Here is a 57,671-nt window from a genome sequence, read left to right as displayed (position 1 = left end):
AGCAGGAGAAGGCCGTCCGTGAGGCCACCGAGAAGGTCGTCGCCCTCGGGCTCTCCTGACCCGACCCGCGCCCCACCGAAGTCGTCCCATCGAGGCCGCGCCACCGAGAGGAACTCCCATGCGCAGCAAGCTGGTTCTGCACGCCGTGGACTCGCACACCGAAGGCATGCCCACCCGTGTCGTCACCGGTGGCATCGGCACCATCCCCGGCGCCACGATGGACGAACGCCGGCTGTGGTTCCGCGAACACCGCGACGACGTACGGCACTTCCTCATGGACGAGCCCCGCGGGCACTCCGCGATGAGCGGGGCGATCCTGCAGCCGCCGACCCGCCCCGACTGCGACTACGGCGTCGTCTACATCGAGGTCTCGGGCTACCTCCCGATGTGCGGCCACGGCACGATCGGCGTGGCCACCGTCCTCGTCGAGACGGGCATGGTGCCGGTCGTCGAACCGGTCACCACCGTCCGCCTGGACACCCCCGCAGGCCTGGTGGTCGCCGAAGTGGCCGTCGAGGACGGCGCGGCGCGGTCCGTCACCCTCCGCAACGTGCCGTCCTTCGTCGTCGGCCTGGACCGCAAGGCGACCCTCGCCGACGGCCGCACGGTGACCTACGACCTGGCCTTCGGCGGCAACTTCTACGCGATCCTGCCGCTCGACCAGTTCGCCCTGCCCTACACCCGCGACCGCAAGGACGACATCCTCGCCGCCGGACTCGCCCTGATGGACGCGATCAACTCCGAGGCCCCGCCCGTCCATCCGGAGAACCCGTCCATCAACGGCGTCCACCACGTCTACCTATCAGCGCCCGGCTCGACCGCCGCGCACTCGCGGCACGCGATGGCCATCCACCCGGGCTGGTTCGACCGCTCACCCTGCGGAACCGGCACCTCGGCCCGCATGGCCCAACTCCACGCCCGCGGCGAACTCCCCTTGCACCAGGACTTCTTGAACGAGTCCTTCATCGGCACGTCCTTCACCGGCCGCCTCGTCGAGACCGCCGAGGTCGCCGGAGTCCCCGCCGTCGTCCCGACGATCACCGGCCGGGCCTGGATCACCGGCACCGCGCAGTACCTTCTTGATCCGACCGACCCGTTCCCGTCCGGCTTCGTCCTCTGACCCCACCCCTCCTCCTGCAGCCGAGGAAAGGACCCCTCCCATGGCCAAGGCCACCGCCGGGCCCGGCCCCGCCCTGCCCCTCCTCGGCGGCCCCCGCCCCAGCTACCGCGAGAGCGTCGCCAACGCCCTGCGGGCCGCGCTCGTCGCCGGTGAACTGCGCCCCGGCGAGGTCCACTCCGCCCCCTCGCTCGCCGCCCGCTTCGGCGTCTCGGCGACCCCCGTGCGCGAGGCCATGCTCGACCTCGTCAAGGAGGGCCTGGTCGACACCGTGCCCAACAAGGGCTTCCGGGTCACCGCCGTCTCCGAGCAGCAACTCGACGAGTACACCCACATCCGCTCGCTGATCGAGATCCCCACCACCACGGCACTCGCCGCCACCGCCGACCCCGCCGCCCTCGAAGCGCTGCGCGCGGACGCCGAGGAGATCGTCGGCGCGGCGGCCGACGGCGACCTCATCGCCTACGTCGAGGCCGACCGCCGCTTCCACCTGGGCCTGCTCGCGCTGGCCGGCAACCAGCACTTGGTCGAGGTCGTCGGCGACCTGCGCAAGCGGTCCCGCCTGTACGGCCTGACCGCGCTGGTCGAGCGGGGGCTGCTGACCTCCTCGGCCGAAGAACACCTGGAGATCCTCGACGCGCTCCTCGCCCGGGACGAGGACCGGGTCCGGGCCGTCATGACCCGCCACCTCGGCCATGTGCGGGGCGACTGGGCCGCCCGCTGACGACCCCGACGCCGGCCCGTGCGCTTCGCCGGGCGCCCGTGGACGTCGTAGCGCATCATGGTCACTGCACCCGCGGGGGAAAGCGGCACACTGCGCACCTGCGGGGAGATCGACGTCGTAGGACCGCACCTGCGGCCATTTTCGTGCCGTTTCCTGGGCATATGCGGTCATGGTCCGTGGTCGCTCGGGTACGGTCGTCCGGGAGGTGGTGGCCCGTGATCCAGGTCGTGGAGCACGCGCGGGGCGAGGGGCCCTACGCCGTCGGTGCCGCGTTGGCGGCGGCCGGGCTGCCGTACCGGATCTGCCGGACCTGGGCCGGGGAGCCGGTGCCCGACTCGGTCGAGGGGCTGGCGGGGCTGGTCGTGATGGGCGGACCGATGGCGGCGTACGAGGACTTCCCGGGGCGCTCCGCCGAGCTGGCGCTGCTCGTCGCCGCGCTGGAGGCCGAGGTGCCGGTGCTCGGGGTGTGTCTGGGGGCGCAGCTGCTGGCGGTCGCCGCGGGCGGTGCCGGCCGCCCCGGATCGGGGACGCAGGTCGGCTGGAGTGACGTACGGATGACGCCTGCCGCGACCTCCGACCCGCTGTTCGCCGCCGTCCCCGAGCGGCTGCGGGTGCTGCACTGGCACAGTGACACCATGGACCTGCCGGCCGGGGCGACGCTGCTGGCCTCCTGCGAGCGGTATCCCGTACAGGCGTTTCGGGTGGGCGGCTCGGCCTGGGGGATGCAGTTCCATCTGGAGGCGGACAAGGCGACGGTCGACGCCTTCGTCGCGGCCTTCCCGGAGGAGGCGGCGATCGCCCCCGGGCTGCTGGAGTCGGCGCCCATCGAACTGGCCGCCGTGGCCCCGCACCGGGACGGCGTGTTCGAGCGCTTCGCCGCGTTCGTGGCGGACCGCGCCGAACAGACCGCCACCCGGGCCTTCTTCACCCACCGGGCGGCCACCTGGGAGGAACGCTTCGCGGCCGACGGGCCCCGGTACACGGCCGCGGTCGAGCGGATCGGACTGCGCCCGGGCCAACGAGCCCTCGATGTCGGCTGCGGCACCGGCCGCGCCCTGCCCGCCCTCCGCGCGCAGGTCGGTGACGAGGGCGTCGTCCTCGGCGCCGACCTCACGCCCGCGATGCTGACGGCCGCGCGGCGCGAAGGCCGGGCGGAGGTCGCCCTGCTGCTGGTCGCCGACGCGACCCGGCTGCCGCTGGCGACCGGGGCCGTGGACGGGATCTTCAGCGCGGGACTCGTCGACCACGTCCCCGACCCCGCGGCGGCGCTGCGCGAGTGGGCCAGGGTCACCGCGCCCGGCGGCGTCCTGCTGCTCTTCCACCCCTCCGGCCGCGCCGAACGTGCCGCCCGCCACGGCCGCCCCCTCGACCCCGCCGACCTGCTGGCCGAGGAGAACCTCCGCCCCGCCCTGCGGGCCGCCGACTGGGATCTCGTCCACTACGAGGACGCCACCCACCACTTCCTGGCCCGCGCGGTCCGCCTCCACCCCTGAGCGCGGACGGCGAAATCACATTGCCGGAAACGATCAGACGCCGTTACGTTCGGCCCATGGCGGACGACGAACCCACGCGCGCGGCGCGACTGCTGGACGCTCAGGCCAAGGCCGAACGACTCTTCGCGGAGATCGAGACCCGGGGGCTGGTGGCGCCCGGCGAGGGGGAGCGGGCGGTCAGCGACCGGATCCGCGACCTGGCCAACGACCTCTTCGGCACCACCCGTCACTGGCACAAGCGCATCGTCCGCTCCGGCCCGAACACCCTCATGCCCTACCGGGAGAACCCGCCGGACCGGGTGATCGACGCCGACGACATCGTGTTCGCCGACTTCGGACCGATCTTCGAGGAGTACGAGGCCGACTTCGGCCGCACCTTCGTGCTCGGCGACGACCCGGTCAAGCGCCGCCTGCGCGACGACCTCCCCAAGGCCTTCGCGGCCGGCCGGGCCCGCTACGAGGCCGATCCCGACATCACCGGAGCGCGGCTGTACGCCGAGGTCGCCCGCCTCGCCACGGAGGCAGGCTGGGAACTGGGCGGCTGGCACGCCGGACACCTCGTCGGCGAGTTCCCGCACGAGACCATCGACGGCGCGGACACGGAGTCGTACATCACCCCGGCCAACGACACCCCCCTGCGCCGTACCGACAAGGCCGGCCGCACCTGTCACTGGATCCTGGAGATCCACCTCATCGACCGCGAGCGGGGTTTCGGCGGCTTCTACGAGGAACTGCTCGACCTCTGACTCAGCCGGACCCGGGGGACCGCGCCCGTCACCACCGTCCGGACCCGTCCGGGCCAGCGCCCGCCGATGGGGTGACGGCGGCGGTCCGCAGGCGTGCCGGGCCCCGGCGGCGGCCGTCGGTCGCGCAGGATCCGGGCCATGTTGCCCGGACTGTGGACCAGGACGGTCGCGCTGCTGCTCGGTCGGCAGGGCCGCTCGCTGCATCTCAGGGCCGCGGGCGGGGCGACCGCCGTCCTCGTGGTGGTGATGCTGCTCGGCTCGTACGCGGTCGTGGCCGCCGAGCAGGGGGCGCGCGGGGCGCAGATCACCTCGTACCCCAGGGCGCTGTGGTGGTCGATCGAGACGGCGACCACGGTCGGGTACGGCGATTTCTTCCCGGTGACGCTGTGGGGCCGTGTCATCGGCTCGGTGGTGATGGTCGTCGGGATCACCGCGTACGGCATGGTCACCGCGGCCCTCGCGACCTGGTTCGTGGGCCGGGACGAGAAGCGCCGCCATCACCTCGCAGGCGAGGCCGAGGACGCGGCGCGCGCCATGCGCGAGGAGGCGACCCGGGCCCTGCACGCACGCTTCGACCGCCTTGAGCGCCTGCTGGAGGACCGGGGCACCTCGTAGGACGGCCGTGTGGGAGGACGGGGGAAACCCCGAGGTCGGCCGTGTCAACGGTGCCGGGGGTACTGTCGGTCGTATGCGGAACGCGCCTGTCAACGCCCTCGGGGACTTCCTGCGCGCCGGCCGTTCCCGGCTGGAGCCGGCCGATGTCGGACTGCCGGTCGGCGGCGGCACCCGTCGGGTCAAGGGGCTGCGGCGGGAAGAGGTCGCCGTCCTCGCGGGGGTGAGCGCCGACTACTACATCCGGCTGGAACAGGGGCGCGAGACCAACCCCTCGCCGCAGGTCGTCGACGCGCTCGGCCGGGCGCTGCGCCTGGGTGCCGACGCGCGCGGTCACCTGTTCCGCCTGGCAGGCATCAACCCCCGCACGCAGGCCGACGGCCGCCGCGACCAGGTGCACCCCGATCTGCTGCGACTGCTCGACGCCTTTCCGACGGCCGCCGCCTACGTCCTGGGCCCCGCCTTCGACATCCTCGCCACCAACGTCATCGCCGACGCCCTGCTGTCCCCCTTCGAGGGGGAGACCAGCATGCCGCGGATCCTGTTCACCCACCCGCGGGCCCAAGAGGTCTTCCCCGAACGGCGGTTGGTGACCTCGGCGACGGTGTACGCGCTGCGGCTGAACGCTGCCCGGTTCAGCGACGCGCCCGAGATCGACGACCTGGTGCGTGAACTGCTGGAGATCTCGGGGGAGTTCAGGACCCTGTGGAACGACCAGACGGTCCGCGCCCTCACCCGCGCCTACAAGGTGTTCGTCCACCCCGAGGTCGGACGCGTCGAACTCACCTACCAGAGCTTCGACGTTCGGGCCGCCCCCGGCCAGGAGCTGCTGGTGGGCTCGGCGGAACCGGGCAGCCGCAGCGCGCAGGCCCTGACGTACCTCGCGTCGATGGCCGCTCCGCGCCACTGACGGATCAGTTCTGGACCGTGGGACGTACGACGATCTCGTTGACGTCGACGTGCGCGGGCTGGGCGATCGCGTAACCGACGGCCTCGGCGACCGCCGCCGCGGGCAGGCCGATCAGCTCGGTGGCGTCGCGTGCCGCGCCCTGCGCCTCGGCGTCGCCGCCCTTGTGGGTCAGTTCGGAACGGGTGAAGCCGGGGCTGACGACGGTGACCCTGAGGTCGGAGTTCTCCTGCCGCAGGCCCTCGGACAGGGCCCGCACCGCGTACTTGGTCGCGCAGTACACGGCGGCCGTCGGGTCGACCCGGTGCGCGGCGGTGGACGCGATGTTCACGACGTGCCCGGAGTGCCGCTCCAGCATGGAGGGCAGCACGGCCGCGATCCCGTACAGCACACCTCGCAGATTCACGTCGATCATCTGGTCCCACTCCGCCACGCGCAGGGCGGCCAGCGGCGCGAGCGGCATCACTCCCGCGTTGTTGACCAGCACGTCGACGCGCCCGTGCCGGGCCAGCACCGCGTCGACGAAGGCACGGACGCCGTCCCGATCGGTGACGTCCAACTCGGCGTGCTCGACGCTGTGTCCGGCCTCCCGCAGCTCCTTGGTCAGCAGGGCGAGGCGCTCGGTGCGGCGGGCCCCGAGGACGACATGGTGGCCGGCCTCGGCCAGATGACGGGCGGTCGCCGCGCCGATGCCGCTGGAGGCCCCCGTCACGATGACGATCTTGCGGTCGGCCGGGGTGGAAGCGGTGTTCACGGAAGTCTCCTGGGGATGCTGAGGGGGGGCGGGCTCGGGGTCGGCGGTCGCCGACGGTCCGAGTCTTCGCTCACGCGCCTCGGCCAGGAAGGCCGTACGGAGGTGGGTGCCGCACACCCACCCTCGGGCCCTTTCTGCGCCCAGGGGCTGATCCGAACGACAGCCCCTAACCGTCCTGCCAGTCGGCGTACCGTATACGGCGCAGGTCGAGAACCTCGCCGAGGGTGCTCCACTCGTCCTTGCCCAGGCGGGCCAGCGGGCGCATGCGGGTGACCTCGGGATGGCCGTCGGTCAGGACGCTTTCGTGGACCGCGATGTGAACCACCCTGCCGAAGACCACAGTTGAGTCGCCCAGCCGGAGCGTGCTGTGCAGTTCGCACTCCAGCGCCACCGGGGAGCCCGCGACGCGGGACGCCTTCACGCGGGCGCCGGGCTCGCGCGCCACTCCCACGGCGTCGAACTCGCTCACGCCGTGCGGGAAGTCCGTGGCGGTCCTGTTGACCTCCTCGACGAGCGACTCCGGGGCGAGGTTGACCACGAACTGCCCGGTGGCCTCGACATTGCGCAGGGAGTCCTTACGGCCGACCGAGGTGAACTGCACGATCGGCGGCGTGGCCGACGAGACCGTGAAGAAGGAGTGCGGGGCCAGATTGTCGACGCCGTCGGCGGAGACGGTCGAGACCCAGGCGATGGGGCGCGGCAGGACGGACGCCGTGAGCAGACGGTAGACGGCCGTCGGCTCCAGCCGGGACACGTTGAATTCGGTGCGCATAGCAGGGGTGTACCAGACGCCCGCGGGGCGCCGGACCCCCCACCTGATGCGCCCGTTGAGGCACGAGGGTTGACGGTGCTTCAGCACCCCCTCTAAGTTCACGACTTGTAAAAAGCCGTGAATTCCTTGTGACACCCCACTGATCGTCCCTCCCCGTCGCATCGGCCTCCCGCGACATCCCCCACCCGATCAGGAGATTCCGTGCCTCTGAGACACCCCCACCGGTGGCGACCGCGCTCCCGGACCGCCGGTCCCGTGGTCCGCAGCCGTCGGGCCACGCTCGCGCTGACGGCGACGGCGGTCGGCGCGCTGCTCGCACCCGTCGCTCTGAACGCAGTGAACGCACCGTCGGCCCAGGCGGCCGGCGCTCCCGTTCAGGTGTACTTCAGCTCGGAGTCGACCGCCTCGGGGTTCGGCCCGGCCAACGCGAACTGGTTCACCAACCCCGCGACGGGGCTCGCCTCGACGCGGTATCAGCTGTCGCGGCAGTCCGACCTCACCGCGACCGCCGCCTCGGGCACGGCCACCATCACCGCTGACACTCCCACCCGTTACCAGTCCGTCCTGGGCGTCGGCTCCTCGCTGGAGGAGTCCACGATCTACAACCTGTCCCGGATGAGCGCCTCCGCGCGTACCGCGGCACTGCGCAAGCTCGTCGACCCGGTCAACGGTGCCGGGTTCAACATCGCCCGGATCCCGCTGGGTTCGAGCGACTTCACCTCGCGGCAGTTCTACACCTACGACGACGGCGCGGCCGACCCGAGCCTGTCGCGGTTCTCCATCCAGAAGGACATCGACTACAAGATCATCTCGGTCCTCAAGGAAGCGAAGGCGATCAACCCGAACCTGCTGCTGTTCGGCAGTGTGTGGAGCCCTCCGGCCTGGATGAAAAACAACAACAGCCTGATCGGCGGCACGCTTCCCGACGCGAACATCCCGGTGCTCGCCACCTACTTGCGCAAGGCCGTCACCGCCTACGCGGGTCAGGGACTGCCGCTGTACGCCGTCACGATGCAGAACGAACCGCTGTTCTCGCCGCCGGACTACCCGGGCATGACGCTCACCGCCGACCAGGAACGCAGGATCGCCACCGCACTGCGCGGCGAGTTGAACGGCAACGGCGCCTCGGCCACCAAGATCTGGGCCTACGACCACAACTTCGGCGACGGCCCGGCCTACACCGCCGGGGTCCTCGGCAACCCCGGCTCACCCAGCAGCGCGTTCAACTCGGTCGACGGCGTCGCCTTCCACGACTACGGCGGGGACCCGACCGCCATGGGACAGGTCAAGTCGAGCTACCCGACCAAGGACGTGGCCATGACCGAGCGTGCCGTGTGGGGCACCGCCGGCGCGGACCGGATCGTCCAGTACTTCCGCAACCAGTCGATCATGTACCAGGACTGGGTCACCATGCTCGACCAGAACCGCAGCCCCGAGCAGTGGTCCGGCGCACCCGACCCGACCATGTTCATCCAGTCGCCGAGCAACCCGGACACGTACTGGGCGCTGCCCGAGTACTACATCGTCGGCCAGTTCTCGAAGTTCATCGCGCGCGGCGCCACCCGGGTCCAGACGAACAACGGCAACAGCGGCAACGTCACCAACGTCGCCTTCCTCAACCCCGACGGCAGCCTGGTGACCGTCGTGGTCAACCAGACAGCTTCCAACCAGCCGTTCACGCTACGGGCCGGCGGCCAGCAGGTCAGCAGCACGCTGCCCGCCAAGACGGTGGGCACGTACATCTGGCCCGACGTCGGCGGCGGCACCAGCGGGCCCGTGGACCCGACGAAGTGGTACACGGTCACCAACACAGGCAGCGGCAAGTGCGTTGACGACGCGGCCGGTTCGACCGCCAACGGCGCCGCCGTGCAGCAGTGGACCTGCGTGTCCGGCAGCACCAACCAGCAGTGGCAGTTCCAGCCCACCGACAGCGGCTACTACAAGGTCGTCAGCCGCAACGCGGCCAACGCGGTCTGGGACGTCACCGGAGGGACGGGCGTCGGCAGCGGAGCGAAGATCCAGCTCTGGGCCTACGGCGGCGGTACGAATCAGCAGTGGAAGCCGGTTCCTGGGCCAGGCGGCACGTACACCCTGACGCCACGCAGCAATCCCGCCCAGTGCCTGGACGTCACCGACGCCTCCACCGCTGACGGCGCCCGGCTCCAGCAGTGGACCTGCTCCGGCGGTACCGCCCAGTCCTTCACCCTCACCCCTCAGTAGGCAGGATCGACACAGCCCGGCGTCCGGCACTCGCGGTGCCCCAGGACGCCGGGCTGCGCCGTACCGACGCGGCGGCCGCCCCTCAGATGTCCCGGAAGATCTCGATCTGCGCCCCGATGGAGTTCAGGCGCTCGGCGAGGTCCTCGTAGCCCCGGTTGATGACGTACACGTTGCGCAGCACGGACGTGCCGTCGGCCGCCATCATCGCCAGCAGGACGACCACGGCGGGGCGCAGGGCCGGCGGGCACATCATCTCGGCGGCGCGCCAGCGGGTCGGGCCCTCGACCAACACGCGGTGCGGGTCGAGGAGTTGGAGCCGGCCGCCGAGACGGTTGAGGTCCGTGAGGTAGATCGCGCGGTTGTCGTAGACCCAGTCGTGGATGAGGGTCTTGCCCTGCGCGACCGCCGCGATGGCCGCGAAGAACGGCACGTTGTCGATGTTCAGGCCCGGGAACGGCATCGGGTGGATCTTGTCGATCGGCGCCTCCAGCTTGGAGGGCCGGACCGTGAGGTCCACCAGGCGCGTACGGCCGTTGTCCGCGAAGTACTCGGGCGTACGGTCGTGATCGAGGCCCATCTCCTCCAGGACCGCGAGCTCGATCTCCAGGAACTCGATCGGCACCCGGCGCACGGTCAGTTCCGACTCCGTGACCACCGCGGCGGCCACCAGACTCATCGCCTCGACCGGGTCCTCGGAGGGGGAGTAGTCGACGTCGACGTCGATGTTCGGCACACCGTGCACGGTCAGCGTGGTGGTGCCGATGCCCTCGACCCGGACGCCGAGCGCCTCCAGGAAGAAGCACAGGTCCTGGACCATGTAGTTGGAGGACGCGTTGCGGATGACGGTCACGCCGTCGTACCGCGAGGCGGCCAGCAGCGCGTTCTCAGTGACCGTGTCCCCGCGCTCGGTCAGCACGATCGGACGGTCCGGGCGCACGCTCGGGTCGACCCGCGCGTGGTACTGGCCCTCGGTCGCCGCGATATCCAGGCCGAACCGGCGCAGCGCGATCATGTGCGGCTCGATGGTGCGCGTACCGAGGTCGCAGCCGCCGGCGTAGGGCAGCTTGAAGTGGTCCATGCGGTGCAGCAGCGGGCCCAGGAACATGATGATCGAGCGGGTGCGTACGGCAGCCTCGGCGTCGATCGCCGCCATGTTCAGCTCGGCCGGCGGCACGATCTCCAGGTCGACCCCGCCGTTGATCCACCGGGCACGCACACCGATCGAGCTGAGCACCTCAAGGAGGCGGTAGACCTCCTCGATCCGGGCCACCCGGCGCAGCACTGTGCGCCCCTGGTTGAGCAGAGAGGCGCACAGCAGTGCCACGCAGGCGTTCTTGCTGGTCTTGACATCGATGGCCCCGGACAGCCGACGACCACCGACGACTCGCAGATGCATCGGTCCCGCATAGCCCAGAGAGACGATCTCGCTCTCCAGCGCTTCACCGATTCGAGCGATCATCTCAAGGCTGATGTTTTGGTTACCGCGTTCGATGCGGTTGACCGCGCTCTGACTGGTGCCGAGCGCCTCCGCGAGCTGCGCCTGTGTCCAGCCACGGTGTTGCCGGGCATCACGGATGAGCTTGCCGATGCGTACGAGGTAGTCGTCTGCCATGAGGTTGAGGCTATCTCAGATATGAGATGGCACCTCCTGGGGGGTCCGTTCGGGTGACGGCCGCTCAGTCGTCCTTCTTGCGGTGCGTCTTGCGCCACCCGAAAGGTCCTGGCAAATCCATCGATGTCGTACGTCGTCCCGTGGTGCTGTGCGTGTGTCGCGGGCCGTGCTTCCCCCCGGTGGTGATGGACATGGACTTCTTGTTGATGTTCAACCGCAGCCAAGGAAGGATCCGGAAACTCTTGCGGAACGTGAGCGGCATCCCCGCCCCCTTTCGTCCTGGAGCAGGTTCCCCGAAAGTGCGGGGGTATGGCAGGTCACTGCTGTCCTGTCTCCAGGAAGAAGCGCACGCGGAAGCTCACGCGTCCTGGTCGCGCGCGTCGTTGACGGCCGCTCGAAGCCGGAGCCACGTCGGATCTGTCGCGGTCGCTGTGCTGACCGTCGCCAGGTCCTCGGAATCCCAGGTGGAGACTCCGTCGGTGAGGACCAGATCGCTGTCCGGATCGGCATCGTCGGGAACCTCGGAAGTGGAATCCAGGAACGCTGTCACTGCGGCCTGAGCCGTGGCGTCGTGGGCGCCTTGAGCGTGGACGGAGACATCGTCCACGGACAGAAGCACCAGGTCGCCCGTGTCGCAGGCGATGACCAGCTGGCCCGTCGCCGTGCGGCCCAGCGCGGACACAGGGGAGCCGGCCGGCAGGTCGTGCTGCCGTGCGGCTGGGGCCTCGATGTCGACCTCGATGAGGGCCCCGGCCGGAGTTCCGACCCAGAGCACGCCGGGTCGGGATCCGAAGGCGATGTTGTGGCGGGACCACGCGCGCATCTGGTCGAGCCATCCCTTCGGATACGGGTAACCCGGACTGGGTTCGCCGAGGGATGTCGCGAGGACCCGGCGGAGGGAGGGGAACTCGAAGACGTCCAGTGAGTTGTCGTAGGCATTGCCCCGGATCGCGAGATGGCGTCCATCAGGGCTGAAGATCGGAGTCTCGTAGCCGTCGGCATCCAGGATCAGTGCGTGCCGCAGCAGCCGCATGGCCCCTGGTGCGGTGCCGAGGCCGACTCGGGCGAAGAGCGCGAGCGTCGCTCCCTGATCGCTGGCGAGCGTGACCGTCAGGCCGCCGCCCGGATGCTCCGCGACGCCGGTGTCCCAACGCGGGCCGACGCTGACGGAGCCCGAGGCGAGGTCGAGGACATCGGACCGTTCCCATGCGTCGTCCTCACCGTTCGATGAAGGCGACGCCCACAGGGTGTGACCGTCCGGGCTGAACGCCAGGCTGTTGTAGTGGGCGGCGGGCGGCACGCTGTCCAGTTCGGTCAGTCCGGAGGGTTGCCACCGCACAACGTTCCCCTCACTGGCCACCACGAGCAGCGGACGGTGAGGATGCCAGGTGACGGCGGGCGTCCGTTTGAGTCGTTCCCATCCGAAGGCCTCGCCGTAGTCGGCCGAGTCGGCGTCGACTGAACCGAGTTCGTGCGGCTTCTCCGTGTCGCACGCCCAGATTCCGACCGCGGGTCGTCGCGAATCCAGGTAGGCGAAGAGTGGCAGCCGTGGATGGCAGATCAACCGTTCGACAGGCTGGCCGCCATTGATCTGCGCGCGTGCGACGACCTCGACGTCAGTCATCCGGACACCGTATGCGTCGGCGGCCGACCTCGCGGACGAACGGGCTGGGACAGGTCACTGCCGCCCGGGCATGACCAGCTCGCCCCCATGTACTAGAGTTATCTCGACATCGAGATATCTGCACCAGGAGCACCGCAGCCGCACACCACCGCCGACCCGGCGGTAAGGCTTGCCTAACTTAGCCTTACCTTAGCGGATCGGCCAAGTAGCCGTGGCGGCAGGATCGTGGTGAGTGAGTACGCGCACATCAATGAAGGAGACTGTCGTGTCGGCGAACAGCTTCGACGCCCGCAGCACGCTGCAGGTGGGCGACGAGTCGTACGAGATCTTCCGGCTGGACAAGGTGGAAGGCTCGGCTCGCCTTCCGTACAGCCTGAAGGTGCTGCTGGAGAACCTGCTCCGCACCGAGGACGGCGCGAACATCACCGCCGACCACATCCGTGCCCTCGGTGGCTGGGACTCGCAGGCGCAGCCCAGCCAGGAGATCCAGTTCACGCCGGCCCGCGTGATCATGCAGGACTTCACCGGCGTGCCCTGTGTCGTGGACCTCGCCACCATGCGTGAGGCCGTCAAGGAGCTGGGCGGTGACGCGGCGAAGATCAACCCGCTGGCCCCCGCCGAGCTGGTCATCGACCACTCCGTCATCGCCGACAAGTTCGGCACCCACGAGGCCTTCGCGCAGAACGTCGAGCTGGAGTACGGCCGCAACCGCGAGCGCTACCAGTTCCTGCGCTGGGGCCAGACCGCCTTCGACGAGTTCAAGGTCGTCCCGCCGGGCACCGGCATCGTCCACCAGGTCAACATCGAGCACCTCGCCCGCACGGTCATGGTCCGCAACGGCCAGGCGTACCCCGACACCCTCGTCGGCACCGACTCCCACACCACCATGGTCAACGGCCTCGGCGTGCTGGGCTGGGGCGTCGGCGGCATCGAGGCCGAGGCCGCGATGCTCGGCCAGCCGGTCTCGATGCTCATCCCGCGCGTCGTCGGCTTCAAGCTGACCGGCGAGCTGACCCCGGGCACCACCGCCACCGACCTCGTGCTCACGATCACCGAGATGCTCCGCAAGCACGGCGTGGTCGGCAAGTTCGTCGAGTTCTACGGTGAAGGCGTCGCCGCCACCTCGCTCGCCAACCGCGCCACCATCGGCAACATGTCGCCGGAGTTCGGCTCCACCGCCGCGATCTTCCCGATCGACGCCGAGACCATCAAGTACCTGAAGCTGACGGGCCGCGACGCCCAGCAGCTCGCGCTCGTCGAGGCGTACGCCAAGGAGCAGGGCCTCTGGCTCGACCCGGCCGCCGAGCCCGACTTCTCCGAGAAGCTGGAACTCGACCTCGCCACGGTCGTCCCCTCGATCGCCGGACCGAAGCGCCCGCAGGACCGCATCGTCCTCGCCAACGCCGCCGAGCAGTTCAAGAGCGACGTGCGCAACTACGTCGCCGATGACGACGAGGCGGGCAAGGAGTCCTTCCCGGCCTCCGACTCCCCGGCCGCCAGCAACGGTGTGCCGAGCAACCCGGTCACCGTCACCGCCCCCGACGGCTCGACGTACGAACTCGACCACGGCGCGGTCACCGTCGCGGCCATCACCTCCTGCACCAACACCTCGAACCCGTACGTCATGGTCGCCGCCGCGCTGGTGGCCAAGAAGGCGGTCGAGAAGGGGCTGACGCGGAAGCCCTGGGTCAAGACCACCCTCGCACCCGGCTCCAAGGTCGTCACCGACTACTTCGACAAGGCGGGGCTCACCCCCTACCTCGACAAGGTCGGCTTCAACCTGGTCGGTTACGGCTGCACCACCTGCATCGGCAACTCGGGCCCCCTGCCCGAGGAGGTCTCCAAGGCCGTCAACGACCATGACCTGGCCGTGACTTCGGTGCTCTCCGGCAACCGCAACTTCGAGGGCCGGATCAACCCCGACGTCAAGATGAACTACCTGGCCTCCCCGCCGCTGGTCGTCGCGTACGCGCTGGCGGGCTCCATGAAGGTGGACATCACGCGCGACGCCCTGGGCACCGACCAGGACGGCAAGCCGGTCTTCCTCGAAGACATCTGGCCCTCCGAGGCCGAGGTCAACGACGTCGTGGCGAACGCCATCGGCGAGGACATGTTCAACAAGTCCTACGCCGACGTCTTCGCCGGTGACGCCCAGTGGCAGGCGCTGCCGATCCCGACCGGCAACACCTTCGAGTGGGACAGCGAGTCGACGTACGTCCGCAAGCCCCCGTACTTCGAGGGCATGACGATGGAGACCACCCCGGTCTCCGACATCGCGGGCGCCCGCGTCCTCGCCAAGCTGGGCGACTCGGTCACCACCGACCACATTTCCCCGGCCGGCGCCATCAAGGCCGACACCCCGGCCGGCAAGTACCTCACCGAGCACGGCATCGAGCGGCGTGACTTCAACTCCTACGGCTCGCGCCGAGGCAACCACGAGGTCATGATCCGCGGCACCTTCGCCAACATCCGCCTGCGCAACCAGGTCGCGCCGGGCACCGAGGGCGGCTTCACGCGTGACTTCACGCAGCCGGACGCCCCCGTCTCCTTCATCTACGACGCCTCGCGCAACTACATCGAGCAGGGCATCCCGCTGGTCATCCTGGCCGGCAAGGAGTACGGCTCCGGCTCGTCCCGCGACTGGGCCGCCAAGGGCACCGCGCTGCTCGGCGTCAAGGCCGTCATCGCCGAGTCCTACGAGCGCATCCACCGCTCGAACCTCATCGGCATGGGCGTCATCCCGCTGCAGTACCCGGCGGGCCAGTCCGCCCAGTCCCTCGGCCTGACCGGCGAGGAGGCCTTCTCCATCGCCGGCATCACCGAGCTGAACGACGGCACCACCCCGAGCACGGTCAAGGTCACCACCGACACCGGCGTGGAGTTCGACGCGGTCGTCCGCATCGACACCCCCGGCGAGGCCGACTACTACCGTAACGGCGGCATCCTGCAGTACGTGCTGCGCAACCTGATCCGCAACTAGCGGCTCCGGCAGGGCACTTGAGGGCCGCACCCCCGGCGACGGGGGTGCGGCCCTTCGCAATCCTTACCGTGGCTCGGCCCGTCCCCTCACTCCAGGCCGAACGCCCGCCGGCGTCCCGCGGGTGCCCTCGGGTATCTCGGCGCCCCTGCTGTACGTCGCGATGACGGGGGTGGAGCCGGTCTTCGCGTCGGTGTACCCCTGCCTGACCGCGCCAATGCCCCCTTCGGCCAACGGAGTTGACACGAAACCGGCCAGGGGCGAGCGGTCGCGGTCGGTTGTCCGCCCCGGTCCGCACCCCCGTCCGCAACCGGACTCCGCAGGTCCGCCCACCTGTCGGCCCGTCCGTTCGCACGGCTGCGGCTCAGTCGGAACACAGCATTCCCTCAGCCAACCGGTACAGGATCAGGACATGGCTGGCATCTCCGGAACCCGCAGCGGACGGGTTCACGTCCTCACCGTCGACGACGAACGCGCGCTCATCGAAGCGCTGTCCCTCGCCGTCACCGAGGCGGCCCCGCGGCTCTCTCCGGCCGGGGACGGACAGACCGCGCCCAGGCAGCTCAGCCTGTTGCTGAACCATCCTCGCCAAGCGCTGATCAAGGCCCCGATGATCCACACCGTGCGCGGCACGGGACACACCATCAGGCCCGTGGAGGAGGGGAGATGACCGTACGACCGCGCGGACGCTCTCCGCGAAGCCATCCGCATCTCTTCGGCGGACGCTCCCCGCGAAGCCATCCGCATCTCTTCGGCGGCCGCTCCCCGCAGCCCCGTCCGCCTCTTTTCCGCGGCCGCTCCCTGCGAAGCCGTCCGCCTCTCTTCCGCGGCCGCTCCCTCCGCACCCGTCTGCTCCTCTTCATCGGCGCGGTCCTCGTCGCCGTGTGCGCCGCGATGGCGGTCACCACCGTCTACGCCCAACGCGCCTATCTCCTCGGCAACTTGGACCAGCGCGTCACCGAAGCCGCCGACCGCAGCCTGGGCGGCGCCTCGCTGCACCCCGACCTCGACCGGGACCTCGCTTTCCTGTACGAGAGCGGCCACCCGGCCGGGATGCTCGCCGCCCGGCTCGACGACGACGGCGCCGTCCTCGCCGGGGCGGTCGTCAGCCAGGACGCGGCCCCGCAGGCGCTCAGCGACGACCAGCGGGCCGCCCTCAAGGGCCTCACGGCCGACGGTGCCAAGCACACCCGTACCGTCCCCGGCCTCGGCACCTACCGGCTCACCGTCCTGGACGACGACGGCGTCCGCGTGCTGGCCGGACTCCCGATGGGCGACGTACAGGACCTGATCACCAGACTGATGGTGGTCGAGGCGGTCGTGGCCGTCGTCGGGCTCGGCGCCGCGGGGGTCGTCTGCGCGGTGGTCGTACGACGTCAACTGCGGCCCCTGGGCCGGGTCGCCGCCACCGCCGTCGAGGTCTCCCGGGCGCCGCTGGACCGCGGCGAGGTCACCGGCCTCACCCGCGTCCCCGCCCGGGACACCGACCCCGGCAGCGAGGCCGGCCAGGTCGGCGCCGCGCTCAACCGGATGATCGAGCACGTCGAGTCCTCGCTCGCCGAACGGCAGCGCGGCGAGGAGGAGATGCGGCGCAGCGAGGAACGCATGCGGCGCTTCCTGGCCGACGCCAGCCACGAACTGCGCACCCCGCTCGCCTCCATCGCGGGCTACGCGGAGCTGATGAACAGCGGCACCGACCGGATCGAACCGGTGCTGGCCTGGCGTCGGGTGTCGGCGGAGTCGGCGCGGATGACCGGCCTGGTCGAGGATCTGCTGCTGCTCGCCCGGCTCGACGAGGGACGGCCCCTGCACGCGACCGAGGTCGACCTCGCGGCCGTGGTCGCGGAAGCGGTGTGGGACGCGCGGGCGGTGGGCGACGGCCACGACTGGCAGTTGTCGCTGCCCCTGGAGGCCCCCGCCCCGGTCGTCGGCGACGAGGAGCGGCTCCACCAGGTGGTGGCCAACCTGTTGGCCAACGCGCGTGTGCACACGCCTGTGGGCACCGCGGTGGCGGCCGAGGTGGCGGCCGTGGGGGAGCGGTGCGTGATCCGCGTGCGGGACAACGGGCCCGGTATTCCGGCCGAGTTGCTGCCCAGGGCCTTCGAACGCTTCACCCGCGCCGACTCCTCCCGGGCTCGGGCAGCCGGGTCGCCGGGCGGGGCGGGGCTCGGACTGGCCGTCGCGGCGGCGATCGTGGGCGCGCACGGCGGCCGGATCGACGTGACCAGCGTGCCGGGCCGCACGGAGTTCACGATCGATCTCCCGGCCGCCCGACTCCCGCCCGCCGAACCGGAGACGCGCGTCCGCCCGGCGCCGGTGCGGGAGAGCACCGTACGCCGGGCGGACGCTGTCGTCGAAGGTCGCGCCGGCGGAGTCAGGACCTGACCACCGGCCCGGACTTCAGGACCTGACCACCGGCCCGGACTTCAGGTCCGAGCCACCGGCTCCCGCTTCCGGACCGCTAGGGAGTGGTCGTGAACGAGTCGAAGTCGGCCTCGCCGGTCGTGCCGGAGGCGTGCGAGGTCTGGGTGAGGCCGACGTCCTGGGTGGCCGCGGCGGTCGGGACGTCGATGGTGCCCACCAGCTTCCACGTGGTGCTGTCGGTGGAGTAGTAGCCGCTGTACGAGGTGCCGGTGCGGACGAGCTTCAGCCATGACGGGTAGGTGGCGGTGCCGGTGGAGTCCTGCGAGTCCAGCCTTCCGTCGCCGTCGCTGTCCCAGTCGAGCAGATAGCCGTTGCCGGGGGTCGCGACCAGGGCCACATAGCCGGGTGAGGTGTTGGACTGGGTGATGTCGTTGCGGACCATGATCCCGGCCTTCGCCCAGACATCCGTGTTCGACTGGGAGTCGAGCTTCACCGTGGTCACGGAACCGTCGTGCTCGGCGCCGGGGAGATAGATCGTGCCGTACTCGTTGGTGCCGTTGTAGAGGTCAGCGCCCTGGGCCCGGATGCCGAGTCGGGTCCCGGACTGGCTGAAGCTCGCCGTGGTGGAGGCGAACGTCTTGAACGGGGCCTTCACTTGGTGGTTGACGGTGATCGTGTCACCGGCGGTGAGCCGGGTCCTCCCGTCCGACCGGAAGCGGTAACTCGCGCTCCCCTGGAAGTCGTTGGAGGCGAAGAGCTCCGACGAGGACGGGACGGACACGGAGTAGGTGGCCTTGAGCGCATGGCCACCACGGACCGTCCGGGCGCGGGTCACGTCACGTGTGGTGATCTTCGCGCCGGCCGGTCCGGTGAGGGTCAGGGCCGCGTCGGTGATCGACCGTGAACCGTTGTCGGACAGGACCGCGGTCACCGTACGCGTGGTGCTGTCGCTCGCCGCCGGCGCCCAGTCGAGCCCGAACGAGACGTCCGGAGCCGCGCCGGTCACCGGGCGGTGGGTGCCGTGGACCCGGTACAGGACCACGCCGTGCGGCGGCACGTTGGCGGCGATCCGGCCCGCGGACTCGGTCAGCCGCTTGCTCCACAGATCCCGCAGGGAGTAGTCGCGCGCGCCTTGGCCAGACCCAGCGCGGACGCGGTCGTCGCGACCTCCCGGGGTGCCGACCCGGTGTTGAACAGACCGACCACGGCATCGCCGTTGGGCTCGGTCTTCGCGAACACCTGCGAGTTCGCGTCCGAGGAGATCCGCTGGGCGTCGATGCCGTCCTGGTCCACCGCGAGGACGTCGGTGTTCTTCAACAGCGCGAGGTCGGCGGGGTCGAGGTCGGTCAGGTCGGTGCCGAGGATGAGCGGGGAGGCGGCCAGCGACCACAGACTCATCTGGGTCCTGCGCTCGTCGGGGGTGAGGCCGTTGTTCGCGCCGTTCCCGATCTCCAGGGAGTCGTAGTCGTTGTACCCGCCGGGACCGCCATACCCGGCCCAGGCGGCGACCTGGTCGAAGCGCGAGGCGATGGAGGCCCAGGTCGTCAGGGGGTAACTGCTGCCGTTCGGACCGCAGTAGCACTCGATGTCGCCACCGGTGCGCCAGCCGTTGGAGAGCTTCTTCCAGGTGGCCGCGTTGTTGATGTCCAGGTTGTTCGACAGCTCCAGATGGATCGGCCGACCCGTCTTCCGCAGGGCGTCCGACCAGGCCTGGACGTCCTGTTGGTCGGGCGTGCCGACACCGTCGATCTTGAGGTAGTCGATGCCCCAGCCGGCGAACTGACCGGCCCACGAGTCGACGAACGTCTGCGCGCCGGGCTTGGTGTAGTCGATGCCCACCATGCCACCGCAGTTGTAGTTGCTCTCCGTCGCCGTGGTCGCGATGTCCCGCGCGTGGTACGGGGTTCCCTTGATCTCCGTGTTCTTGGCGACCGCCTGCTGGGAGATGCCGGGAGTGACGTACAGGCCGAACTTCAGCCCCAGGGAGTGCACATGGTCGGCCACGACCTGGATGCCGTTCTCACCGCCGCGCGGCGGGAACCTGACGGGGTCGGTGACCCAGCGGCCGTACTGGTCGACGTCCGGCCCCTGGCTGCCCGGGCACTGGTACCAGAAGTCGTCGATGTTGGCGTAGACGAAACCATTCTTCGCGAGGCCGCTGGTCTTGAGCGCCTTCGCCTGCGCCTCGATGGTCCGCGCGGTCGGGTCGCGGCGGACGAAGCTCCAACTGCTCCATCCCAGCACGGGCTTGAGCCCGACACCGTTGTCAGAGGCCTGCGCGGGCTGACTGCCGGTCGCGGTGATTCCCGTGGTGAGCAGCAGCGCTCCGATAAGCGCGGCCAGCATCCCGCGGATGTGTCTTCTCATGAGCCGTTCCTCCATCGCAACGCCCACTTGCCTCAGAAAGCGCCAAGAACCAACCCCCCGGACGCGACAAGTGAACATGACCGAACGCCATTCACCGCATAGCGCGCTCGGCCAAGAATGAGTCAAGTCTGTGCGGCCACTGTGGCGGGACCGCTCGGCGTTTACAGTCGCCCCACTTCGCGCTAGCTTCCCCATAGGTGGGGTGGGAGCGCTCCCATGTCGCGCGGACCGGAACCCGTCGCCCAGCGGGCGCTCTCCACCCCGCCTCTCGGTATGTACGCATCCGCATGGCCGTACCCGAAGGAACTCATCTGTCATGATCCTGACAAGAATGGACGCCCCGCTACGTCGATTAACCCTCTCCAACCGCACCCGCGCCCTTCTCCTCGTCCTCGTCTCCGTCCTCGCCACCCTCCCTGCCCTCGCCCTGGTCATGGCGGCCGGCGGTCCGGCGCAGGCCCACGGCACCCCCATGAAGCCCGCCAGCCGCACCTTCCTGTGCTGGCAGGACGGCCTGACCGACACCGGGGAGATCAAGCCGGTCAACCCGGCCTGCAAAGCGGCCCAACAGGTCAGCGGTACAACGCCGTTCTACAACTGGTTCTCGGTGCTGCGCTCCGACGGTGCGGGACGCACCCGCGGCTTCGTGCCCGACGGTGAGCTGTGCAGTGGCGGCAACACCAACTTCACCGGCTTCAATCTCCCGCGCAGCGACTGGCCGTTGACCCATCTGACGTCCGGCGCGACCGTCGACTTCTCCTACAACGCCTGGGCCGCGCACCCGGGTTGGTTCTACGTCTACATCACCAAGGACGGTTTCGACCCGACGAAGACGCTCACCTGGAACGACATGGAGGCCACCCCCTTCGTCACCGTCGACCACCCGCCGCTCAACGGCACACCGGGCACGGTCGAGGCCAACTACTCCTGGTCCGGGCAGCTTCCGGCGAACAAGTCGGGGCGCCACATCATCTACATGGTGTGGCAGCGCTCGGACAGCGCGGAGACCTTCTACTCCTGCTCCGACGTCGTCTTCGACGGCGGCAACGGCGAGGTCACCGGTATCCACGACCCGGGCAACCCGACCGATCCGGTGCCGGGTGAATGCGCGGCGACCCGTCGTACGACCGGGAGTTGGAACGGCGGCTACCAGTCCGAGGTGACCGTCACCAACACCGGAAACGTCCCGATGCTGGGCTGGATGGTCGACTGGACGCTGCCCGGCGGGCAGAAGGTCGAGAGCCTCTGGAACGGCAATCCCACCTACACGGGACAGGACGTGATGGTCCACAACGCCGACTGGAACGGCTCGTTGAGCCCGGGACAGAGCACGACGTTCGGCTACGTCGTCTCCGGCGGTGGGGGTGACATGGCGACGGCTCTGCCCTGTCAGGTCGGCTGAGCCGACCGGGCCCCGAGCGAGCAGCTCTGGGCGGACCCCGGTGGTGGTCGGTGTAGCACCGGGGTCCGCGAGCCGACCGGTACCAAGGGGGGAGCGGTACCGGTCGGGGTGAGAGCCCCCGGTGCCCGACCTGACCGGGCGCCGGGGGAGAAGGCCGAGAAGCGGAGTTGAGCAGGTGGCGCGGCTTGTGGCGACGCTGCAGGTGCGACAACGTTGTCTAGTGGTGTGTACATGACTTTACTCCCCCAACCGACAACGATGTCAAGACAGTTGCGGAAGTGGCCACAAGTGGTCCGTACGGGTGGCTCCCGCGTGGGCCGTCACCTTGCCACGCGCTCTTCCGTGGTACGGGTGGCGCACGTTACTGTCCCTGCGGCTTGTGCGACCTGTGGTGCGCGACCCGTCCGAAGGAGGAGGGGCCGCGTCATGCGTTTCCGTCCTACGTCCCTGCTGCTGGCCGCCGCACTCGCGGTCGGCGGCGCCACCCCCGCCCTCGCGGCAACCGCCGCGCCGCCCCAGCTCGTCGACGACCCGACCGCGTACGTCGATCCCCTCATCGGCACCACGAACGGCGGCAATGTCTTCCCCGGCGCCGTGGTGCCCTTCGGCATGCTCTCCTGGAGCCCGGAGAACACCAGAGGCAACGCCACCAGTACGGCCGCGCCGGGCGGTTACCAGTACGACGCCACCCGCATCCGCGGCTTCAGCCTCACCCACATGTCCGGCACCGGCTGCGCGGGCGGCAGCGGCGACATCCCGTTCTTCCCGTACGCCGGTGAGGTCACCTCCTCCCCGGCGAGCGACACCAAGGACGCCGTCTACGCCTCGGACTTCAGCCACGCCGACGAGACCGCCGAGCCCGGCCACTACAAGGTCGGCCTCGCCTCCGGGGTCACCGCCGATCTGACGGCGACGGCTCGGACCGGCTCGGCGCAGTTCAGCTACCCGGCCGACAAGCCCGCCTCGATGCTGATCCGTACCGCCAACTCCGAGGTGGGCTCGACCGATTCGACGGTCACCATCGACCCGGAGACACGCACGGTCTCCGGCTCGGTCACCTCCGGCGACTTCTGCGGATACCTGGATCCTGAGGGCCAACGGGCCTACTACACCGTCTACTTCACGGCCAGGTTCGACCGCGACTTCAAGACGACCGGCACCTGGCAGGACGACAAGCTGACGCCGGGCTCGACCTCGGCGAGCGGCGGCACGGGCGGCTTCTCAGGCGGCGGCCGACCGGTCGCGGGCAAGGGCGCCGGTGGTTACGTCGAGTTCGAGCCGGGCGACGGGCCGGTCAACGCCAAGGTCGGTATCTCCTACGTCAGTCAGGCCGGCGCCACCGCCAACCTGGCCGCGGAGAACCCGCCGCGCCGCTCCTTCGACGCGGTGAAGAAGGCCGCCCAGCGCGCCTGGCGGGACCGCCTCGACGCGATCCGGGTCGGCGGCGGCACTGACGACGAGCGCAGAACCTTCTACACCGCGCTCTACCACGCCCTCATCCACCCGAACGTGATCAGCGACGCCGACCGCAGATACCGCGGCAGCGACGGCGAGGTGCACCGGGTCTCCCGGGGCCACGAGGCCCAGTACGGCACCTTCTCCGGCTGGGACGTCTACCGCGACCAGGTGCAGCTGCTCACCCTGCTCAGTCCGCGCACCGGCTCGGACATCGCGCAGTCGCTGTACGAACTCGCCCAGCAGAACGGCGGGATCTGGGACCGCTGGCTGCACGGAGCGAGCGGCACCCACGTCATGAACGGCGACCCCTCACCGACCGCCCTGGCCGGCATCCGCGCCTTCGGCGGCACGGACTTCGACCTGCGCGGCGCGCTGAACTCGCTCGTCAAGGCGGCCACCGTACCGACCCCGCAGGACCTGTCATCGTCGGGCAAGCCGGTCCTCTCCGTGGGTCAACGGCCGTCCCTCGACAAGTACTTGGACCTGCACTACATGCCCTCGGTCTCCAACGCCTGGGGCGGCGCGGCCGAGACGCTGGAGATGTCCACCGCCGACTTCTCGCTCTCCCAACTCGCCGCGGCGGCCGGGAAGAAGGACACGGCGGCCACCTTCGCCAAGCGCTCCCAGTGGTGGCAGAACAACTTCAACATCGCGGCCGACCCGACGGGCGGCTACATCGCCAACCGCAAGGCGGACGGCAGTTGGGTCACCGGCTTCACCCCGGCCACCGGCAACGGCTTCGTCGAGGGCACGGCGGCCCAGTACACGTGGATGGTCCAGCACAACCCGGCCGGGCTGTTCGCGGCCATGGGCGGCAAGGACGAGGCCCTCAAGCGCCTCGACACCTTCTTCCACGAGGACGACGGCAGCTGGGCGTTCACCGGCAGCGGCGGCGACAAGTCCGAACTGGACAACGAGCCGTCCATCAACGTGCCCTACCTGTACGACTACGCGGGCGCGCCCTACAAGACGCAGGAGACCGTCCGCGCCGCGATGACGCAGCTGTGGTCCACCAAGACCAACGGCATCCCCGGCAACGACGACCTCGGCGCGATGTCGTCCTGGTACGTCTTCTCCGCGCTCGGCATGTACCCGCAGGTGCCCTCGCGCGCCGAACTCGTCCTGGCCTCACCGCTGTTCCCGCGCGTCGAGATCGACCGGCCGGAGGGCAACGACATCTCGATCCGCGCGACGGGTGCCGCGGCCGACGCGCCGTACATCCAGTCGCTGAAGGTCAACGGCCGTTCCAGTGACCGCTCGTGGCTGCCGGCGTCCTTCGTGCGCGACGGCGGGCGGCTCGACTACACCCTCTCCTCCACCCCGAACCGCGACTGGGGCACCTCCCAGGCCCCGCCGTCCTTCCGGGACGGCGAGCAGCCGTACCAGATCGGCGTCGGTCCGACCGCGGCGACGATCGCACCCGGCGAGAGCGCCGAGGTGGACATCCGCGCGCTGGCCGTCAGCGGCGGCACCGGACCCGAGGTGCGCTTCAAGGTCGAGACGCCCGACGGGATCTCGGCGACCCCGGCCGAGGGCACGGTGACCGACGGCTCGCAGAAGATCACCCTGTCCGCGGCGAAGGACGTGAAGCAGGGCTTCTTCGAGGCCAAGGTCACGGTCACCTCGGGCGACGACTCCTACGTGCAACCGGTCGCCCTCACGGTGGCCGCCCCCGGCACCCTGCTCGCCGCCTACAACAACACCGGCGTCTCCGACGACGTGGGCGAGCACGACGAGGCCGACTACGACGGCGGCGGCTGGAGCTACTCCCGCCAGGCCCTCGCCGCGGCCGGTCTCACCGCGGGCGGACAGGGCACGGTCGACGGTCTGAGCTTCACCTGGCCCAACTCGCCGGCCGCCCGTCCCGACAACGCCTACGCGTCCGGGCAGACCGTCCGACTCGACGCCCCCGCGGCCAAGTTGTCGTTCATCGGCAGCGCGGTCAACGGCAACCAGCGCACCACCGCCACGGTCACCTACACCGACGGCAGCACCGGCACGGTCGACCTGTCCTTCACCGACTGGACCGTCGGCGGAGGCGGCGGCACCGTCCAGTACGGCAACCTGGTCGTCGCCAAGGCCGCGTACCGGAACGTGGCCGGCGCGGACAAGGACCCGGTGGCGACGTACGTCTTCGCCACCAAGACCTTCGCCGCACCGGACGGCAAGACGATCGCGAGCGTGCAACTGCCGCAGAACACGGACCTGCACGTGTTCACCCTCGCGACCGGCTGACGCGGAGTTCAGCGCCGCCGCCGTCATCCGGCGGCGGCGGCGCTGAACATGCCGACCTCGTAGGAGCCGCCCTTCTGGTGCACGATCACGGCGAGCCGGTTGGCCGCGTTGATCAGCGCGACCAGGCAGACCAGCGCGCCGATCTGGTCGTCGTCGTAGTGCTTGCGCACCTGGTCCCAGGTCTCGTCGGACACGCCCTGCTGGGCGTCCGCCATCCTGGTGCCCTCCTCGGCGAAGGCCAGTGCGGCCTGTTCGGCCTCGGTGAAGACGGTGGACTCGCGCCACGCGGCGACGAGCATCAGCCGGACCGAGGTCTCGCCGGCCGCCGCCATCTCCTTGGTGTGGTAATCGATGCACCAGCCGCAGCCGTTGATCTGGCTGGCGCGCAAGGACACCAGCTCCTGGGTCGACTTGGGCAACGGCGACTGCTCGATCACCAGGCTCGCGTTGGCGAACCGCTTGGTGAACTTGGCGGCGATCTCGTTCTCGAACAGGTTGAATCGAGCTTCCATGATCTCGTCCTCACTCGTGGCGTCGCGCTGCGATGCGCTGCGTCGGATGCACAAGAGATGCCGGCGCCCCGCTCCGTGTGACAGGACGGCCATGTGACGTACGCCACCGCGCAGGGGTGTCACGGAGCGGCGGTGGCCGGCGTCTTGTGCGCGTGACATCGTCGGATACGAGCAGGCAGGAGCAGCCGGTGACGGGCGAGAACAGCGAGACCGCGCAGGACACGGCCACCGAGGCGTTCGTCGCCCACCGCAATCTGCTGTTCACGGTCGCCTACGAGATGCTCGGCTCGGCCGCCGACGCCGAGGACGTCCTCCAGGAGACCTGGATGCGGTGGTCCGGCGTCGACCTGGACACGGTGCGTGACCAGCGCGCGTATCTGGTCCGGATCACCACGCGCCAGGCCCTGAGCCGGCTGCGCACCCTCGCCCGCCGCAAGGAGTCCTACGTCGGCTCCTGGCTGCCCGCGCCGCTGCTGACGGCCCCGGACGTGGCCGAGGACGTCGAACTGGCCGACAGCGTCTCCATGGCCATGCTGCTGGTCCTGGAGACCCTCGCGCCCACCGAGCGGGCGGTGTTCGTGCTGCGCGAGGTGTTCGACCTCGACTACGACGAGATCGCCGAGGCCGTCGACAAGACCCCGGTCGCGGTCCGCCAGATCGCGCACCGGGCCCGGGCGCACGTCGCCTCGCGCCGGCCGCGTGGTGCCGTGACCGTGACCGAGACCCGGCACGTGCTCGCCGCCTTCCAACGGGCGGTCGACACGGGTGACTTGCAGAGCCTGTTCGACGTACTCGCCCCGGACGTGGTCCTGTTGGGTGATGGAGGCGGGATCAAGCATGCCGTGCTACGGCCGGTCACGGGTGCCGACAAGGTGGGCCGGCTACTGCTCGCGGGCCTGGGCCGGGTCACCGGCTGGGAGCTGGGCCCGGTGCTGGTCAACGGCTGCCCCGCGCTGGTCTTCCGGCTCGACGGCGAGGTGGACACCGTGCTGGCGGTCCGCATCGACGACGGCCTGATCACCGGCCTCTACGCCGTGCGCAATCCCGAGAAGCTGTCGCACATGGGGCAGGAGAACACCCTGAGCCGCTGAGCGGACGGCAAGGGGGACGCGCCGCACTCGACGCGTCCCCCGAACCGTTCACAGGTCATCCGACCCGGAACTCACCCGCTCACGCGAGCAGTTCGACCTCCGACACGGTCGCTTCCGCGTCGAACACCAGGCGGTACTTCCCGTACGTGCCCGGCGATCCGACGCTGAACGCCCGGGTCTGCCGGTCCCAGGTGAAGGACTGGCCCGACCGCTTGTCGAGCGTCTTCCACGTGGTCCCGTCACTCGAGCCCTGAAGGGTCCAGCCGGTCGGCGCCTTGGTGTGGTCGGCGGACGAAGTGACCGTGTACTGGAGCCCCTTCGTGTCGCCGGTCACCGGCAGGTCCACCGACGTCACCGTCGCGCTGGTCGCCGAGGTGTTGTCGAACAGCGCCCCGTCACCCTTCAGCACGTCCGCACGGGGCGTCGGCGCATTGTCGTCCTGGGTGATCGACGCGGGCGCCGCGTTCTTGCCGGTGCCCCACGAGGACGGCTTCGGGCCCATGTCGAAGTTGAGGACACCGCCCTCCTCCAGCAGCGAGTGGGGGAGCGAAGTCGACGTCCAGTTGTGGCCGTTGACCTTCAAACCCTGCACGTAGACGTTCTTGTCGCTGTTCTTCGGCGCCTTGACGACGAGGTCCTCGCCGTTCTCCAGGTGCACGGTGACCTTCTTGAACAGCGGGGAGCCGATGGCGTACTCGCCGCTGCCCATCACGAGCGGGTAGAAGCCGAGCGCGGAGAAGAGGTACCAGGCCGACTGCTCGCCGTTGTCCTCGTCGCCGTGGTAGCCCTGCCCGATCTCGCTGCCGGTGTAGAGGCGGGAGAGCACCTCGCGGACGTTCTTCTGCGCCTTGTAGGGCTCGCCCGCCGCGTCGTACATGTAGATGACGTGGTGGGCGACCTGGTTGGAGTGCCCGTACTGGCCCAGGCGCACGTCCCGCGCCTCGGTCATCTCGTGGATGACACCGCCGTAGGAACCGACGTTCTCGGGCGAGGCCGTCTCAGGGGTCGAGAAGTACTCGTCGAGCTTGTCACCGAGGGCGCTCCGGCCGCCGTACAGGTTGGCCAGGCCCCGGCTGTCCTGCGGGACGGTGAAGGCGTAGCCCCAGCCGTCGGTCTCCGTGTAGTCGTAACCCCACACCTTGGGGTCGTACTTGGCGGAGTCGACGCGCCAGTTGCCCTTGGCGTCCTTGCCCTGGAAGAAGCCGGCCTTGGAGTCGTAGAGGTTCACGTAGTCCTGGGCGCGGTTGAGGAAGTACTCCGACTCCTCCTTGTAGCGCTTGTCCTTGGTCTTCTTGTAGAGGGCCTTGCCCATCTGCGCGATGCCGTAGTCGTTGACGTAGCCCTCCATCGCCCAGGAGAAGCCCTCGCCGGTGTCGGTACTGGTGTAGCCGAGGAACGGCGAGGTCGCCATGCCCTTGCGGCCCACACCGGAGGACGGCGGCACGACGGTCGCGTTCTTCACGGCCGCGTCGTAGGCCGACTTGGCGTCGAAGTCGACTCCCTTGACGTACGCGTCCGCGAAGGCCACGTCCGAGGAGGTGCCGGTCATCAGGTCCGCGTAGCCGGGGGAGGACCAGCGAGAGGTCCAGCCGCCGTCCTTGTACTGCTGCACGAACCCGTCGACCATCTCGCCCGCCTGAGAGGGCGTCAGGAACGAGTACGCCGGCCAGGTGGTCCGATAGGTGTCCCAGAAGCCGTTGTTGACGTACACCTTGCCGTCCACGATCTTCGCGCCGGTGTGCGTCGGGGTGTCGGGACCCGGCATCGGCGAGAACGGGGAGGCGTACTGGTACTTCGAACCGACCTTCTCGAAGCCGGAGTTGGGGTACAGGTACAGCCGGTACATGCTGGAGTACAGCGTGGTCAGCTGGTCCGCCGTGGCGCCCTCGACCTCGACCTTGTCGAAGATCCTGTCCCAGGTGCGCTGGGCCTTCTTCTTGACCGAGTCGAAGGACGTGCCGTCCGGGATCTCCTGGCGGAGGTTGTCCTTGGCCTGGTCGATGCTGATCAGCGAGGTCGCGATGCGCAGCGTCACCGTGCGGTCGGCGCCCGCGTCGAACTTCAGGTACCCCTTGACCCCGCTGGACGAGCCGTCCTTGACGGGCTTGTCGAAGGTGCCGTAGACGAACAGCCGGGTCGCGCCGGTCGACAGGCCCGACTTGACGTCCGAGTAGCCGGTGAAGGTCCCGGTCGCCGGGTCGAGCGTGAGCCCGGCCTGGTCGGTCACGTTGTCGAACAGGACGTTCGCGTCGTCACCGGGGAAGGTGAAGCGCATGGTCGCCGCGTGGTCGGTCGGCGTCATCTCGGTCTTGAGACCGTTCTCGAACGTGACGCCGTAGTAGTAGGGCCGCGCGGTCTCGTTCTCGTGCCTGAACGCCAACTCCCGTGCCTCACGGCCGGTTTCCGGGGTTCCGGAGGCCGCCGAGGGCATCACCTGGAAGGTCTGCCGGTCACCCATCCAGGGGCTCGGCTCATGGCTCGCGCTGAACGCCTGGATCGTCGGCAGGTTGTCGTCGTTGTTGGCCCGCGCGTAGTCGTACAGCCAGCTCAACGAGGACGCGTTGGTCACCGGCGTCCAGAAGTTGAAGCCGTGCGGCACGGCGGTCGCGGGGAAGTTGTTGCCGCGCGAGAAGCCGCCGCTGGAGTTGGTGCCACGGGTGGTGAGGGCGTAGTCCGACAGATGCGCCTTCGGCTTCTCCTCCGCCGCCCGGTCGATCTTCACGTCGTCAAGCCAGCCGCGGAACTTCGCCGGGCCCTTCGCGGAGTCGTACGCCACCAGGATCCGGTCGACGGTCTTGCCGGAGGCGACCGAACCGATCCCCGAGACCACGTTGTTCCACTGGTTGACGTAGAGGATCTTGGCGGCCCCCTGCGCCTTCGGCGTCAGACCGAAACCGTGCTGGTCGGTTGCGCCCAGGTCGCTCAGATAGGTGCCGTCGGTGAAGGCCAGGTCGACGGAGACGTTCGTGGCGTCGTAGTCGAGGTCGCCGTCGGCCATCGACGGGAAGATCCGGTACGACAGTTCGGTGTCGCGGCGCACGGACACGTTCACGTCGAAGACCTTGTTGTACGAGTACGCCTGGCCGTCGGCGGTGTGGCGTCCCGCGTACCGCAGCGCCCGCTTGCCGGTGAAGCCGGCCCCCGCCTTCGCGGTCGGCGAGCCCGCCGGGCCGCGGTCGACCAGCGTCAGCATGTCCTGCGGCACCGGACCGCCGCTGCCGCCGGTGGAGAACTGCACATCGGCGAGCTGCAGGATGTCGGAGGCGCCGTTGTTCTTGGTGATGTCGAGCCGGAAGTGCGCGTACTCGGCCGGTTCGGCGAGGTCGTACGTCTTGGTCTGGAAGCGCTCGGAGAAGGTCTCACCGGAGCGGGTGTCGACCGTCTTCCAGTCCTTGCCGTCCGTGGAGCCCTGCAGGGTCCAGTCCTTGGGGTCGCGCTCGTCGAAGTCGTTGGCGGAAGTAAGCGCGTACGTCACGATCTTCGCCGGCTTGTCGAGGTCGAACTCGACCCAGCCGGTGGGCTCGAAGGTCAGCCACTTGGTGCCGGCCTCGCCGTCGACGAGGTTCTCCTTCACCTCGCCGCCGCCCGTGTTCTCCGAGCTGGCCCGGACGTCCGTGACGTGGTCGGACACGTTGCCCGGGATGCCGGTGCTGTAGCCGCCGTCCACGCCCGAGGCCCGCTTGGTGCCGTCGGGCTTCGTGTCGACCGTGTTCAGCCAGTCCGGCGCCGGATCGCCCGCCTCGAAGGAGGACGAGAACTCCCGGTCGGCCGGCTTGGGCTTCGCAGAAAGCGCTGTCGCCGCTCCCTGGGAGCCCACCGCCAATGCAAAAGCGGCCGTCAGTACGACGGCCGTTCCCCATCTGTGTCTCGTTCTGTACCGCACCATCTCCGGCACCCTCCCTGCGCGATCGGACAACGTTGTCACCTTCCAGGCGCAGAACCCAGTAGTGGGTCAAGTGGCCAGCGATGTCAAGGGTGTTGAGTGTGGCATTCGGGGCCTATGTCGCGGATTTTTCCGGCAAGGCGCCCACAGGGGGCTCATATTTCCGCGAGGTCTCAACTCGGATAAGACCAACGGCCAACCTTGCATTCGATCTTGCTCCGTTGGCGGGAAGTGGACTATACCTGTCGGCGATTCACCCGATGCGTTCGTCATGATCCGCACGGCATGATTCGTTACTCCTGCACGACCCTGCTTGACCTGACCGCGGTGCCGGGAGGATCCGGTTCACCGCCTGAGTCCTGGAGAAGGCGAGGACTTGAGCATGGGATCCACTTCCGCCGAGAACAGCGGTTCCGAACACAACGACGCGGCGGGTGTCGGCCGTCGCGACCTGATCCGGCGGTCCGCCGCACTCGGCCTGATCGCCGTACCCACGATGAGCTTCCTGTCGGCGTGTGCCAGCGGTGGCGGGGACGGCGACTCGGGCGACAACAACGAGACCCAGGGCACGACGTCCAAGACGAACCCGTTCGGAGTGAAGAAGGGCACCAAGCTCGACGTGGTCGTCTTCAAGGGCGGTTACGGCGACGACTACGCCAAGGCGTGGGAGGCCAGCTTCCAGAAGAAGTGGGGCATCACCTCCACCCACACCGGCACCCAGGAGATCACCGGCAAGCTCCAGCCGCGCTTCAACGGCGGCACCCCGCCGGACATCGTCGACGACTCCGGCGCCCAGCAGATCAAGATCGACGTCCTCAACCGCAACGGCCAACTCCTCGACCTCGCCGTGGTCCTGGACGCCCCCTCGGTCGACGACCCGTCCAAGAAGGTCCGCGACACCGTCATCCCGGGCACGCTCGACCCGGGCCTGCAGGAGGGCAAGATCGTCGCCCTCAACTACATCTACACGGTGTGGGGCCTGTGGTACTCCGGCAAGCTCTTCAAGGAGAAGGGCTGGGAGGAGCCGAAGACCTGGGCGGACTTCATCGCCGTCTGTCAGGCCGCCAAGAAGGACGGCATCGGCGGCCTCGCCCACCAGGGCAAGTACCCGTACTACATCAATGTCGCCATCATGGACATGATCGCCAAGAAGGGCGGTCTGGACGCCATGAAGGCGATCGACAACCTCGACCCCAAGGCCTTCGTGGGGTCCGAGGCGGCGCAGGCGGGTGTCGAGGCGATCTACGAGATCGTCGAGAAGGGCCTGTTGATGCCCGGCACCAACGGCCTGACCCACACCGAGTCGCAGACCCGCTGGAACCAGTACAAGGCCGCGTTCATCACCTGCGGTTCCTGGCTGGAGAACGAGCAGCTCAAGCAGACCCCGGCGGACTTCGACATGAAGTTCATGCCGATGCCCCTGCTGCCCGACAGCAAGCTCCCCTTCGAGGCGATCAGGGCCGGCTCCGGCGAGCCCTTCATCATCCCGAAGAAGGCCAGCAACCTGGCCGGCGCCAAGGAGTTCATGCGGCTGATGCTCTCCAAGGAGTGGTCGACGACGTTCGCCAAGGAGGCCAACTCGCTGACCATCCTCAAGGACGGCGTCGACCCGAGCGTCAAGCTGCGCCCGGGCACCCAGTCCACGGTCGAGGCGTCCAAGGCCGCCGGCGACAACACCTTCCGCTTCCTGTACACGGAGTGGTACAGCGAGATGGGCACCGCCATCGAGGCCGCGTCCAACGAGCTGATGGCCAAGCGCATCCAGCCCAAGGAGTGGCTCAAGCGCTGCCAGGCCGCGGTCGACAAGCAGGCCAAGGACCCGGCCTCGAAGAAGAACCACCGCGACTAGCAGACGCACGTCGTCCGGCACCCGCGTCCCCTTCGGGGGGCGCGGGTGCCGACCGGAGCATCAGGGGCAGGAACGCCAATGCGCAAAGGGCAGTACAGGTTCGTCGCGGGATTTCTCTTCGCTCCCGTGGCGCTCTATCTGATCTTCGTCATCTGGCCGTACATCCAGACGTTCGGCTATTCGCTCACCGACTGGCAGGGCGAGTCGCAGACCTTCCATTTCGTCGGTCTCGACAACTACAGGGCGCTTTTCCAGGACGACATCTTCCTGAAGGCGATCTGGCACAACATCCTGTTCCTGGTGTTCATCCCGGTGATCACCATTCTGCTCGCCCTCTTCTTCGCCTTCATGCTGAACGCGGGCGGCCGTTCCCGCGCCGGCGGAGTTCAGGGCGTCGCCGGATCCAAGTTCTACAAAATCGTCTACTTCTTCCCGCAGGTCCTCTCGCTCGCGATTCTCGCGGTGCTGTTCAACGCGATCTACCGCAGCGACGAAGGCGGCCTGCTCAACGGTGTCCTGACGAAGATCGGGCTGGTCGACTCACAGAATCCGGTGGAATGGCTCAACGAGCCCAACCTGGTGCTGTGGGCGCTGATGCTGGTCGTCGTCTGGCACGGCGTCGGTTTCTATCTGGTGCTGTTCTCGGCCGCCATGCAGTCCATCCCGCGGGACATCTACGAGGCCGCCCTGATCGACGGCGCGAACCGCTCCCAGTCCTTCTTCCGCATCACCCTGCCCCTGCTGTGGGACTCCGTGCAGACCGCCTGGGTGTACCTGGGCATCGTGGCGATGGACATGTTCGTCCTGGTCTCCTCGATGACCGCGAACATGGGCGCGTACGGCGGCGGCCCCGACCACGACAGCGAGGTCATGGCCACCGTGATGATGCGCAACTTCCTCTACTACGGGAAGAGCGGCTACGCCTGCGCCATGGGCGTCGTGATGCTCCTCCTGACCCTGGTCCTGTCCGTGGTCACGCTGCGCGCCACCCGCCGCGACCGCATCGAGTACTGAGCGGAAGAGACGACGATGAGCGCACCTCTCAAGGAGAGCACCCCCACGGGCGGTCCGGTCCCGCCCCGGCCCGCGGTCGGCGGGGCCCCGGCGGCGCCCGGCGACCGGCGCGGCGAGGGCACCGTACTGAACGTCTTCTCGCACGGCTTCCTCGCCCTGTGGGGCCTGCTGATCGTGCTGCCGCTGCTGTGGCTCGTGCTGAGCTCCTTCAAGACCGACACCCAGATCGGCGGCTCCGCCTTCGGCTGGCCGCAGCACTGGTCCTTCGACGTCTTCTCGCGGGCCTGGGACAAGGGCATCGGCGACTACTTCATCAACACAGTCATCGTGCTCGTGTTCTCGGTGCCGCTGACGATGCTGCTGGGCTCGATGGCCGCGTACGTGCTGGCCCGCTACGAGTTCTGGGGCAACCGCCTGCTGTACTACTTCTTCGTCGCGGGCGCGATGTTCCCCGTGTTCCTGGCCCTGGTCCCGCTGTTCTTCATGGTCAAACGGCTGGACATGCTGAACACGTACCAGGGTCTGATCCTGGTGTACGTCGCCTACTCGATGCCGTTCACGGTCTTCTTCATGCACGCCTTCTTCCGGACCCTGCCGACGGCGGTGCACGAGGCCGCGGTCCTGGACGGGGCCTCGCACACCCGGACGTTCTTCCAGGTCATGCTGCCGATGGCGAAGCCCGGCCTGATCAGCGTCGGCATCTTCAACACGCTGGGCCAGTGGAACCAGTTCATCCTGCCGACGGTCCTGATGCAGCCCCAGAAGGGCGGCGATCCGGAACGCTACGTCCTCACCCAGGGCCTCATCCAGCTGCAGCAGCAACAGGGGTACGCGTCCGACCTGCCGGTGCTCTTCGCGGGCGTCACGATCGCCATGATCCCGATGCTGGTGGTCTACCTCTCCTTCCAGCGCCAGGTGCAGGCCGGTCTGACCTCTGCGACGCTGAAGTAGCCCTCAGCACCCGTCCGTGCGCGCGCCGCTCCCGGGTTGGGGGCGGCGCGCTCATATGTGCGGGCACGAACCCCGATCCGGTTCAACCTCTTGACGGGAGGCAACCCGAACGGCTCAGCTTAGAGTTCACTAGTTGGACATAGACGGGGCCTCATCGAAGCGGTCCCGTGCGCAGGAGGTCGTCGTGGAGACTCCGGGGTCGCAGTCGTCGCTGCACCGAGCCAACCTGGAACGGGTGGTACGGGCCGTCCGGCTGGCCGGGTCGCTCACGCAGGCGGAGATCGCCAGGACCACGGGCCTGTCGGCCGCCACGGTCTCCAACATCGTCCGGGAGTTGAAGGACGGCGGAACCGTCGAGGTCACCCCCACCTCGGCCGGCGGACGCAGGGCCCGCAGCGTCTCCCTGAGTGGGGACGCCGGCATCGTGATCGGCGTCGACTTCGGGCACACGCATTTGCGCGTCGCGGTCGGGAACCTCGCCCACCAGGTGCTGGCCGAGGAGTCCGAGCCGCTGGACGTGGACGCCTCCTCCACGCAGGGCTTCGACCGGGCGGAAGAGCTGGTCAACCGCCTGATCGCGGCGACCGGTGTGGACCGCTCCAAGATCGCCGGGATAGGCCTCGGCGTGCCCGGACCGATCGACGTCGAGTCCGGCACCCTGGGTTCCACCGCGATCCTGCCGGGCTGGACCGGCACCAAGCCCGCCGAGGAGCTGCGGGGGCGGCTTGGCGTGCCCGTGCACGTGGACAACGACGCCAATCTGGGTGCACTGGGCGAGCTGGTCTGGGGCAGCGGCAGAGGCGTGCGTGATCTTGCATACATCAAGGTCGCGAGCGGTGTGGGGGCCGGTCTGGTGATAGACGGGAAGATCTACCGCGGGCCTGGTGGGACTGCGGGAGAAATCGGACATATTACACTCGATGAATCCGGTCCCGTCTGCCGCTGCGGGAACCGGGGATGTCTGGAGACGTTCACGGCGGCGCGCTATGTCCTTCCGTTGCTCCAGTCGAGCCACGGCACCGACCTCACCATGGAAGGCGTCGTGCGCCTGGCCAGGGACGGAGACCCGGGCTGCCGTCGGGTGATCGCCGACGTCGGCCGACACATCGGCAGTGGAGTCGCCAATCTCTGCAATCTGCTGAACCCGAGCCGAGTGGTCCTTGGCGGTGATCTCGCCGAGGCCGGTGAGCTGGTGCTCGGCCCGATCAGGGAGTCTGTCGGCCGCTACGCGATCCCCAGCGCGGCACGGCAACTGTCCGTTCTCCCGGGGGCACTTGGAGGCCGTGCGGAGGTGCTCGGAGCACTCGCTCTCGCGCTCAGCGAGATGGGTGATTCGACCCTTTTGGACGGCTCGCTCGCTACGGCGGCACCTGCCTTCACTTAGAGAACGGATGGCACCGTTGCCAACCCGTTAAGGATTTACTTCTTGACGTCGCACGTGCGGCCGAGTTGACTTCCAGCCACCTCGGCCGCAACGACGCGGCCTCGTCAGGGAGGTTTCTGAAGTGAACACGCGTATGCGTCGTGCCGCCTTTGCCGTCGCCGCCAGTGCGATGGCCGTTTCCCTCGCCGCCTGTGGCAGTGCGAAGGAATCCGGTGACAAGGCCGACTCCTCAAGCTCCGCCAGCAACAAGGGCGACAACATCAAGGTCGGTCTCCTGCTCCCGGAGAACCAGACCGCGCGTTACGAAAAGTTCGACCGCCCCTTGATCGAGAAGAAGGTCAAGGAGCTCACGAACAACAAGGGCACGGTCGTCTACGCCAACGCGAAGCAGGACGCCACCACCCAGAACCAGCAGGTCGACACCATGATCACCAACAAGGTGGACGTGCTGATCGTCGACGCGGTGGACTCCGCGGCCATCAAGAGCTCGGTCCAGAAGGCCAAGGACGCCGGTATCCCGGTCGTCGCCTACGACCGTCTGGCCGAGGGTCCGATCAGCGCCTACACCTCGTTCGACAACGAGACCGTCGGCAAGACCCAGGGTGAGGCCCTCCTCAAGGCGCTCGGCTCCAAGGCCAAGTCCGGCAAGATCGTCATGATGAACGGTTCGGTCACCGACCCGAACGCCGCCCTGTTCAAGAAGGGCGCTCACTCCGTCCTCGACGGCAAGGTGAACATCGGCAAGGAGTACGACACCAAGGACTGGAAGCCGGAGAACGCCAACGCCAACATGGAGGCGGCGATCTCGGCCCTGGGCAAGAAGAACATCATCGGCGTCTACTCCGCCAACGACGGCATGGCCGGCGGTATCATCACCGCCCTCAAGGCCGCCGGTCTCAACGTCCCGGTCACCGGCCAGGACGCGGAGCTCGCGGGTGTCCAGCGCATCGTCGCCGGCACGCAGTACATGAGCGTCTACAAGCCCTACCCCGAAGAGGCCAACACGGTCGCCGAGCTGGCCGTCGCCATCGCTCAGGGCAAGGACCTCGCCACCGTCGCGCCCGACAAGGTCGACAGCCCGTCGGACAAGGGCATCCCGTCCAAGATCATCGGCGTCGTCGCGCTGACCAAGGACAACATCAAGGACACCGTCATCAAGGACGGCATCTACACGGTGGGCGACATCTGCACCTCGGCCTACGCCGCGGACTGCAAGAAGATCGGTCTCGAGTAAGCAGCCGCACGTCCCTTTCCAGGCAGGGGAATTCGCTCTTGAATTCCCCTGCACGGCTCCCTCCAGGGGAGACGGGGACCGCACCACCCGGACTCCTCCGGCGCCCCGCACCAACAGCCCCGCAAGCTAAGCGGGGCGCCGGACGGAACATTCCCCCCAAATTTTTCTGCACAACCTCCCGCCGGGTCAGGCGGCGAAGGAGATGGTTCACGTGTCCGCTACGCCCGTGCTGGCGTTGCGCGGGGTCTCGAAGCGATTCGGTGCTGTTCAGGCGCTCACCGATGTAGAGCTCGAGGTCCACGCCGGTGAGGTGGTCGCCCTGGTGGGCGACAACGGCGCCGGAAAGTCCACGCTGGTCAAGACGATCGCCGGCGTGCACCCCATCGATGAGGGCGTCATCGAATGGGAAGGCAAGGCCGTACAGATCAACAGGCCGCACGACGCCCAGCACCTGGGCGTCGCGACGGTGTACCAGGACCTTGCGCTGTGCGACAACATCGACGTCGTCGGCAACCTCTACCTGGGCCGTGAGATCCGCAAGTTCACGATCCTGGACGAGGTCGAGATGGAGCGCCGCTCGCGCGAGCTCCTCGACACGCTGTCCATCCGCATCCCCAGCGTCCGCATCCCGATCGCCTCGCTCTCCGGCGGTCAGCGCCAGACCGTGGCCATCGCCCGCTCCATGCTCGGCGAGCCCAAGCTGGTCATCCTCGACGAGCCCACCGCCGCCCTCGGCGTCGAGCAGACCGCCCAGGTCCTCGACCTCGTCGAGCGGCTGCGCGAGCGCGGTCTCGCCGTCCTGCTCATCAGCCACAACATGGCCGATGTGAAGGCGGTCGCGGACAAGGTCGCCGTCCTGCGGCTGGGCCGCAACAACGGCGTCTTCGAGGTCAAGTCGACCTCGCAGGAAGAGATCATCTCCGCCATCACCGGTGCCACGGACAACGCCGTGACCCGTCGTGCGGCGCGCAGCACTGGGGAGATCAAGAAGTGAGCATCGACAAGACGTCCCCGTCTCCCGAGGACCACGTCGTGGAGAACCCCGAGGCGGCGGCCGGTGCGGCCACTGTCGTCGACCCCCGGCTGCTGGTGCGCGAACAGGGCTTCGCGGGCTACCTCACGGAGTTCAAGCGGAAGATGAAGGCCGGTGACCTGGGCGCGATCCCGGTCGTCATCGGTCTCGCGATCATCTGGATCATCTTCCAGAGCCTCAACTCCAACTTCCTCACCGCGGGCAACCTGTCCGACATCTCCGTCGCCATGGTCGGCACGGGCATGATCGCCGTCGGCATCGTGTTCGTCCTGCTGCTCGGCGAGATCGACCTGTCGGTCGGTTCGGTCTCCGGTGTCGCGGGCGCCGCCTACGCGGTGCTCACCGTCACGCACGGCATGGCCGCGTGGCTCGCCCTGGTGCTGGCCATCCTCACCGGCACGGTCGCCGGTGCGCTGCACGGCTTCTTCTTCGCGAAGATCGGTGTCCCGGCGTTCGCCGTCACCCTGGCCGGTCTGCTCTTCTGGAACGGCTTCATGCTCCAGATCCTGGGCGACAGCGGCACCATCAACCTGGACAGCGAGGGCCTGGTGGCCAAGCTGACCGGTTACTACTTCACCGACGTGGCCGCCTCCTACGGTCTGGCCATCGCCGTCGTGGTGCTGTTCTTCGTCACGTCCTTCCTCGGCAACCGGCGCCGCGAGGCCGCCGGCGTGCCGTCGAGGCCGCTGAGCGAGACCATCCTGCGCACGGTGCTGCTGGCGATCGTGGCGTTCGCCGTCGCGGCCGTCTACAACCAGTACAAGGGCCTGCCGCTGGCCGTCGTGATCTTCGTCGGCGTCCTGCTGCTCACGGACTTCGTGCTCCGCCGCACCACCTACGGCCGCAAGATCTTCGCCCTCGGTGGCAGCGTCGAGGCGTCCCGGCGTGCCGGTATCAACGTCGACATGATCCGGATCTCGGTCTTCGCGATCTCCGGCACCTTCGCTGCGATCGGCGGTCTGTTCATCGCCTCGAAGATCGCCTCCGCCAACCAGGGCGCGGGCGGCGGTGACCTCCTGATGAACGCGATCGCCGCGGCGGTCATCGGTGGTACGTCGCTGTTCGGTGGCCGTGGCCGCACGTGGAACGCCCTGCTGGGTGTCCTCGTGATCATCTCGATCCAGTACGGCCTGGCCCTGGAGGGCATCGCCTCCCCGGTCCAGTACATGATCACCGGTGGCGTGCTGCTGGCGACCGTCGTCATCGACGCGGTCACCCGTAAGACGCAGAAGACGGCGGGACGCGCGTAACGGTCCCACCTGAGCACGACGATGCCCGGCACCCCGCAGGTGCCGGGCATCGTCGTGCGCGGAGAAAACCGGTCGGGTCATAGGTAAAGGTGTTCTTGGGTACAGCCGATCGCGTGACGTACGACGCACAGCCCGGGCGCGGTCCGCAAAGACGGAACATTAGACTCGACAAGCCCGGCGACAGCTTTTACTGCAAGGAGGCACGGGTGCCGCTGCTGACCCGCATCACGGGACCGCGCGATCTGGACCGGCTCAGCCTGGAGCAGCTGGACCAGCTGGCCGAGGAGATCCGGACCTTCCTCGTCGACGCGGTCTCCAAGACCGGCGGCCACCTCGGCCCCAACCTCGGGGTGGTCGAGCTGACCATCGCCCTGCACCGCGTCTTCGAGTCCCCCAAGGACCGGGTGCTGTGGGACACCGGGCACCAGTCCTACGTGCACAAGCTGCTCACCGGCCGCCAGGACTTCTCGAAGCTGAAGATGAAGGGCGGCCTGTCGGGCTACCCCTCGCAGGGCGAGTCCGAGCACGACGTCATCGAGAACAGCCACGCCTCCACGGTCCTCGGCTGGGCCGACGGCATCGCCAAGGCCAACGAGATCCTCAAACGCGAGGACCACGTGGTCGCGGTGATCGGTGACGGCGCCCTCACCGGCGGCATGGCCTGGGAGGCGCTGAACAACATCGCCGCCGCCAAGGACCGCCCCCTGGTGATCGTCGTGAACGACAACGAGCGGTCCTACGCACCGACCATCGGCGGCCTCGCGAACCACCTGGCGACCCTGCGGACCACCGACGGCTACGAGCGCTTCCTGGCCCGCGGCAAGGACCTCCTGGAGCGCACTCCGGTCGTCGGCAGGCCTCTCTACGAGACGCTGCACGGCGCGAAGAAGGGCCTGAAGGACTTCATCGCCCCGCAGGGCATGTTCGAGGACCTCGGCCTGAAGTACGTCGGCCCCATCGACGGCCACGACATCGAGGCCCTGGAGTCGGCGCTCGCCCGCGCCAAGCGCTTCGGCGGCCCGGTCATCGTGCACTGCCTCACCGAGAAGGGCCGCGGCTACCAGCCCGCCCTCCAGGACGAGGCCGACCGCTTCCACGGCATCGGCCCCATCCACCCCGACACCGGCCTGCCGATCAAGGCCTCCGGCGCCGACTGGACCTCCGTCTTCGGCGACGAGATGGTCGCGCTCGGCAAGGAGCGCGAGGACATCGTCGCGATCACCGCCGCGATGCTCCAGCCGGTCGGCCTGAAGAAGTTCGCCGACGCCTTCCCCGACCGGATCTACGACGTCGGCATCGCCGAGCAGCACGGCGCGGTCTCCGCGGCCGGCCTCGCCACCGGCGGCGTGCATCCCGTCTTCGCGGTCTACGCCACCTTCCTCAACCGCGCCTTCGACCAGGTCCTGATGGACGTGGCCCTGCACAAGTGCGGTGTCACCTTCGTCCTGGACCGGGCCGGTGTCACCGGCACCGACGGCGCCTCCCACAACGGCATGTGGGACATGTCGATCCTCCAGGTGGTCCCCGGCCTCCGGCTCGCCGCCCCGCGCGACGCCGACCAGGTCCGCGCCCAGCTGCGCGAGGCCGTCCAGGTCGAGGACGCGCCGACCGTGGTGCGCTTCTCCAAGGGCGCCGTCGGCCCCGCCGTACCCGCCGTCGGACGCGTGGGCGGCATGGACGTACTGCGCGAGCCCGGCACCGACACGCCCGACGTGCTCCTGGTCTCCGTGGGCGCCCTCGCCCCCATGTGCCTGGAGATCGCCGGCCTCCTCGACCAGCAGGGCATCTCCACCACCGTCGTCGACCCGCGCTGGGTCAAGCCGGTGGACGAGGCCATGGCCCCGCTCGCCGAGCGGCACCGCGTGGTCGTCACCGTCGAGGACAACAGCCGCGTCGGCGGCGTCGGTTCGGCGATCGCGCAGGCCCTGCGCGACGCGGGCGTCGACGTCCCGCTGCGCGACTTCGGCATCCCGCCCCGCTTCCTCGACCACGCCTCCCGCGCCCAGGTCATGGTGGAGATCGGCCTCACCGCACCCGACATCGCCCGCCAGGTCACCGGCCTGGTCTCCAAGCTGGACGGCCGCTACGACAGCGCGGCGGCCAGCGAAGTGGAACCCGCACGGGACTGACGTACACCGCGATGGGCCACTTTCCCCACCGGCAAGGGTGGTGAAAGTGGCCCATCCGCGTGAATCCGTCCGCGCCGGGGCATACGGTCCCCCAGTCTCGGCTTCGCTCGACCGGGGGCGCCCCCATCGCCCCCTCTCGATCATGTCGAGGACGACACAGCGTGGGAGGTACGCCCGTGAGCAACGCACTCTTCAGGACGAAGAACATCGAGCAGTCCATCAAGGACACCGAGGAACCCGAACACTCACTCAGAAAGTCCCTGTCGGCACTGGATCTGACGGTGTTCGGCGTCGGGGTCATCATCGGCACCGGCATCTTCGTCCTCACCGGCACGGCCGCCAAGAACACCGCGGGACCCGCCGTCTCCCTCTCCTTCGTCGTCGCCGGCGTGGTCTGCGGGCTCGCCGCCCTCTGCTACGCCGAGTTCGCCTCGACGGTCCCGGTCGCCGGCTCGGCGTACACCTTCTCGTACGCCTCGCTCGGTGAGTTCCCCGCCTGGATCATCGGCTGGGACCTGGTCCTCGAACTGGCCCTGGGCACGGCGGTGGTGGCCGTCGGCTGGTCCGGCTACATCGCCTCGCTGCTCGACAACGCGGGCTGGCATCTGCCCGAGGCGCTCAGCGGCCGGGACGGGGCCTCCGGGTTCGGCTTCGACATCCTCGCCGCCGCGCTGGTGCTGCTGCTCACCGCCATCCTCGTGGTCGGCATGAAGCTCTCCGCGCGGGTCACCACCGTCGTCGTCGCCATCAAGGTGGCCGTCGTCCTCGTCGTCATCATCGCGGGCGCCTTCTTCATCAAGAGCGGCAACTACGACCCGTTCATCCCCAAGGCGCAGGCCGTGGAGGCGGGCGGCAACCTCCAAGCCCCGCTGATCCAGCTGATGTTCGGCTGGGCGCCCTCCGACTTCGGCGTCATGGGCATCTTCACCGCCGCGTCCGTCGTCTTCTTCGCCTTCATCGGCTTCGACGTCGTGGCCACCGCTGCCGAGGAGACCCGCAACCCGCAGCGGGACGTGCCGCGCGGCATCATCGGCTCCCTGATCATCTGCACCACGCTCTACGTCGCCGTGTCGATCGTGGTGACCGGCATGCAGAAGTACAGCTCGCTGTCGATCGACGCCCCGCTCGCCGACGCCTTCAAGTCCACCGGGCACCCCTGGTTCGCGGGTCTGATCAGCTTCGGCGCGGCGGTGGGTCTGACGACGGTCTGCATGATCCTTCTCCTGGGCCAGTCCCGGGTGTTCTTCGCGATGAGCCGCGACGGGCTGCTGCCCCGGTTCTTCTCGCACACCCACCCGAAGTTCCGCACCCCGTACCGGCCGACCATCCTGCTCGGTGTCGTCATCGCGATCGTGGCCGGCTTCACCAGCCTCAGCGAACTGGCCGAACTGGTGAACATCGGCACGCTCTTCGCCTTCATCATCGTCGCGATCAGCGTCATCATCCTGCGCCGGACCCGCCCCGACCTGGAGCGCTCCTTCCGCACCCCGCTGGTGCCGGCCCTGCCGATCGTCTCGGTGCTCGCCTCGCTGTGGCTGATGCTCAACCTGCCCGCCGAGACCTGGCTCCGCTTCGCCATCTGGATGGCCATCGGCTTCGTCGTGTACTTCTTCTACGGCCGCACCCACAGCGGCCTCGCCAAGGAGGGCAGGACCGCCCGGGAGACCACCGGGAAGTAGCCGATGCCGGGGTCCGTCCGGCGGTCAGGCCGGCCGGACCGTACGCGGACCCGTGACCTGCGCGCCCAACTCCGTGACCCTGCGCCGCAGTTCACGGTCCGCGGTCACTACCAGCACGGGGCGCTCCCCGGCCCGGGCGACCAAACCGACCATGTGGTCGTCACCGCTGCCCGGCGCGGACTCGACGTCCACGCCGGGTACGGACTCCACCCCGCGGGCCGAGCCCTCGACCACGAGGACGATCTCCACGGGACCGGCGTGCCCCGGCAGCCCGTCCGCCGCGAGCCGGTCCCGCAGCCGTTCCGCGGCTCCCCGCCGGTCCCGCCACCAGCCGTCGGGCACCGACCCGACGACGTTGGCGGCGTCGACGATCAGGAGCAGGGGAGCGTTCTCGTCCATACGGCCAGGTTCGCACGGCCGCCGCTCACCGGGGCACCGCCCTCATTGCGCCGGCTTCTCCTCGAAGCTCGCGAAGTACGCCGCGGCCATGTCCTCGTCCGCGTGTCCCTGCGCCGCCGCCCGCTCCATGCGCTCGGCGCTCGCGGCGGCCACGTCCAGGCGTACGCCGTGCTGCCGGCCGGCCTCGACGATCAGCCGGGCGTCCTTGCCGGCGGTGACGACCGCGAACTGGGCCGGGGTCAGCCGCTCCTCCAGGATCATCGCCGCCTTCGCCTTGAGGTAGCCCATGTCGAGCGGGCCGCCGGCGATGAGGTCGAAGAAGTGCTGCGGGTCGACGTCCAGGGCCTGCGCGAGGGCGAGCACCTCACCGGTAGCCGCCGTGGCCGCGAGCACCCAGCTGTTGGCCACCAGCTTCAGCCGGGTGGCGGTGCCGGCCGCGCCGTCCTCGCCGGTCCACACCGTGCGCGCGCCGACCGCCTCGAACACCGGCTCGACCACCGCCCGGCCCTCGACCGGTCCGGCCGCCAGCACGGTCAGCTGACCGGCCTCCGCGGGCTGACGGGTGCCGAGCACGGGAGCGTCGTAGAAGACCAGTCCGTGTTCGCGGGCGAGGGCGGCCAGCTCCGCGACCCCGTCCAGACCCGCGGTGGTCGACTGCACCCAGGCGGCACCGGGACGCAGCGCGGGAGCCGCCTCGCGGACGACGTCGAGGGTGCTGGGACCGTCGTAGAGCATGGTCAGGATCACATCGGCGCCCTCGACCGTCCCGGCGGGCGTGTCGGTGACCCGGACGCCGTCGTCGGCGAGCGGCTCGGCCTTGGCGCGGGTGCGGTTCCAGGCGCGGACGGTGTGCCCGGCGCGGGCGATATTGCGGGCCATCGCGGCCCCCATGATGCCCGTGCCCAGGACACCCACGGTGAGCTTGTCGGTCATGAGGTCGACTTCCTTCTCGTACGGCGTCTGCTGAGCACCAGCCTGCCCCCTCTGCGTCGAACGCCCGCACCCGACCGGCCGTACGAGGGTGATCGGCCGGGGCCGAGCCGCGCGGAGTGCGGGCCGCCGCTTAGAGTGAACCGGTGAACGGCGACTGGTTCATACGCGGCCGAGACGGCCGGCTCAGTGTCTACCTGCCGACGGACGAGGCCCTCCTGTGCCGGGCGGAGCGCCTGCCCGGCGGCCCCTGGGCATCCGCGCAGCAGGTCGGCGGCGGCCAGAAGCTGACGGCGGTGCCCGCGGTCGGCCACGGCGCCAACGCCTATGCCCATCTGGTCTCCTGGCGGCCCACCGTCGCCGGCGAGGCGGGTCTGGTGCACTCGACCCACTACCGGCCCCGGCTGGCCGCCCTCGACTGGGTGCCGATCGGGCACCCGAACAAGAAGGGCGCTGTCACCGGGACGCCCGCCGTCGCGGTGGACGCCCAGGGCCGGGCCTACGTCTTCGTGCGCAACCGGGGGCTCGGGGTGAGCATGCTCGGCCAGAAGGTGAAGGGCGGCTGGGATCCCTGGCGCGACCTCAAGGGGAGCAGGGTCGAGGAGGACCTGGCGGCGGTGACGGGGGAGTCGGGGCTCGTCGAGCTGTACGCGGCCGTCCCCGGCGGCATCGTGCACTGGCGGCAGGAGAAGGCGGGCGCGACCCCCGTCCTCACGGAGGCCCTGGAGACGCCGGTGCGCCCCGGCACCCTGTACGCCCTCGCCACCTCTGCCGAGAGCACCACGCTCTTCTACACCGACGAGTCGGGCGACCTGTGCGCCTGGCGCCCCGGCGGCAAACCGGCCGCGCTGCTGGCCTCCGCGGGACCCGGCCGGGTGTCCGCCGTGCGCTGCGAACTCGACGGCCACGACTGCACGTTGATCGCCCAGCGCTCGACCAGCGGGCGGGTCGCCTTCGCCGCGTACCCGACCGAACTGGAGTCCGCGGGCGCCTGGTGGACCGAGTCGGGACCCCAACTCCCCGCGGACGCCGAGGTGTCGCTCGCGGTCGACGAGGAGGACCGGGTGGTCGCGGCGACCCTGTCACCGTCGACGGGACAGCTGCTCCTCACCCGCCGCAAGGACGAGCCGGGTCTCGCGCTGGAGGCATGGCGAGCGGTGTGAGGTCTTCCGCTTAGTGGCTCTCGGTAACAGGGGACACACAACGTGCGTCGAGGGTTGTACGAAAACTGACGTGACAAGACGCACTTTGAGCGGGTGTAGTGACTATGTGAAGGCCTTGTTAGCCTTCTTTGAACTTGAACTTGTTCGAAATGCGCGCGGGCGACCACATGGCGCCCGCGCTTGTCGTGCCGTGCCAACGGGGTTGGGAATGATGTCGTGAGCAGATCCTCGACGGTGGATCTTGTCGTTGTCGGGCTCGGTTATGTGGGTCTTCCCCTGGCCCGCTCGGCCTCGGCGGCCGGACTGAGAGTCGTCGGACTCGACCGCAACAGGACTGTCGTCGACGGCCTGAACGCCGGCCGCTCCCACGTGGACGACATCACGGACGCCGAGGTCGCCGCGATGCTCGGCCAGGGCTTCGAAGCGGTCGACCGTCCCGAGGTCATCGCCGAGTCCGCCGCCGTCGTGATCTGCGTGCCGACCCCGCTGACCGAGTACGGCTCCCCGGACCTCGGCGCGGTCCACGCGGCCGTCGGCGACATCGCCGCCCACCTCGCCCCGGGCACGCTCGTCGTCCTGGAGTCGACGACCTACCCCGGCACGACCGACGAGGTCGTCCGCCCGCGCCTTGAGGCCAGCGGCCTGAAGGTCGGCGAGGACTTCCACCTCGCCTTCTCGCCCGAGCGCATCGACCCGGGCAACGCTTCCTTCGGCCTGGAGAACACCCCCAAGGTCGTCGGCGGCGTCACGGCGGACTGCACCAAGGCCGCCCGCGCCCTCTACGAGCGGTTCGTGACGCGCGTAGTGGAGGCGAAGGGCACCCGGGAGGCCGAGATGGCCAAGCTCCTGGAGAACACCTACCGGCACGTGAACATCGCTCTCGTCAACGAGATGTCGATGTTCTGCCGTGAGATAGGCGTCGACCTCTGGGACGCGATCCGCTGCGCCTCCACCAAGCCGTTCGGCTTCGCGCCCTTCTACCCGGGCCCCGGCGTCGGCGGGCACTGCATCCCGATCGACCCCAACTACCTTTCCTACAAGGTCCGTTCGCTCGGCATTCCGTTCCGGTTCGTGGAGCTCGCGCAGGAGATCAACCAGCGCATGCCCGTCCACGTGGTCAACCGCGCGGCCGACCTGCTGAACGACCAGGGCAAGGCCGTCCGCGGCTCCCGCGTCCTGCTGCTCGGCGTCACCTACAAGGCCGACATCTCCGACCAGCGCGAGAGCCCCGCCCTCGCGGTCGCCGAGAACCTCCTCGCCCGCGGCGCCGACCTCGTCTACTTCGACCCCCGTGTCGAGGACTGGCAGGTCGGCGGGGTCCCGGTCGAGCGCGTCGGGGACTACCTCGAAGCCGCCGAGACGGCCGACCTGACGATCCTGCTCCAGCCGCACCGCGAGATCGACCTGGACGCCCTGGCCGACCGCGCCCGTGCCCTGTTCGACACCCGCGGCAAGTCCGCCGATCACCCCCGGGTGGTCAAACTGTGACCACCGACGATACGTACGTCCCCGGAGCCATCGACTCCGGAAGCCGCCGCGCCCACCGCAAGCGCCGGCACCTGAAGGTCTCGTACTTCGTCTTCCTCGCCCTGGCCGCACTGATCGCCACCCGGCTGGACGCGGGCTCGCTGCACCTCTACTCGCTCGGTGCGATGGGCCTGCTGGCCCTCAAGATGTTCGGTGCCCTCTTCTACCGGCCCGCCAAGGCCGGGCGGGAGGAGCTGGAGTACCTGGACAACGCGTGGGTCACCGCGGTCATCCCGATCTACAACGAGGACCCGGTGATGTTCGAGCAGGGCATGCGCAGCCTCCTCGCGCAGAGCCGGCTCCCGAACGAGATCCACATCATCGACGACTGCAGCGCCAACGACTCCGGCGTCCGCACGGCGAAGAAGCTGCGCCGCGAGTTCGAGGCCAAGGGCGTCAAGTACACGGTCAGCAGGCAGCCCGAGAACAAGGGCAAGCGCGAGGCGCTGGCGCTCGGCTTCGAGGCGGCCCCGTACTCGGACATCTTCCTGTGCGTGGACTCGGACACCGTGCTCTCCCGGGACACCGTCCGCGAACTCCTGCTGCCGCTGGCCGACGAGAAGATCATGGCCTCGACGGGCATGGTCCTCGCGCTCAACCACGACAGCAACATCTTCACCCGGCTCCAGGACCTGCGGTACGGCAACTCCTTCCTCTTCGAGCGGGCCGCCTACTCCCGCCTGAAGTCGGTGCTGTGCTGCTGCGGCGCGCTCTCCGCGTACCGGGGCACGCTGGTGCGCAAGTACCTGCCGGACTTCCTCAACCAGCAGTTCCTCGGCAAGCCGGCCGTCTTCGGCGACGACCGCCGCATGACCAACTACTGCCTGATCGAGGGCCAGGTGGTCTTCCAGGAGACCGCCGTCGGCTACACCGCGGTCCCCGAGAAGCTGCCGCACTTCCTGCGCCAGCAGGTCCGCTGGAACAAGTCCTTCTTCCGCGAGTCCCTGTGGGCCTTCCGGCACCAGAAGAAGTACCGCCCGGCCTTCTGGCTGACGTGCATGGAGCTGGCGCTGTGGCTGGTCTTCGGTTCGGCGATGTTCTACTCGATGGTCATCACGCCGATCGTGCACCCGGACCGGTTCGTCGCCCACATCGGTGACTACCTCGTCTTCATGGTCCTGATGGGCTACCTGCGCAACGTCCGCTACCTCGACTTCCCCCGCCGCGGCATGGGCTTCATCAAGCGGTTCGGCATGTTCCTGCTGGCACCGATCTACGGCGTGATCCAGCTGACCCTGCTGACCCCGCTGCGGTTCTACGCCCTGCTCACCCTGCACAAGGGCAGCTGGGGCACCCGCCAGGGCGGTGTCGAGGTGTCCGTGGCCGGTGACCACGAGGCCGACGTGACGGAGATCTTCGAGGAAGAGGACCCGTACTCCGACAAGAAGGTCACCGAGACGCTGCAGCTGATGCGCCTGGAGGGCGTAGCCCTGCGCCGCACCGCCCAGCGGGTGGCCCCGGCCATCCCGACCCAGCCGCAGCCGCTGCCCGGCTACGACGAGCAGCACGCCCACGTGCCCCAGCAGCGCGTGTCGTGGGGAGCGCCCCAGCAGGCCGGGTATCCGCAGCAACAGCAGTGGCAGGACGGCCCGGACCACCAGGGCCAGTACGACTACGTCGACCCCGCCTGGCAGCACAACCAGGGCCAGGGGCAGGGCTGGTGAGACGGAGACGGTGACATGAAGAAGGGGGCGGCCCGGCCGCCCCCTTCTCCATGTCCCGCTCCACTTCCCTACGTGTAGTACTCCATCGCCTCGGCGACCGTCACCACCGGAATGCCCCGGTCGGAGATCGCCTTCATCAGCGTGCCGAGCCCGGTCCTGCTGATCTCCGTGCTGGCGGTGGGAGTTCCGTCCACCACCCGGTGCAGACACAGGATCAGCCAGTCGCCGTTGTTGGCGCACCGGTCCAGCCGCCCGCCCGCGGCCGTCAGGTTCGACAGCGCCGTACCGCCGATCCCCGAGCCGTCGTTGATGCCCGTCAGCGCCTTGAGCCGGTAGGGCATCGCGGGCGCGAAGGACTCGATGGTCTCGGAGATGATCGAGCGGGCCGTGGTGAAGTGCCGGCCCGCGATCTGGTCGACGGGCACGCCGTCCTTGGTCTTCTCGAACGCGCCGTGCGGATAGGCGAAGTGCTCGCTGCTGAAGCCGTTGCCCACCATCCACTCGCGCAGGGTGCGCAGGTCGTCGTCCACCTGCTGCGCGGTCAACTGGCTGTAGCTCGCGGTGTGCGCGCTGGTCGCGTACGCGTGCCCGCCCATCTCCCAGCCCGAGAAGTCCTGCATGGACCGCATCTGATCGAGCGTCAGGAAGCTGCCGGTGCCGATCGCGTCGGCGATGTTGTAGACCGTGCCGGAGAAGCCGTACGTGTCCATCACGGGTCTGGCGAGGCCGTGCACGGACGTGTGCGAGTCGTCGAAGGTGATCGACACGACGCCCTTGGGGAAGACGGCGGCGGTGTCGGGGATCAGCTCGACGGTCTGCAGGTGGTACGTCACCGGGCCGCCCGCGTTGTCGTACACGGCGAACGACATGTCCGTGAAGCCGGTCGTCGTGGACGGCACCCCGGTGGAGGAGAGCGAGTACGTCCCGGCCGCGCTCGTGACGTCGGCCCACTGCAGGTGGACGGTCACCCACTCACCGGACTGGACGTAGTTCGTCGACGTCGTGGAGTGCGTGTGGAACTGCCACAGGAAGTAGTTCGCGAGCGAGCCGCTGCCCAGATAGAAGGACAGCTTGGAGAGGTTCGTGACGTCGTCGACGCGGAACACGAGCCGAATCGCCTTGCCGGTCAGGCTCATTGACGTACCGCCGAGCTTGCGGACGTAACTCTGCTTGCCCGCGCCCGTGGTCGTCACCCGCACCGACTGGGTGCCGCGCACGAACTGGGTCGTGTCGTTCACGTCCGCCGAGGCGGTACCGGTGCCGGCCCCGCTCCAGCCGTGCCCGGACTGGAACTGCTGGGACCAGGTGGCCCGCCGGTGTCTGGGGCGACGGCCCGAAGGCGCGTACGTGGGTGGCGTGTTGAGGTCCGCCAGGCCGGCGGCGGCCGCCGGCGAGCCGTTCAGCAAGGTGCCGCCGGCCGTGACCAGCCCTCCGGCCCCGGCCAGCCGCAGAGCGGACCGGCGGCTGAACCCGCGTGCTGTGCGGGACTGTTCGTGACTCATCCGTACCCCCCAGGTCAGGACGTGGTGTTGAAGTAGTTCAGGCCGCTTCGGCTGTACCCCTCGACCGCCGAGTCGACGTCGTCGAGGGACAACGCGTCCTTGGCGTTGTAGTAGAGCCAGTCGACCTTCATGTCCCAGGCCCGCTCGCCGCCCTTGAACGGCAGGTCGATGAACCAGGTGTTGAAGTTCACCGACATGCCCGCGCGCGGGGCGTACTTGCCGCTGGTGGAGTAGATCTTCTTGCCGTCGACCCGGTAGGTCACCACATCGCCGTCCACCGTCATCACGACGGTGTGCCAGCCGGCCAGGCTCTTGAGCGTCGTGTTGTACACCCGGTCGTCGACGGTGTGCCAGGTGACGTTGTCGAGCTTGGGCCCGTACCGTCCCCAACCACCGTTCGGCATGTACTCGTTGTCGAGCTCGCTGTACGAGGTGCCCTTGCCGCCGATGGTGTAGAAGGTCTGGTTGACGTGGTCGCCGTTCTTGCCGGACGTGGGATCGTCGCTGAAGTGGATCCGCGCGGCGTACGTGCCCGAGCGGAACTCCCGCCCGGCCGTGCCGACACTCGCCTGTTTCGTGCCCTTCTTGGTGCCGTCCGTGCTCGCCCGCAGATTGAGCACCTGCCCGTCGCCCAGCGCGTTCTTCGCGGACGGGAAGCTGACGCCGTCGGCCGACCACGTGTCGTCGATGCCGGGGCCACCGTCGCTGGTGCGCACGAGCCAGCCGTGCTTGAAGAGCGCGGGGTCCTTGGGACCGGTGTAGTGGAAGTTGTCGAACAGGACGTCCTCGGGCAGCACCGGTGCCGCGTCGGCCGCGGAGGCCTTCGCCGACTTGTCGTCGCCGTCCGGCTTCTTCCCGTCGGGTTCCTCACCCCAGGCCAGCACACCGCGCCTGTACGCGGTCACCGTCCTCGACTCCTTGTACGTGGCCTTCTCCGCGTCGAAGGACCGGTCGTCGGCCTGCTTCAGCTTCTCGTGGTCGACGCGGTACAGCTGGACGTCGATGCCCTTGCTGTTGGCGCCCGGCTTCAGCGTGCCCGCGGCGTCCGTGAACCTGAGCTCCAGGTAGTGGTCGGCCGTCTCGGTCGGCTCGGTCAGCTCGGTCACGGTGCCGGCGATGTTCGAGCAGCCGACGGCCGCCTGGACGCAGTTGAAGGCGTACGTGCCGCCGTCCGCGGTGAAGTAGTAGCGCAGCGCCACGTCGCTCAGCGGCAGCGGCTTCTTCGACTCGTTGAAGATCTCGAGGGACGGTTCGGCCGCCGCGGCCGTCGCCGGAGTGGACGTCCGGTAGCGGACGGTCAGCTCGGGCGGGTCCGGGTTCGCCTTGCGCCAGATCGGATACAGCGCCGTGGCGCCCGCGGCCACGACGACAACAAGAAGCAGCAGCTTGACCTTGGGCCACACCCGACGTCGGGGTTGTTGGCGGCGGGTGGACGCCACGGAAGATCCTCCGCGAGAAAGGGAGACGTTCCGATCCGGCTCTGATCAAGAACGTCTGATGAAAGTGAACATTTGATCTGTCTGTGTGCAGATCCTATCCACAGGTGCACGGCAAAAGGGGGCGGGCCGCATGGATCGACACCATGCGGCCCGCCCCCGCGCCGGAGCGTGGTTACGCCGGCACGCTCGCCACACCCGGAGCGAGGAACGGCTTGCCGTTCACACGCTGCGAGACACCCTCACGGTCCAGGTACGGCGTGATGCCGCCCAGGTGGAAGGGCCAGCCGGCGCCCGTGATCAGGCAGAGGTCGATGTCCTGGGCCTCGGCCACGACACCCTCGTCGAGCATCAGCCCGATCTCCTGCGCCACCGCGTCCAGGACGCGCTCGCGCACCTGCTCCTCGGTCAGCACGGAGTCGCCCTGCTTCAGCAGCGCGGCGACCTCCGGGTCCAGCTCCGGCTTCCCGCTGTCGTACACGTAGAAGCCGCGCTTGCCCGCCTTGACGACGGCCGCGAGGTTCGGGGAGACCGTGAAGCGGTCTGGGAAGGCCCGGTTGAGGGTCTCCGAGACGTGCAGGCCGATGGCCGGGCCGACCAGTTCGAGCAGCACCAGCGGGGACATCGGCAGACCCAGCGGCTCGACGGCCTTCTCCGCGACCGCGACCGGCGTGCCCTCGTCGATGACGTTCTGGATCTCGCCCATGAAGCGGGTCAGGATGCGGTTGACGACGAACGCCGGGGCGTCCTTCACCAGGACCGCGGTCTTCTTCAGCTTCTTGGCGACCGCGAAGGCGGTGGCCAGCGACGCGTCGTCGGTCTGCTCGCCGCGCACGATCTCCAGCAGGGGGAGCACCGCGACCGGGTTGAAGAAGTGGAAGCCGACGACCCGCTCGGGGTTCTTCAGCTTCGACGCCATCTCGGAGACGGACAGCGACGAGGTGTTGGTGGCGAGGATCGCGTGCGCCGGGGCGACCGCCTCGACCTCCGCGAACACCTGCTGCTTGACGCCGATCTCCTCGAAGACGGCCTCGATGATGAAGTCGGCGTCGGAGAAGCCCTCGGCCTTGTCCAGCACACCGGTGACCAGGGCGGTGAGGCGGTTGGCCTTGTCCTGGTTGATACGGCCCTTGCCGAGCAGCTTCTGGATCTCCGCGTGGACGTAGCCCACACCCTTGTCGACGCGCTCCTGGTCGATGTCGGTCAGCACGACCGGCACCTCAAGACGGCGCAGGAAGAGCAGGGCGAGCTGCGAGGCCATCAGACCCGCGCCGACCACACCCACCTTGGTGACCGGACGCGCGAGCGACTTGTCCGGCGCACCCGCCGGACGCTTGCCGCGCTTCTGCACCAGGTTGAACGCGTAGATGCCGGCGCGCAGTTCGCCACCCATGATCAGGTCGGCGAGCGCCACGTCCTCGGCGTCGAAGCCCTGCTGCAGGTCGCCGTTCTTGGCGGCGGCGATGATGTCGAGGGCGCGGTAGGCGGCCGGAGCCGCCCCGTGCACCTTGGAGTCCGCGACGAAGCGGCCCTTGGCGACGGCCTGGTCCCAGCCCTCACCACGGTCGATCGCCGGCCGCTCGACCTTGATCTCGCCCTTGAGGACGTTCGCCGTCCAGACCAGCGACTGCTCCAGGAAGTCCGCGCCCTCGAAGAGCGCGTCCGCGATCCCGAGGTCGAAGACCTGCTGGCCCTTGAGCTGCTTGTTCTGGTTGAGGCTGTTCTCGATGATCACCGAGACGGCCTTGTCTGCACCGATCAGGTTCGGCAGCAGTGTGCAGCCGCCCCAGCCCGGGACCAGACCGAGGAAGACCTCGGGCAGCGAGAAGGCCGCGATGTGCTTGGACACCGTGCGGTACTCGCAGTGCAGACCGACCTCGACGCCGCCGCCCATTGCCGCGCCGTTGTAGTACGTGAAGGTCGGTACCGCGAGGGCCGCGATGCGCTTGAAGACCTCGTGGCCGCCCTTGCCGATGGCGAGCGCGTCGTCGTGGTTCTTGAGCAGCTCGACGCCCTTGAGGTCCGCGCCGACGGCGAAGACGAAGGGCTTGCCGGTGATGCCGACACCGACGATGTCGCCGGCCGCGGCCTCCTTCTCGACCTGGTCGATCGCGGCGTTCAGGTTCGCCAGCGAGGCCGGGCCGAAGGTGGTCGGCTTGGTGTGGTCGAAGCCGTTGTCCAGTGTGATGAGTGCGAACCGCCCGGCGCCGTACGGCAGTTCGAGGTGACGGACGTGCGCGGACGTCACTACCTCGTCGGGGAACAGCTCGGCCGCACCCTTCAGAAGCTCGGTGGTGGTGCTCACTTGTCCCCCTCGAAGTGCGGGTTCTCCCAGATGACGGTCGCGCCCATGCCGAAGCCGACGCACATGGTGGTCAGGCCGTAGCGGACGTTCGGCTGCTCCTCGAACTGGCGGGCCAGCTGCGTCATCAGCCGCACGCCGGAGGCGGCCAGCGGGTGGCCGTAGGCGATGGCGCCGCCGTACTGGTTGACGCGCGCGTCGTCGTCCGCGATGCCGTAGTGGTCGAGGAAGGCCAGGACCTGGATCGCGAAGGCCTCGTTGATCTCGAAGAGGCCGATGTCGCCGATGCCGAGACCGGCCTTGGCGAGGGCCTTCTCGGTGGCCGGGATCGGCCCGTATCCCATGACCTCGGGCTCGACGCCGGCGAAGGCGTAGGAGACCAGGCGCATGCGCACCGGCAGGTTGTTCTCGCGGGCGAAGTCCTCGGACGCGAGGATCGACGCGGTGGCACCGTCGTTGAGCCCGGCCGCGTTGCCGGCGGTGACCCGCCCGTGCACACGGAACGGCGTCTTGAGCCCGGCGAGGTTCTCCAGGGTGGTCCCGGGACGCATGGGCTCGTCGGCGGTGACGAGACCCCAACCGGTCTCGCCCACCTCGGAGTTGGTGTTCCGCACGGAGACCGGCACCAGGTCCTGCTGGATCTTGCCGTTGGCGTACGCCTTGGCGGCCTTCTCCTGCGAGCGCACGGCGTACTCGTCGGCGCGCAGCTTGGTGATGTGCGGGTAGCGGTCGTGCAGGTTCTCCGCCGTCATGCCCATGAAGAGGGCGGACTCGTCGACCAGCTTCTCGCTGATGAGCCGCGGGTTCGGGTCCACGCCCTCGCCCATCGGGTGGCGCCCCATGTGCTCGACACCGCCGGCGATGACGGCGTCGTAGGCCCCGAAGGCGATCGAACCGGCGGTCGTGGTGACGGAGGTCAGCGCACCGGCACACATGCGGTCGATCGAGTAGCCGGGCACCGACTGCGGCAGCCCGGCGAGAATCCCCGCGGTCCGCCCCAGGGTCAGCCCCTGGTCACCGATCTGCGTGGTCGCGGCGATGGCGACCTCGTCGATCTTCTTTGGGTCGAGTCCGGGGTTGCGGCGCAGCAGCTCCCGGATCGCCTTCACCACGAGGTCGTCGGCCCGGGTCTCGTGGTAGATGCCCTTCGGGCCCGCCTTGCCGAACGGGGTACGGACGCCGTCGACGAACACGACGTCCCTGACGGTACGAGGCACGATTGGCTCTCCTCCAGGGTGCGGGTGGGCACTGCTGCGGCACGCCTCCACTGAGCGCGCGCTCAGCCCCCATGCTACTTATGAGTAACGTAGCTGCCCACCCCTGACGCCCCGAGCGGCGAAGGTCACACCGGGGAGACGCCGAGGATCTTGGCGCAATCTAGACGTTCACTGGGAAGCAGGTGTTCAGGGGAGCTGCCGTGAGGGGCGCGGGGCTGTATCGATTTGCGGCTCCGCCGCGCGGGCGCGACCAGCCACAACAAACCCGCGGCCGCCCCACAACAGATCCCTACCGGCGCCTAGGCGGAAAGCGCAGCCACCAAAACCGGCGCCACCTGCTCGACCTGCCAAGGCCGAGCCCCGTACCCCGCCAGCGCCGCACCCACGGACTCCACGTCCACAACCTTCGGCGGCTCCCAGCAAACCCGCCGCACGGTGTCCGGCGTGATCAGGTTCTCCTGAGGCATGCCCAACTGCTCGGCCAACGCGGAAACGGCAGCCCGAGCCGCCGACAACCTGGCCGCGGCCGCCGGATCCTTGTCCGCCCAAGCCCGCGGCGGCGGAGGCCCGGTGACCGGCTGCCCCGGCGCCGGCAGTTCCACGTCCGCCAAAGCCTTCGCACGATCCACCGCGGACTGCCACTGCTCCAGCTGCCGCCGCCCCATCCGATGCCCGAACCCGTTCAGGGCGGCCAGCGCATGCACATTCACCGGTATGGCCAACGCCGCCTCGACGATGGCCGCGTCCCCGAGCACCTTCCCCGGCGAGACGTCCCGCCGCTGGGCGACCCGGTCCCGCGTCTCCCACAGCTCCCGCACCACGGCCAGCTGCCGACGCCGGCGCACCTTGTGCATCCCGGACGTCCGCCGCCAGGGATCCTTGCGCGGCTCGGCCGGCGGCGCGGCCGCGATCGCGTCGAACTCCTGCCGCGCCCACTCCAGCTTGCCCTGCCGGTCCAGCTCCTTCTCCAGCGCGTCCCGCAGGTCGACCAGCAGCTCCACGTCCAGCGCCGCGTACCGCAGCCACGGCTCGGGCAGCGGCCGGGTCGACCAGTCGACGGCGGAGTGCCCCTTCTCGAGTACGAAGCCCAGGACGCCCTCGACCATCGCGCCGAGACCGACCCGCGGGAATCCGGCGAGCCGACCGGCCAGCTCGGTGTCGAACAGCCGCGTCGGGATCATGCCTATTTCGCGCAGGCACGGCAGGTCCTGGGTGGCCGCGTGCAGCACCCACTCGACACCGTCGAGGGCCGCACCGAGGCCGGAGAGGTCGGGACACGCCACGGGGTCGATCAGCGCGGTCCCCGCGCCCTCACGGCGCAGTTGGACCAGATACGCGCGCTGTCCGTAGCGGTAGCCGGACGCGCGCTCGGCATCGACGGCGACGGGACCGGTGCCCGCGGCGAAGGCGGCGATCGTCCGGGCGAGGGCGTCCGCGTCGGCGATCACGGCCGGAATACCGTCGCGCGGCTCCAGCAGAGGGATCGGCGCCTCCGCAGCAGAAGATCCGCCGTCGTCCGGAGGAGCGCCTCCGGTGGTTCGCAGTGAAACGTCTGCTGCGGTCTCTTGGGCGTCGGTCACATGTCAAGGGTATCTGTGTATGGACAGCGCCTGCCGACGGAACGTTCCGTCGGCAGGCGCCTGGGGGTCGTAAACCAGTCAGCTCGGTGACAGCTCCGATTCACGTCCGTGAATGTGAGGGGACGGGGGTCAGTGGATGATGCCGGTGCGCAGGGCCACCGCGACCATTCCGGCACGGTCGCCCGTGCCGAGCTTGCGGGCGATCCGGGCGAGGTGGCTCTTGACGGTGAGTGCGGACAGGCCCATGGAGACACCGATCGCCTTGTTCGACTGGCCTTCCGCGACCAGTCTCAGCACCTCGACCTCACGGCCGGAGAGCTCGCGGTAGCCGCCCGGGTGGCTCGGGGCACCCGGGGGGCGGCGGTGCATACGGGCGGCGGCGGAACCGATGGGGGCGGCTCCGGGTCGGGTGGGGAGCCCGACGTTGGTACGGGTGCCGGTGACGACGTAGCCCTTGACCCCGCCGGCGAGGGCGTTGCGGACGGCGCCGATGTCGTCGGCGGCGGACAGGGCCAGGCCGTTGGGCCAGCCCGCGGCACGGGTCTCGGACAGCAGGGT

42 protein-coding genes and 1 pseudogene (2 of these 43 cut by a window edge) are annotated in these 57,671 nt (G+C 69.2%); 26 read left to right on the top strand and 17 right to left on the bottom strand.

All coding sequences use genetic code 11. The features are described from left to right. The 7 genes from ACIQI8_RS08815 to ACIQI8_RS08785 form a co-directional block, all read left to right on the top strand. On the top strand, positions 1-59 hold the end of the coding sequence (locus ACIQI8_RS08815; RefSeq protein ID WP_402346305.1) for a dihydrodipicolinate synthase family protein. Its footprint begins 859 nt before the window's first position; 59 of the gene's 918 nt are visible here — the last part of the coding sequence; its start codon lies beyond the left edge, outside the window; the stop codon is at positions 57-59. 59 nt (positions 60-118) lie between these two features. Further along, positions 119-1,120 carry a proline racemase family protein gene (locus ACIQI8_RS08810; protein ID WP_402346303.1) on the top strand — a complete coding sequence of 334 codons (1,002 nt, stop codon included), beginning with the start codon at positions 119-121 and terminating at the stop codon, positions 1,118-1,120. A 40-nt stretch (positions 1,121-1,160) separates the two neighbouring features. Then, positions 1,161-1,841: a GntR family transcriptional regulator gene (locus tag ACIQI8_RS08805; RefSeq protein WP_402346301.1), complete on the top strand. Its 681-nt coding sequence runs from the start codon at positions 1,161-1,163 to the stop codon at positions 1,839-1,841. 215 nt (positions 1,842-2,056) lie between these two features. After that, entirely contained in the window at positions 2,057-3,334 is a 1,278-nt protein-coding gene (locus ACIQI8_RS08800) for a methyltransferase domain-containing protein (protein WP_402346299.1), read from the top strand. Between the two features lie 56 nt (positions 3,335-3,390). Further along, the gene (locus tag ACIQI8_RS08795) at positions 3,391-4,080 is read left to right on the top strand and encodes a M24 family metallopeptidase (RefSeq protein ID WP_402346297.1); all 690 of its coding nucleotides are present in this window, start codon (positions 3,391-3,393) and stop codon (positions 4,078-4,080) included. Between the two features lie 138 nt (positions 4,081-4,218). Continuing rightward, positions 4,219-4,695, top strand: coding sequence for a potassium channel family protein (locus ACIQI8_RS08790; RefSeq protein WP_402346295.1), 477 nt, complete (start codon positions 4,219-4,221; stop codon positions 4,693-4,695). Between the two features lie 73 nt (positions 4,696-4,768). Further along, positions 4,769-5,602, top strand: a complete 834-nt coding sequence (locus ACIQI8_RS08785) for a helix-turn-helix transcriptional regulator (RefSeq protein ID WP_402346293.1) — start codon at positions 4,769-4,771, stop codon at positions 5,600-5,602. A 4-nt stretch (positions 5,603-5,606) separates the two neighbouring features. On the opposite strand, the gene ACIQI8_RS08780 is transcribed toward ACIQI8_RS08785, so the two are convergent. Together ACIQI8_RS08780 and ACIQI8_RS08775 are read right to left on the bottom strand one after the other, a co-directional pair. Then, complete coding sequence (locus ACIQI8_RS08780; protein WP_402346291.1) at positions 5,607-6,353, bottom strand: SDR family oxidoreductase; 747 nt, start codon at positions 6,351-6,353, stop codon at positions 5,607-5,609. Between the two features lie 166 nt (positions 6,354-6,519). Then, complete coding sequence (locus ACIQI8_RS08775) at positions 6,520-7,125, bottom strand: flavin reductase family protein (protein ID WP_402346289.1); 606 nt, start codon at positions 7,123-7,125, stop codon at positions 6,520-6,522. Between the two features lie 255 nt (positions 7,126-7,380). On the opposite strand from ACIQI8_RS08775, the gene ACIQI8_RS08770 reads away from it, so the two are divergent. Continuing rightward, positions 7,381-9,345: an RICIN domain-containing protein gene (locus ACIQI8_RS08770; protein WP_402346287.1), complete on the top strand. Its 1,965-nt coding sequence runs from the start codon at positions 7,381-7,383 to the stop codon at positions 9,343-9,345. Positions 9,346-9,427: 82 nt separating this feature from the next. Here ACIQI8_RS08770 and ACIQI8_RS08765 read toward each other — a convergent pair whose 3' ends face one another. The 3 genes from ACIQI8_RS08765 to ACIQI8_RS08755 all read right to left on the bottom strand — a co-directional run bounded on the left by ACIQI8_RS08765 (position 9,428) and on the right by ACIQI8_RS08755 (position 12,581). After that, positions 9,428-10,957 (bottom strand): helix-turn-helix domain-containing protein, encoded by a 1,530-nt coding sequence (locus ACIQI8_RS08765; protein ID WP_402346285.1) that lies wholly within the window; start codon positions 10,955-10,957, stop codon positions 9,428-9,430. A gap of 64 nt (positions 10,958-11,021) precedes the next feature. After that, a complete protein-coding gene (locus ACIQI8_RS08760) occupies positions 11,022-11,219 on the bottom strand; it encodes a DUF4236 domain-containing protein (protein WP_402346283.1) in 198 nt (65 codons plus the stop codon). A gap of 96 nt (positions 11,220-11,315) precedes the next feature. Continuing rightward, entirely contained in the window at positions 11,316-12,581 is a 1,266-nt protein-coding gene (locus tag ACIQI8_RS08755; protein ID WP_402346281.1) for a hypothetical protein, read from the bottom strand. 265 nt (positions 12,582-12,846) lie between these two features. Between ACIQI8_RS08755 and acnA the strand changes: the two genes are divergently transcribed. The 3 genes from acnA to ACIQI8_RS08740 all read left to right on the top strand — a co-directional run bounded on the left by acnA (position 12,847) and on the right by ACIQI8_RS08740 (position 17,943). Then, positions 12,847-15,561 (top strand): aconitate hydratase AcnA, encoded by a 2,715-nt coding sequence (gene acnA, locus ACIQI8_RS08750; RefSeq protein WP_402346279.1) that lies wholly within the window; start codon positions 12,847-12,849, stop codon positions 15,559-15,561. A gap of 409 nt (positions 15,562-15,970) precedes the next feature. Beyond that, positions 15,971-16,228 (top strand): hypothetical protein, encoded by a 258-nt coding sequence (locus ACIQI8_RS08745; RefSeq protein ID WP_402346278.1) that lies wholly within the window; start codon positions 15,971-15,973, stop codon positions 16,226-16,228. Further along, complete coding sequence (locus tag ACIQI8_RS08740) at positions 16,225-17,943, top strand: sensor histidine kinase (protein WP_402346277.1); 1,719 nt, start codon at positions 16,225-16,227, stop codon at positions 17,941-17,943. Before ACIQI8_RS08745 ends, ACIQI8_RS08740 begins: the two co-directional genes overlap by 4 nt. A gap of 76 nt (positions 17,944-18,019) precedes the next feature. Here the strand turns inward: ACIQI8_RS08740 and ACIQI8_RS08735 are convergent, their stop codons facing one another. Further along, positions 18,020-18,979 carry an NEW3 domain-containing protein gene (locus tag ACIQI8_RS08735; RefSeq protein WP_402346772.1) on the bottom strand — a complete coding sequence of 320 codons (960 nt, stop codon included), beginning with the start codon at positions 18,977-18,979 and terminating at the stop codon, positions 18,020-18,022. Between the two features lie 29 nt (positions 18,980-19,008). Continuing rightward, on the bottom strand, positions 19,009-20,289 hold the full coding sequence (locus ACIQI8_RS08730) for a glycoside hydrolase family 27 protein (protein ID WP_402346275.1): 1,281 nt from the start codon (positions 20,287-20,289) through the stop codon (positions 19,009-19,011). A gap of 316 nt (positions 20,290-20,605) precedes the next feature. On the opposite strand from ACIQI8_RS08730, the gene ACIQI8_RS08725 reads away from it, so the two are divergent. Together ACIQI8_RS08725 and ACIQI8_RS08720 are read left to right on the top strand one after the other, a co-directional pair. Next, positions 20,606-21,691, top strand: coding sequence for a lytic polysaccharide monooxygenase (locus ACIQI8_RS08725; protein ID WP_402346273.1), 1,086 nt, complete (start codon positions 20,606-20,608; stop codon positions 21,689-21,691). A gap of 426 nt (positions 21,692-22,117) precedes the next feature. Beyond that, the gene (locus ACIQI8_RS08720) at positions 22,118-25,384 is read left to right on the top strand and encodes a GH92 family glycosyl hydrolase (protein WP_402346271.1); all 3,267 of its coding nucleotides are present in this window, start codon (positions 22,118-22,120) and stop codon (positions 25,382-25,384) included. A gap of 23 nt (positions 25,385-25,407) precedes the next feature. Here the strand turns inward: ACIQI8_RS08720 and ACIQI8_RS08715 are convergent, their stop codons facing one another. Next, on the bottom strand, positions 25,408-25,896 hold the full coding sequence (locus tag ACIQI8_RS08715; RefSeq protein WP_402346269.1) for a carboxymuconolactone decarboxylase family protein: 489 nt from the start codon (positions 25,894-25,896) through the stop codon (positions 25,408-25,410). A gap of 188 nt (positions 25,897-26,084) precedes the next feature. On the opposite strand from ACIQI8_RS08715, the gene ACIQI8_RS08710 reads away from it, so the two are divergent. Then, positions 26,085-26,987 carry an RNA polymerase sigma-70 factor gene (locus ACIQI8_RS08710; protein ID WP_402346267.1) on the top strand — a complete coding sequence of 301 codons (903 nt, stop codon included), beginning with the start codon at positions 26,085-26,087 and terminating at the stop codon, positions 26,985-26,987. 79 nt (positions 26,988-27,066) lie between these two features. Here ACIQI8_RS08710 and ACIQI8_RS08705 read toward each other — a convergent pair whose 3' ends face one another. Next, positions 27,067-30,870 carry a GH92 family glycosyl hydrolase gene (locus tag ACIQI8_RS08705; RefSeq protein WP_402346770.1) on the bottom strand — a complete coding sequence of 1,268 codons (3,804 nt, stop codon included), beginning with the start codon at positions 30,868-30,870 and terminating at the stop codon, positions 27,067-27,069. Between the two features lie 382 nt (positions 30,871-31,252). On the opposite strand from ACIQI8_RS08705, the gene ngcE reads away from it, so the two are divergent. The 9 genes from ngcE (at position 31,253) to ACIQI8_RS08660 (ending at position 43,393) form a co-directional block, all read left to right on the top strand. Beyond that, the gene (gene ngcE, locus ACIQI8_RS08700) at positions 31,253-32,719 is read left to right on the top strand and encodes an N-acetylglucosamine/diacetylchitobiose ABC transporter substrate-binding protein (protein WP_402346265.1); all 1,467 of its coding nucleotides are present in this window, start codon (positions 31,253-31,255) and stop codon (positions 32,717-32,719) included. A gap of 78 nt (positions 32,720-32,797) precedes the next feature. Next, the gene (locus tag ACIQI8_RS08695; protein WP_402346263.1) at positions 32,798-33,733 is read left to right on the top strand and encodes a carbohydrate ABC transporter permease; all 936 of its coding nucleotides are present in this window, start codon (positions 32,798-32,800) and stop codon (positions 33,731-33,733) included. Positions 33,734-33,748: 15 nt separating this feature from the next. Next, complete coding sequence (locus ACIQI8_RS08690; RefSeq protein WP_402346261.1) at positions 33,749-34,684, top strand: carbohydrate ABC transporter permease; 936 nt, start codon at positions 33,749-33,751, stop codon at positions 34,682-34,684. 184 nt (positions 34,685-34,868) lie between these two features. After that, positions 34,869-36,068: an ROK family transcriptional regulator gene (locus tag ACIQI8_RS08685; protein ID WP_123997108.1), complete on the top strand. Its 1,200-nt coding sequence runs from the start codon at positions 34,869-34,871 to the stop codon at positions 36,066-36,068. A gap of 133 nt (positions 36,069-36,201) precedes the next feature. Further along, positions 36,202-37,302, top strand: coding sequence for a sugar ABC transporter substrate-binding protein (locus ACIQI8_RS08680; RefSeq protein ID WP_402346768.1), 1,101 nt, complete (start codon positions 36,202-36,204; stop codon positions 37,300-37,302). A gap of 202 nt (positions 37,303-37,504) precedes the next feature. Then, positions 37,505-38,296: an ATP-binding cassette domain-containing protein gene (locus ACIQI8_RS08675; protein WP_402346258.1), complete on the top strand. Its 792-nt coding sequence runs from the start codon at positions 37,505-37,507 to the stop codon at positions 38,294-38,296. After that, entirely contained in the window at positions 38,293-39,585 is a 1,293-nt protein-coding gene (locus ACIQI8_RS08670) for a sugar ABC transporter permease (protein ID WP_402346256.1), read from the top strand. The genes ACIQI8_RS08675 and ACIQI8_RS08670 overlap by 4 nt, the downstream gene beginning before the upstream one ends. 206 nt (positions 39,586-39,791) lie before the next feature. After that, positions 39,792-41,714, top strand: coding sequence for a 1-deoxy-D-xylulose-5-phosphate synthase (gene dxs, locus ACIQI8_RS08665; protein WP_402346766.1), 1,923 nt, complete (start codon positions 39,792-39,794; stop codon positions 41,712-41,714). A 176-nt stretch (positions 41,715-41,890) separates the two neighbouring features. Next, on the top strand, positions 41,891-43,393 hold the full coding sequence (locus ACIQI8_RS08660) for an amino acid permease (protein WP_402346253.1): 1,503 nt from the start codon (positions 41,891-41,893) through the stop codon (positions 43,391-43,393). 24 nt (positions 43,394-43,417) lie between these two features. Here ACIQI8_RS08660 and ACIQI8_RS08655 read toward each other — a convergent pair whose 3' ends face one another. Next, positions 43,418-43,792 carry an NTP pyrophosphohydrolase gene (locus ACIQI8_RS08655; RefSeq protein WP_402346251.1) on the bottom strand — a complete coding sequence of 125 codons (375 nt, stop codon included), beginning with the start codon at positions 43,790-43,792 and terminating at the stop codon, positions 43,418-43,420. A 42-nt stretch (positions 43,793-43,834) separates the two neighbouring features. Then, positions 43,835-44,743: pseudogene (locus ACIQI8_RS08650) on the bottom strand (NAD(P)-dependent oxidoreductase); the annotation flags it as partial. A gap of 125 nt (positions 44,744-44,868) precedes the next feature. Between ACIQI8_RS08650 and ACIQI8_RS08645 the strand changes: the two are divergent. The 3 genes from ACIQI8_RS08645 (at position 44,869) to ACIQI8_RS08635 (ending at position 49,076) form a co-directional block, all read left to right on the top strand. Then, the gene (locus ACIQI8_RS08645) at positions 44,869-45,885 is read left to right on the top strand and encodes a hypothetical protein (RefSeq protein WP_402346249.1); all 1,017 of its coding nucleotides are present in this window, start codon (positions 44,869-44,871) and stop codon (positions 45,883-45,885) included. A 216-nt stretch (positions 45,886-46,101) separates the two neighbouring features. Next, entirely contained in the window at positions 46,102-47,373 is a 1,272-nt protein-coding gene (locus ACIQI8_RS08640) for a nucleotide sugar dehydrogenase (protein WP_402346247.1), read from the top strand. Then, a complete protein-coding gene (locus ACIQI8_RS08635) occupies positions 47,370-49,076 on the top strand; it encodes a glycosyltransferase (protein ID WP_402346245.1) in 1,707 nt (568 codons plus the stop codon). The genes ACIQI8_RS08640 and ACIQI8_RS08635 overlap by 4 nt, the downstream gene beginning before the upstream one ends. A gap of 68 nt (positions 49,077-49,144) precedes the next feature. Here the strand turns inward: ACIQI8_RS08635 and ACIQI8_RS08630 are convergent, their stop codons facing one another. The 6 genes from ACIQI8_RS08630 to ACIQI8_RS08605 form a co-directional block, all read right to left on the bottom strand. Continuing rightward, complete coding sequence (locus tag ACIQI8_RS08630) at positions 49,145-50,578, bottom strand: polysaccharide deacetylase family protein (RefSeq protein ID WP_402346243.1); 1,434 nt, start codon at positions 50,576-50,578, stop codon at positions 49,145-49,147. Between the two features lie 14 nt (positions 50,579-50,592). Further along, positions 50,593-52,017 carry a cellulose binding domain-containing protein gene (locus tag ACIQI8_RS08625; protein ID WP_402346241.1) on the bottom strand — a complete coding sequence of 475 codons (1,425 nt, stop codon included), beginning with the start codon at positions 52,015-52,017 and terminating at the stop codon, positions 50,593-50,595. A gap of 172 nt (positions 52,018-52,189) precedes the next feature. Continuing rightward, on the bottom strand, positions 52,190-54,319 hold the full coding sequence (locus tag ACIQI8_RS08620; protein WP_402346239.1) for a 3-hydroxyacyl-CoA dehydrogenase NAD-binding domain-containing protein: 2,130 nt from the start codon (positions 54,317-54,319) through the stop codon (positions 52,190-52,192). Then, on the bottom strand, positions 54,316-55,533 hold the full coding sequence (locus ACIQI8_RS08615; protein WP_123997096.1) for an acetyl-CoA C-acyltransferase: 1,218 nt from the start codon (positions 55,531-55,533) through the stop codon (positions 54,316-54,318). Before ACIQI8_RS08615 ends, ACIQI8_RS08620 begins: the two co-directional genes overlap by 4 nt. Positions 55,534-55,832: 299 nt before the next feature. Further along, entirely contained in the window at positions 55,833-57,113 is a 1,281-nt protein-coding gene (locus ACIQI8_RS08610) for an HRDC domain-containing protein (protein WP_402346237.1), read from the bottom strand. A 129-nt stretch (positions 57,114-57,242) separates the two neighbouring features. Further along, on the bottom strand, positions 57,243-57,671 hold the 3' portion of the coding sequence (locus tag ACIQI8_RS08605; protein ID WP_019073943.1) for a response regulator transcription factor. The gene runs 234 nt beyond the window's last position; 429 of the gene's 663 nt are visible here — the last part of the coding sequence; its start codon lies off the right edge, out of view; its stop codon occupies positions 57,243-57,245.

Source organism: Streptomyces sp. NPDC092369 (assembly GCF_044755245.1).
In the GTDB taxonomy this organism is placed as follows: Bacteria; Actinomycetota; Actinomycetes; order Streptomycetales; family Streptomycetaceae; genus Streptomyces.
Note: the sequence above shows the minus strand (reverse complement) of the source record. Positions and strands in the feature narration are given on the sequence as shown.

Excerpts from the sequence above, each read along its gene's own strand:
- ACIQI8_RS08720 (WP_402346271.1), top strand. The coding sequence starts at position 22,118 with ATGCGTTTCCGTCCTACGTCCCTGCTGCTGGCCGCCGCACTCGCGGTC.
- ACIQI8_RS08765 (WP_402346285.1), bottom strand. The coding sequence starts at position 10,957 with ATGGCAGACGACTACCTCGTACGCATCGGCAAGCTCATCCGTGATGCC.
- ACIQI8_RS08675 (WP_402346258.1), top strand. The coding sequence starts at position 37,505 with ATGGTTCACGTGTCCGCTACGCCCGTGCTGGCGTTGCGCGGGGTCTCG.
- ACIQI8_RS08775 (WP_402346289.1), bottom strand. The coding sequence starts at position 7,125 with ATGCGCACCGAATTCAACGTGTCCCGGCTGGAGCCGACGGCCGTCTAC.
- ACIQI8_RS08680 (WP_402346768.1), top strand. The coding sequence starts at position 36,202 with ATGCGTCGTGCCGCCTTTGCCGTCGCCGCCAGTGCGATGGCCGTTTCC.
- ACIQI8_RS08760 (WP_402346283.1), bottom strand. The coding sequence starts at position 11,219 with ATGCCGCTCACGTTCCGCAAGAGTTTCCGGATCCTTCCTTGGCTGCGG.
- ngcE (WP_402346265.1), top strand. The coding sequence starts at position 31,253 with ATGGGATCCACTTCCGCCGAGAACAGCGGTTCCGAACACAACGACGCG.
- ACIQI8_RS08690 (WP_402346261.1), top strand. The coding sequence starts at position 33,749 with ATGAGCGCACCTCTCAAGGAGAGCACCCCCACGGGCGGTCCGGTCCCG.
- ACIQI8_RS08745 (WP_402346278.1), top strand. The coding sequence starts at position 15,971 with ATGGCTGGCATCTCCGGAACCCGCAGCGGACGGGTTCACGTCCTCACC.
- ACIQI8_RS08725 (WP_402346273.1), top strand. The coding sequence starts at position 20,606 with ATGATCCTGACAAGAATGGACGCCCCGCTACGTCGATTAACCCTCTCC.
- ACIQI8_RS08715 (WP_402346269.1), bottom strand. The coding sequence starts at position 25,896 with ATGGAAGCTCGATTCAACCTGTTCGAGAACGAGATCGCCGCCAAGTTC.
- ACIQI8_RS08655 (WP_402346251.1), bottom strand. The coding sequence starts at position 43,792 with ATGGACGAGAACGCTCCCCTGCTCCTGATCGTCGACGCCGCCAACGTC.
- ACIQI8_RS08785 (WP_402346293.1), top strand. The coding sequence starts at position 4,769 with ATGCGGAACGCGCCTGTCAACGCCCTCGGGGACTTCCTGCGCGCCGGC.
- ACIQI8_RS08805 (WP_402346301.1), top strand. The coding sequence starts at position 1,161 with ATGGCCAAGGCCACCGCCGGGCCCGGCCCCGCCCTGCCCCTCCTCGGC.
- ACIQI8_RS08790 (WP_402346295.1), top strand. The coding sequence starts at position 4,219 with ATGTTGCCCGGACTGTGGACCAGGACGGTCGCGCTGCTGCTCGGTCGG.
- ACIQI8_RS08755 (WP_402346281.1), bottom strand. The coding sequence starts at position 12,581 with ATGACTGACGTCGAGGTCGTCGCACGCGCGCAGATCAATGGCGGCCAG.
- ACIQI8_RS08795 (WP_402346297.1), top strand. The coding sequence starts at position 3,391 with ATGGCGGACGACGAACCCACGCGCGCGGCGCGACTGCTGGACGCTCAG.
- ACIQI8_RS08810 (WP_402346303.1), top strand. The coding sequence starts at position 119 with ATGCGCAGCAAGCTGGTTCTGCACGCCGTGGACTCGCACACCGAAGGC.
- ACIQI8_RS08630 (WP_402346243.1), bottom strand. The coding sequence starts at position 50,578 with ATGAGTCACGAACAGTCCCGCACAGCACGCGGGTTCAGCCGCCGGTCC.
- ACIQI8_RS08695 (WP_402346263.1), top strand. The coding sequence starts at position 32,798 with ATGCGCAAAGGGCAGTACAGGTTCGTCGCGGGATTTCTCTTCGCTCCC.
- ACIQI8_RS08730 (WP_402346275.1), bottom strand. The coding sequence starts at position 20,289 with ATGAGAAGACACATCCGCGGGATGCTGGCCGCGCTTATCGGAGCGCTG.
- ACIQI8_RS08740 (WP_402346277.1), top strand. The coding sequence starts at position 16,225 with ATGACCGTACGACCGCGCGGACGCTCTCCGCGAAGCCATCCGCATCTC.